This is a genomic window from Arthrobacter sp. Bz4, assembly GCF_003075455.1.
In the GTDB taxonomy this organism is placed as follows: Bacteria; Actinomycetota; Actinomycetes; order Actinomycetales; family Micrococcaceae; genus Arthrobacter_D.
This window is the reverse complement of sequence record NZ_QDAE01000016.1, coordinates 1-57,135: the sequence shown is the minus strand read 5'-3', so window position 1 is coordinate 57,135 and position 57,135 is coordinate 1. Positions and strand designations below refer to the sequence as shown.

The following is a 57,135-nucleotide window of genomic DNA, read 5'->3' as shown; positions in this document are numbered from 1 at the left end:
GATAAGGCCGTGATCGATGCCTACCTTGGCGCGCATCACGACGTCGACCTCGGCGACTCAAAGGGCGTCGAGATGCTTGAAGTTGAGCTCGCCCAGGACGAGGAGTCCGTCGTCGGCACCGCCGACGCCGGCATCCTGGCCCACCCCGGAGGCACCCAATTGGACGGCACGCCAGTCGAAACCACTCGCACAGGCCAGACTGGTCCCGCCACAACGGCGGATACCGCACCGGACAGCAAGGAGACCCGACCATGAGCGAGGACAACAGCACATCGGTGGTCAAGGTCACCGACCTGGTGGCTGGCTACCTGCCGGGCGTCAACATCCTCAACGGCTGCAGTATTGAGGCACGGTCGGGTGAGCTGATCGGCATCATCGGCCCCAACGGCGCTGGTAAGTCCACGCTGCTCAAGGCCATGTTTGGGTTGGTGAAGGTACATTCCGGGTCTGTGGTGGTCAGGGACAAAGACATCACCGGGCTCAAGGCCAACAAACTGGTTAGCCAGGGGGTCGGGTTCGTCCCACAGAACAACAACGTGTTCGCCTCGCTGACCATCGAGGAAAACCTCGAAATGGGTATGTACCAGCGGCCGAAGGACTTCAAGAAGCGGTTCGACTTCGTCGCTGACTTGTTCCCCGAACTGGGGAAGCGTCGGGCACAGCGGGCCGGGTCGCTCTCGGGCGGCGAACGCCAGATGGTGGCGATGGGACGGGCGCTCATGATGGACCCGGCAGTACTCCTGCTCGATGAGCCCTCAGCCGGTCTCTCACCCGTGAAACAGGATGAGACGTTCCTACGGGTACATGAGATCAACCGGGCGGGAGTCTCGGTGATCATGGTCGAGCAGAACGCCCGCCGGTGTCTCCAGATCTGTGACCGGGCGTATGTGCTCGATCAGGGGAAGGACGCGTACACGGGTACGGGCCGCGAGCTGATGAAGGATCCGAAGGTGATCCAGTTGTACCTGGGCACCCTCGCCGACACGGCTTAGCAGGCTCCTCAGGATCATAAACGCCCGGCTGGGAGTCCAGCCGGGCGTTTTGCGTTGGGCGCGTCCTCGCCTGCCCCTAGCCTCTCGGGAAACTGTGCAAATCAGGGCAAAAAGGATCCATGTGGGCTCATAGGCTGGTGCTCGCGGCGAACTCCGGTCCCTCCTCTGGAAAGACAACCCATGGACCGTCGCAATTCCATGACCATGCATTGTCACGGCTGGGCGGACGTGGACAGCTTCCTCGGCAAGGTGAGGGTCCTGCACAAGTGCGCAGACCGAGGACTTCATGCGGGGCACCGTCGCTGGCATGCGGGCCATGCCCTATGTGGAACGATTCGCCTGGAAAACCCGGGTGATCACAGAACCGAAGATGGGCAACTCGGCCCTCTTGACGGTCGAGGCTGGCGAACCTCCACCGGCAAGCTTTACGCCTCCCTGTAGAGCACAGGCGGCTTCCCTATAGTGCACTGGGGTCGTTCGGGTGGCCACACGGTCGGCTGCAGGCTGACGGCTGGCGGCGGTCCGGTGGGCAGCGAGAAAACATGCCCCGCTGTCCGGGTTGCTCACCAAAACGCCGTTGCAACTCCCAGGTTCTGGGAGTTGCAACGGCCGTTGGTGGTGCGAGTGAATCAGTTGGGCTGACTAGACCGCTTAGAGCTGTCCGGTTTCGGAACGGCTCGGCTGCGGGACGTTGTCGCCGTCGAATGCATAGATCCCGATGAAGGCTTCGGTTGGGTCACCGTTTTCGTCAAAGGTGATCGGGCCGGAGATACCGTCATAGTCGATGTCTTCGCCGTCGCGCAGAAGGGTCACGCAAGCCGCGAAGTCGTAGCACTTCTCGCCTTCGCCGGTGACACCCTGAAGTTCGGCTGCAATTGCTGCACCATCGGTTGAACCTGCTGCTTCAGCTGCCAACGCGACAACATTCGCAGCGTCGTAGCTTTCACCTGCATAGCTCCAGCTGGTGAGGGCGGGATCGATTTCCAGCAATGCCTCCTGGAAGGCGTCACCGGTGAAGGGGCCAGGAATGGTTCCCTGAGCACCTTCCATGGTTCCTGGATCCAGATCTGCACTGTAGTCGGCCGTGTTGCCGTCCACCAGGAACAGGGTGCTTGGATCAATGCCCTGGGCCGTCAAGAGCGGCACAATGCTGGTTGCCTGGTCGAAGCTGATGACTACGATGGCGTCCGGCTCGGCAGCGACGACTGCATCAACCTGGCTGCTGAACTGTGAGTCACCCTCGTTGAACATCTCGTTGGCGACCACCTGGCCACCAGCTCCTTCAACTGCCTCGCTGATGAAGCCCTGAAGCCCGGTGCCGTAAGCATCGTTCAGGGTGACCATGCCGACGGTCTGGGCGCCACATTCCATGATGTAGTTGCCGAGCACGCGGCCCTGCAGCACATCTGAAGGTGCGGTGCGCCAGTACAGTCCGTTGTCATCCCAGTCGGTGAAGTCGGGAGCAGTGTTCGCAGGCGAAATCTGGATCACGCCAGCTCCGGTGATCTGGTTGATCACGGTTCGTGAAACACCTGAGGATGCGGCGCCGATGATGGCGCTGACGTCCTGAGACAGCAGATCCGTCACAGACTGGGTGGCAATGTCGGTGGTCGTGTCACCCGAGTCGCGGTGGATGATCTCGACGTCCTGGCCGAGCACGCCGCCAGCCTCGTTGATCTCCTGAACGGCGAGGTTGGTGCCAGCAATTTCGGGCGGACCGAGGAACGCTAGAGCACCTGTGGTTGGAAGCAGCGTTCCCAGGACCAGTGGTGTGTCGGAGGTGGTAGTCGCCTCGGGAACAGCGGACGGGTCCCCCTTCGGGTTGGCCTCGGGCGCTTCGCCACCCTGACTCTCCGGGCAGCTGAGCCCGGTTGCAGCGGCAGGGGCGGCTGAGGTTTCGCCGCCGTCTCCTTCAGGAGTGGATCCGCCGCAGGCAGATGCAAAGAGCGCGATACCCAGCCCCAAGGCAGCGACCTTTGCCGCGCGAGGTGCATTGTCTCCAATGCCGAACCGCACGGAGTTGCGTGTTGCAGTCATGTATGTTTTCTCCTCGACCGAAAGGCATTCTGTGCCTTTGATGCGATCACCAGGTGTTCCTGGTATGTAGAAAAGCTAATGCAAAAATGTGTCAAAAATAAGCAAAAACGGTCACATCCTTGTAACGCTCGCCACAGAGGGGTACAACCAGCCGGAGTTTCGCGTTCGCCCACGCGGCTTGTTGGTGCCCCAGGTCAGACTCGAACTGACACTGAACAGATTTTAAGTCTGGTGCCTCTGCCATTGGGCTACTGGGGCGTGACGGGCTGAATCGTCGTCTCTAGCCTACGTGATCGTTGCACCACACGTGGTCCGAGCGGAGCCAATCCATCCCGGCGACTGGTCACGTCACTGCGGGTCGGTCCGCCACACGCTCCCCGTTAAAAGGTGACGGCGGCACCCGCTCCAGGAGCCGGTGCCGCCGTTAATTCCAGTCAGTCAGCTGAACCTATTTCCTGGCTGGCTCACTATAGGAATCGCTTTTCGCTGCACCGGCGCTGGAGGGAGCTTCATCCTTCTTCGGCGGCGGCGTCGCGGCCTCACGGAACTGACGCTTGGGCGTCTGCAAATCCATCAGCTGGGTGGTGTCCCGTCCGAAGACGAAGCTCAGAATCCAGTTGAAGACCACTCGGAACTTACGCTCGAACATCGGCATCGCCATCCCGTGATAGCCACGGTGAGCCAACCACGCGGGGAGTCCTCGCATGCCGAAGCCCATGATGTTGGCAACACCCTTGTACTGCCCGAAGCCAGCCACAGCACCGAGGTTTTTGTGCTTGTATTCCTTGACCCTGCCGACGCCGTTGTTCTGCGCGTAGATGTTCTTCGCGAGGAGTTTGGCCTGGCGCACAGCGTGTTGGGCGTTGGGAACGCAGAATCCGCCGACGCCGCCGCCGGTGAGGTCCGGAACTGCTGCGACATCGCCTGCAGTCCAGGCACCCTCAAGGGGTCCATCGTCGCCGGTGATCCGCAGTTCGGCGTTGGCGCGAATACGGCCACGCTCGTCGATCGGGAAGTCAGAGGACCTGACCATCGGGTTGGCCTGAACCCCAGCGGTCCAGATCAGGGTGTCAGTCTCGAACTCGTCCGCTGGAGTCTTGTCCGGCATATTGATCAGCTTCAGCCGGCCATCCACCGCGCTAGCCAACGAGGTATTCAACTTGACCTGAATTCCTCGGGACCTTAGGTGGGCGACCACCCACACCGCCTGGGATTCAGTTACCTCGGGCATGATCCGTCCCATGGCTTCCACCAGGACGAACCTCAGGTCCGAGTGCTCAAGCCGGTCGTTTTTCTTGACCGCCGCCCGGGCCATGTCCTCGATTTCGGTGATGGTTTCAATACCGGCGAATCCGCCGCCAACCACAACGAAGGTCAGGGCACGGTCGCGCTCCGGTCCGGCCGCCATCAGCGAGCCGGTCTCGATCCGCTCCAGCATCTGGTTGCGCAGTGCGACAGCTTCCTCGATGGTTTTCAGGCCGATCCCCTGGTCCTTCAACCCTTCAATGGGGAAGGTCCGGGTGATGGAACCGGCGGCGACGACGACATCGCGGTAGGTCAACTCGAACGGTTCGCTACCGTCAGCCGGGGCGACCGTTGCAGTACGGCGGGCGTGGTCGATGCCGGTGACCTTGCCGGTGATCAACTCGGTCTGCTTGAGGTGGGTGCGGTGCGAAACCACGGCGTGGCGGGCTTCAATGTTGCCACCGGCCACCTCGGGGAGGAACGGCTGGTACGTCATGTAGGGCAGCGGGTCCACCAGGGTGACAATGCCACCGTGGGACCTGATCTTCTTCTGTAACTTGTGGGCCACATAGAGACCTACGTAGCCGCCACCGACTACAAGAATGCGCGGACGATCGGAGAACTGTTGATTCAGTGCCATGCCTCGATGGTACCGGACTTTGTGAAAAAGTTCACTAAGTTTACGTTGAGCCTTGAGCCCGGCCAACAGGATCAGTGTCTAGGGCCGAGGTTCGGCGGCCGCTTCCAAAGAATCCGTGTCGGTATTCTCGTCCATCGGGTTGGACAAAGCGGCCCTCCGCGCACGGACGACTGCGAAGGTCCCAGCGGCAAGGACCACCACTATCAGGCCGCCAAAACCCAGCACGATCGACGCGGGAAGCCCGCCGGAGGTGCCAGTGCCATCTTCGGCCACCGGCACCTCCGGCTCGGGGATATCGGCCGCCGTGGGTTTGCTGGCTGGAGCATCGGCCTCGGGTGGGGGTGCTGGAGCTCCCCTGCGGTAGATCTCGATATACTCGGCCATCGAACCCAGGAGGTTTTCCTCGGGGACGGCAATCTCGGCATTAACCGCCGCTGCCACGTCGAGGATCCCGTAGCCGTAGATAGTGTCGCGTTCCTCGCCCTCGGCGCCGGCCTCCTGGGCCGTCAACAAAATCCGGTTGACGACCTGGGCCGCGGAGAGGTCAGGGTACTTCGAACGGATCAGCGCGGCGGTTCCAGCGACCAGAGGCGCAGCTCCCGAGCTGCCCGACCAGTCGGCGTACACCCCACCCGGCAGGGCTCCCACCAGGTTCTCGGCAGGAGCAGCGACCCCGATACTGATTCCCTCGGACGAGGATTCGCGGCTCGCTTCGCCCTCCCGGTCCAGACCAGCGACGGCAAGAACGCCCGGCATGGTCGCCGGAGCACCCACCTGCAGGGAGCCTCCCGCACGGTTACCCGCGGCGGCGACGATGACGACGTCGTTTTGCTCGGCGTAAAGGAAGGCCTCGTCCCAGCTCTCCGGCCAGGTCGGTGAGGTGCTTCCAAGCGACATGTTGATCACCTGGGCTCCGTTGTCCACCGCCCAGCGCACAGCGTTCGGGATCTGGGCGTCGATACTGATGCCCGCTGGATTGGGTCCCTTGGTTTCGCCTTCAATCCAGACGGACACGGCCAACAGCTCTGACTCAGGTGCCACTCCGACAATCCCGTCCGATCCCCGACCGTAGGTATCGGGGCCGGACGTAGCGACCGGTTCGGGCGACGGCGACTCGTCAGCGGCATCTTCGTCATCGGATGGTGAGGGGCTGGGCGGAGGATCGGGCAGGTGCCCGCGCCCGGCCAGCAGGCTGGCGACGAGAGTGCCGTGCTCAGCAACCTCGCCGATGCCGAGCTGACCGTCGGGTTGCCCCGACCCCGAAACGTCGCTGCCGCCTACCACCACTCCCTCAAGATCGGGATGTGAACCGTCGACGCCGCTGTCGATGACAGCGACCCGGACTCCCTCGCCCTTGGTGGTTTCCCAGGCTTCGACGATCCCGTAGTCTTCCAGCCAGTATTCGCGTTCCCGCAGGTCATCTGCCTGAGCCGGGAGGGCAGGAAGGAGTGCTGCTGCGACAGCCACACCGAGCAGGCAAGCCGTGGCTCGCAACCGGGAGCCGAAAGCTCCGCTGGGGTTGGTCACTGGGTGGTTTTCCTGTTCTGGCTGAGGGCAATTCCGTCAAGAATATCGTGCTCGCTGGCGACAGAGGTTTTCACCCTGCCCCCGGTGGCATCGGCAAGGTGGGCGGTGATGGTGCGCCAAATCAATGCTCCGGCACCGATCACATCCACCCGGCCCGGGTGCATGTACGGCAGGGCGGCGCGGGATTCCCTGCTCATTGCCAGCAGCTCGGTGGAGGCCCGCCAGACCCGCTCCTGGTCCAGTTCTGCGCCATGAATGTCCGCCGAGCTGTACCCCGGCAGGTCCAACGCATGAGCGGTGATGGTGGTGATGGTTCCTGCCACCCCTATCAGCCGGCTGACCCGGTCAAATGGCACGTCCTGTGAAGCCTCGGCGATCAGGCGTCGGACCTCGGTTTCCATGGTCGCGATCTCCTGAGCAGTGGGCGGGTCTGCGGCCAGGTAGCGCTCAGTGAATCGCACGCACCCCATATCCATGCTGCGTGAGGCCGTCACCCCTGCAGAAGTGCCGAGGACGAATTCGGTGCTTCCGCCGCCCAGATCGACGACGAGCGCCAGCGACTCATCGGCCGGGGAGGCCGCCGCGGGAAGCACGCTCAGCGCACCATCGAATGACAGTGCGGCTTCTTCAGCCCCGCTGACCACTTCCGGCGCTACCCCCAGCAGTGCGCTAATGCCCGAGGTGAATTCTTCGCGGTTCTCGGCATCCCTGGTCGCCGAGGTGGCGACGAACCGTATCCGGTCGGCTCCGTGCAGACCGATAAGTTCAGCGTATTCGCGGACCGCGGTGAGGGTGCGTTCGAGCGCGGCCGCGGACAACCGCCCGGTGGTATCCACTCCCTCTCCAAGCCTGACCACGCGCATGAGACGCACGACGTCGGTGAGTGACCTGCCGTCGTCGTCCACGTCAGCGATCAGCAGTCGGATGGAATTGGTGCCGCAATCGATGGCGGCTGTGCGGATCATGGTTTCTCCGGCGTGTTTGCGTCGGTGCCGGTGGGTGCTGTGCCGGTGGGTGCTGTGCCGGTGGGGGCCGTCGTCGCTTCAGCCGCGTCGGCAGCCGCACGACGCGAGGCGCGTTTCGCGTCGATTTCCTCTGGGCTGAGGTTCTGGGTGCGGGTGTGCCGGCTGAGTTCGCGGTCCGGCGCCGATCCGGCCGTGTCCCAGGCACCGGAGCAGTAGCAGGTGTCCCGGGTCCACCACTGGGCAATACCTTCAACCGCTTCGTCGCCGAGCGGGTTGACACCTGGGCCGGCCGCCAGCGAGTGTCCCACCAGGACATGGAGGCATTTGACCCGGGTGGGCATTCCGCCGGCTGACACGCCGTCGATCTCCGGAACAGGACCCGTCCCTGACCGGTCGCCGATGGCTTTACGGACACGAAGGTACTGCTCGTGCGCCGACTGGTACTTCTCGGCGAGTCCCGGGTCGTGTTCAAGCCGTGTCGTCATCTCGGCCATCAAGCCCGACGCTTCAAGGCGGGAGACCGCAGCAGTGATCACGGGATGCGTCAGGTAGTAGGTGGTGGGAAAGGGGATGCCGTTGGACAGCCGGGGGGCGGTGGTCGCCACCAGCGGGTTGCCGCAGACACAGCGAGCACCAATTTCGACGACGTCGCGCACGGGACGGCCAAGTTGACGGCTGAGGGTTTCCAGATCGGATGTGGTCAGCTCGGTACCGGGTGCAGCGTCCATATCGGGGCCCAACCTTTCGTGGTTGAAGTTCGTGGAGGGAGATGAGGTGCGGTGTTCCGGGACCTGCACCGGGAATGATGAGCGCGGGTGCGGGCGCTAGGAGTCTGTTGCAGACCGCTCAATGGAGTCCCAGAGCGCATCGACCCAGGGGAGATCCTGCGGGGCGTCGCCGGAGGAGCCGACTGCTTCTTCGCCTGGTTCGGTGTCGCCGACCACCACATAGCGGGTCTCACCGGGCATTACCAGGAAAATTCGTTCGCGGGCCTGGGCCTTGATATAGGCGGGGTCCTCCCAGCGGGCGAGCTGCCGCTGGGATTCCAGTTGGGTTTCCTCCAGGGCGGCAATCTCGTCCCGCAGCGTGTTGAGCTCGCCCTGCTGGAGCAGGTAGGTGCGCACCGATGGCGCCAGGAGGACCGTGATGGTCACCAGCACTACCGCCAGCGCCAAGAGCCGACCGGAGAAGGATTTGGCCGGAATGGGCTTGGCATCCTCGGCCGGCACAATTGCTGGCGCTTCACGCCGGAACGGTTGGCGTGCCCGCCGGATGGTGCCAGCGAGTTGCAGCCGCTGCTTCGCCCGTTCCTCTGACGGGGTCAGAGGTGTTGGCGCCGGACGCGGTGCGGGTCCTGCCGGTTTCCCGGTCGGACCCGCACCGCGTGTAGCCGGTTTGGCTGCGGTGGACTTGCCTGCACCCGCGGCAGGCTTCTTGGGTGTTCGCCGCGCCGTAGGCGTGGCGTGTGTCCCATGCCGGTCGATGGGTGCTGGTGCCGGCGGCGCCTGAGGACCAGCGCTGCGCGGCACCTTGGGGCGGCGGGTAGACATCAAAACTCCTCAAAATCCTCTGTATCGGGACTGGTGGCCTGTGAGCCGTCCCTATTACGAGGGTAGCCGCCGCTGCTGCTAACTAGGCTTTGAAACGCGGGAAGGCGCCTCGCCCTGCGTACCGGGCGGCGTCGTCGAGCTCTTCTTCGATCCGTAGGAGCTGGTTGTACTTCGCCACCCGCTCGGATCGTGCCGGAGCGCCGGTCTTGATCTGGCCGGCGTTGGTTGCGACGCAGATGTCAGCAATCGTCGTGTCCTCGGTTTCACCTGACCGGTGCGAGGTAATGGTGGTGTAGCCAGCACGCTGCGCCATGGAGATCGCATCGAGGGTCTCGGTCAGTGTTCCAATCTGGTTGACCTTGACCAGCAGCGAGTTGGCGGTGTCTGCTTCGATGCCGCGGGCGAGACGCACTGGGTTGGTGACGAAGAGATCGTCGCCAACCAGCTGAACCTTTGAGCCGACCTGTTCGGTGAGGGCTTTCCACCCGTCCCAGTCTTCTTCATCCAGGGGGTCCTCGATGGAAACCAACGGGTAGTCGCGCACCAGTTCACCGTAGTAGGTGTTCATGTCGGCGGAGGACAACGTCTTCCCCTCGAAGTGGTAGGCGCCGTCCGTGTAGAACTCCGAAGCCGCTACATCCAGTGCGAGGGCAATGTCCTGACCCGGCGTGTAGCCGGCACGCTCGATGGCTGTGGTGATCAGGTCGAGCGCGTCGCGGTTGGACGGCAGGTTTGGCGCAAATCCGCCTTCGTCGCCCAACCCGGTGGCAAGGCCCTTTTCCTTGAGCACGGACTTCAGTTCGTGGTAGACCTCAACGCCCCAGCGCAGACCCTCGGAGAAGGATTCGGCGCCCAGGGGAACGATCATGAACTCCTGGATGTCGACGTCGGAGTCGGCGTGGGAGCCGCCGTTCAGGATGTTCATCAGCGGAACGGGCAGTACATGGGCGTTGGGGCCGCCGAGGTAACGGTAGAGCGGCAGCTTGGAGGACTCCGCGGCGGCGCGGGCGATGGCCAGGGAAACGCCGAGCATCGAGTTGGCGCCAAGGCTTGACTTGTTCTCTGTGCCGTCGAGGTCAATCATGGCCTGGTCGATGGCCCGCTGGTCGGTGGCATCGAAGCCGAGGAGCGCCGGCTGGATCTGCTCGATCACTGCTTCGACGGCCTGCAGAACGCCCTTGCCGAGGTAGCGGGCCTTATCGCCATCACGGCGTTCGTTGGCTTCGAAAGCACCGGTGGAAGCACCGGAGGGCACAGCAGCACGGCCGAAGGTGTCGTCGTCGAGCAGTACTTCCACCTCGACGGTGGGGTTGCCGCGGGAATCGAGGATTTCACGCGCGTGGATGGCGTCGATGATGGCCATGTATTGCTCCTTTGGTTCTAGGGTGAATAATCTCAAGGCGTCCGGTCAGGGCTAACCTGACCGGTTGATGGGTTCGATCCCAGCCTAGTGGAAACGTCTGTCGCAGCGCCTTTCATGTCCTCCGGAAGACTGGTGCGTGAGCGCTCCTGAAATCGGAGTGCCGCTGAGCGTAGCGCCCGCTCCGGGTCGAGCCCGCTCGCGATGGCTCGCTGCACCACCTCGAGCAACTGCTCCCCCAGTTCGGCTTCGGTTTGCGGTTCGGCGCCCGCCAACGCTGCGGCTGGCTCAGGCAGCGGATCAGCGGCCCGACGCAGGGTTTTGGCCGCCAGAGCCAGAGCGGGAAGGTGCGTGGGTATTCCGTGGAACGGATCAACCCGACCGGGCTCCTCCGCACGCTTGACCTGATGCCAGGTCTCAACGATCGATTCGATCGAGGAGGGAAAGCTCTGCCGCAGCGTTCCGACGGGCGCGAAGACGTGGGGGTTGCGACGGACCATCTTGCGTGTCAGACCGTCGATCACGTCGGTGAGGTCGAAACGACCGTGCTCCCGCTGCAGTTGGGCGTGGAGTACCACCTGCAGCAACACATCACCCAGTTCCCCGCGGAGGTTGGCCGCTGAGTCAAGACTGGCAGTGCTGCTTGAGGCGTCGTCGAGCGCATCGACCAGCTCGTAGCACTCCTCCACCAGATACTCGACGAGTGAAGCGTGCGTGAGTTCAGCCATCCAGGGGCAGTGTTCCCGGAGCTGGGCTACCACCTCGACCAGCCGGTCCAGCGGATGCTGGCCTTCTGGCGAGGCAGAGCCCGGCGGTGACTCAGGCATCAGCGCGAAGAAAACCTTCGGTGACGTAGTCGGCAAGCGCCTCGCGGTCTTCGAGTGGCAGGAACGCTGCGTTGACCGCGTTGAGGGTCAGCTCCAGCAGATCGTCCAGGTCATAGTCGAAGGTTTCGGAGAGTAGCTCGAACTCGTCGGTCAGGGTGACACCGCTCATCAGGCGGTTGTCGGTGTTGACGGTCACCTTGAATCCCAGCTGGAACAGCAGGTCGATGGGGTGGCTGGCGATGTCCCCGCCGAACGCTGCGATGGCTCCGGTCTGGAGGTTCGAGGAGGGGCACACCTCAAGGACGATGCCGCGGTCGCGTACCCAGGCGGCCACCTGGCCGAGGGTGACGACGCCGAGTTCGGGCTCTTCGCTGTCCTCGTCATATTCAATCTCGATGTCTTCGGCGATCCGGACCCCATGCCCGAGGCGCAGCGCGTGCCCGTGAACCAGGGCGTCAACGATGCTGTCCAGACCAGCGGCCTCGCCAGCGTGGACGGTCACCGGGAACTGGTGTTCTGCCAGGTAGGTGAACGCATCCTTGAACCGGGACGGCAGGAATCCGTCCTCGGCGCCGGCAATATCGAACCCGACGGCGCCCTTGTCGCGGTGGCGAACGGCCAGTTCAGCGATTTCCTGGCCGCGGTCTGCGTGCCGCATGGCGGTGATCAGCTGACCCACCTGGATGGCCCGGCCGCCGGCAACGATTGCGTCGACGCCCTCGTCGAGGCCCTGCTGGACAGCTTCAACGGCTTCGTCAAGGCTGAGGCCCTTGGCGGTGTGCTGTTCCGGGGCCCAGCGCACCTCACCGTAGACGACGCCGTCGTCGGCCAGGTCCTCAACGAACTCGCGGGCTACGCGGATCAGGCCTTCGCGGGTCTGCATGACAGCGATGGTGTGGTCAAAGGTCTCGAGGTAGCGGACCAGGGAACCGGAGTTGGCTGATTCCCTGAACCATTCGCCCAATGCCACCGGATCGGTGGACGGCAGTTGGTGGCCAACCGCTTCGGCTAGTTCGATGATGGTGGACGGGCGCAGGCCGCCGTCGAGGTGGTCATGCAGGGACACCTTGGGCAGGCTCCGCAGGTCGAAGGAGAGGTCGGTCGCTGGGGAGATTATTGGCTCAGTCACTTCACTTACCTTACGCGAGGTGCTTTGTGGGGACTAGCGCTGAGGCGCCCGTTCAGGCACGGCACCGTTACTTGCTGTCCGAGTGAACCCTGGCCGGCTCGGGACGCATCGGCGTTGAGCCGCGGACCGCTGCAATGATGCGGTCCACAACGATCCCGAGAATGACGGCGATCCCGATGGCTACCATGACGCCGAGCAGATGATTGTGCTCGAACCAGGAGCCAGCGAGGACGCCAATGCCGACCGAGTAGGTCGACCACACCACCGCCGAGAGTGCGGTGAGCCCAACAAAGCTTCGGCGTGAATACCCGGTGGCTCCTGCCGTGAGGTTCACCGCCACCCGCCCGATGGGGATGAACCGTGCCACAAGGATCAGTGAGGCAGCGCGCTTTTGCAGCTCATATCCGGCCCAGGCAAAGGAGCGTTGCATACGGGCCGAGCGCATCCAACGAAACCGTCGGGTGCCGATCGCTTTTCCCATCGCGTACGCAATGTTGTCGCCGATGAACGCCCCGAGACCCGCCGAAATTATCAGGAACCAGGGGTTGGGAACACCCTGGGTGAGCACTAGTGAGGCGAGCCCGACAACCACCGATTCGCTGGGGAAGGGCGGGAAGAACCCGTCGACGGTGCAGCAGATGAACACCAGGAGGTAGACCCAGGGTTGCTCGGCGGTGCTGAGGATGAAGGTGCTGACCGCGTTCAGGGCTGTGATGACAGCGTCCATGTTCGATCTACCCCCTTATCCGCCCTCGCTGACTGTCCGACAGTTATCACGATGCCATCCGCCGAGGGTCGCCGCCATGGGTGGATCCCCTGACACAACCCCTGTTTCCCTCAGGGCTGAGGCCGGTTGCGTCAGGGCCCGGTTGTGTCAATGCCCGGTTGGTCGGGCCAGGTTGGTCGGGCCAGGTTGTTCGGTCGCCGTGATACCTCAACGTTAGGGCGAGGAGGTCCCGGACCGCGTCGCCCGTTCGGCTGATCTTTGGGCTGCCCGCATCCACCCACAGGGGGACATCACCGCCAGGACAGTCCGGCGGCGGCGCGCTCGGCGCGGCTGTTACGCCTCGGCGATACGGTCCAGGATCAGCTGATAATTGGGCCTGGATCCTTCGGGCGCAATGACGACGGCGCCGTCGAGCGCCTCGCGTGCCCGATCGAACTTCTCGGGGGTATCGGTCAGCAGGGTCATCAGCGGCTCGCCAGCCCGCACCAGAGCACCGGGCTTGGCGTGCATCCGGATTCCGGCCCCTGCCTGCACCGCATCTTCCTTACGGGCACGTCCCGCGCCGAGGCGCCAGGCGGCAACCCCAACGGACAGCGCATCCAGTTCCACCAGAACCCCGTCAGCGGGAGCAAAGATAGTCTCGGATTCCTTGGCTACCGGCAGGGTTGCGCGGGGATCGCCGCCCTGGGCTTCGATCATTTTGTTCCACACGTCCATGGCGCGCCCGTCCTGCAGCGCGGCGGCCGGATCCGCGTCCTTCACCCCGGCGCAGGCAAGCATTTCCTCCGCAAGTCTGACGGTCAGTTCGACGACGTCCTGCGGGCCGCCGCCGGCCAGCACCTCAACCGATTCCTCAACCTCGATGGCGTTGCCTGCGGTGAGGCCCAGTGGGGTCGCCATGTTCGTGAGCAACGCAACGGTGTTGACGCCCGCGTCCTGGCCCAGGGCGACCATGGTGCGGGCCAGCTCGCGGGCCTGCTCCAGATTCTTCATGAACGCGCCGCTACCGACCTTGACGTCGAGCACCAGCGACCCTGTGCCTTCGGCGATTTTCTTGCTCATGATTGAGGAGGCAATGAGCGGGATCGCTTCGACCGTACCCGTCACGTCACGCAGCGCGTAGAGCTTCTTGTCGGCGGGCGCCAGACCGGCTCCCGCAGCGCAGATCACGGCTCCGACGTCGGCCAGTTGGCGCATCATTTCGTCGTTTGTCAGGTCGGCGCGCCAGCCGGGGATGGACTCCAGCTTGTCCAGGGTGCCCCCGGTGTGGCCCAGTCCACGCCCCGAGAGCTGCGGGACTGCTACCCCGAAGACCGCGACCAGGGGTGCCAGTGGGAGCGTGATCTTGTCGCCGACGCCGCCCGTCGAGTGTTTGTCGCTGGTGGCTTTGCCGAGCGACGAGAAGTCCATCCGCTCACCGGAGGCGATCATCGCCGTCGTCCACTGGCTGATTTCCTCACGGTTCATGCCGTTAAGGAGGATCGCCATGTTGAGGGCGGCCATTTGCTCATCGGCGATGGCACCGCGGGTGTACGCGTCGATGGTCCAGTCGATCTGCGCCGGGCTGAGGGTGCCTTTGTCCCGCTTGATCCGGATGATGTCGACGGCGTCGAACTGCTCAGACATGAGTGGGGGTGTCCTTTACTTCATAAGTTTTGGTGGGCATGGGATCCGCTTGCTGAGTTTCAGGCGAGGTGCTCGGGGCCGAACGCGTCGGGGAGCACCTCATCCATGGTCTTGATGCCGCTGACCGTCAGGAGCAACATTCCGGGCGCCCGGAACTCGTACAGGAGCTGCCGGCAGCGCCCGCAGGGCATCAGGGTGTTGCCGTCGCCGTCAACACAGCTGAATGCGACGAGCTTGCCGCCGCCGGTCATTTGCAGTTGGCTCACCAGTGAGCACTCAGCGCAGAGGGTCAACCCGTAGGAGGCGTTCTCTACATTGCACCCGGAGACGATACGCCCGTCATCGGTCAGGGCTGCTGCACCGACCGGGAACTTGGAGTACGGCACATAGGCGCGGCGCATCGCTTCGGTTGCGGCCTGGGTGAGCTGGTCCCAGGGAATCCGGTCCGGTTCAGGGGCCGTCGAGGTCACGATCACTCCTTCATGTACGGGGTGCCGCTGGCTGCCGGGGGCCGGGAACGTCCGACGAGTCCAGCGACGGCGAGAATGGTGACAATGTACGGGAGCATGGCCATGAACTGGCTCGGCACTGACGTGCCGACGATAGATAGCACGTACTGCAGGTTGGTGAAGAAGCCGAAGAGGAGTGCTGCGAAGAACGCTCCGATTGGGTTCCACCGCCCGAAGATCAGTGCGGCCAGGGCAATATAGCCGGCGCCCGCCGTCATATCCCTGGAGAAAGCGCTCACGGAGACGAGGGTGAAGAAGGCTCCACCGAACCCGGCCACTGCTCCGCCGAGCAACACGTTCCAGAATCGGGTCGAGTTGACCTTGATGCCCATGGTGTCCGCTGCCTGCGGGTGCTCGCCGACGGCCCTCACGCGCAGCCCCCACTTGGTGTGGAAGAGCCCGATGTAGATCACAATCACTGCCACATACATGAGGTAGCCGACGATGCTCTGCTTGAACAGGATCGCACCGATGATCGGAAGTTCGGAGAGTAGCGGGATGCTGATGTCCGGCAAGCTGGGCGGCGAGTTGAACGCGCCGGGGTCGCGGCTCAGGAGAGTCGAGGCGAGGAACCCGGTGAGGCCCGAAACCAGCACGTTCAAAACCACGCCGACAATGATCTGGTTCACGAAATACTTGATGCTGAACACCGCGAGGACCAGGGAAACCATGGTTCCGGCGAAAGCAGCGGCGATCAGCCCCACGTAGGCGTTGCCGGAGATCGAGGCTGCTACTGCCGCCGCAAACGCGCCGGACAGCAGTTGACCCTCGATCGCAATGTTCACTACCCCCACGCGTTCACACAGGACACCCGAGAGGGAGCCGAAGATCAGCGGAATGGCGAGGGTGACCGACCCCGCGATCAGGCCGGACAGCGAGATGCTGGGAGTGTTGGCGCTTCCCACCACCCAGGTGAGGAAACCGATCATGAACAGCACACCGTAGATGATCGGGATCCACTTGTTGAGCTTTCGGCCGTTCCTGACCTGCAGGAACGCGTAGACCGCGAGCAGGGTCAGTGCGACGGCGGTGAACCAACCCACCGCTGTTGCGGGCAACGCGACATCGGCCAGCCGGAACCGGTCCGAATCGTCGGAGATACGGAAGACCGCCGTCTGGGCGGGGCTACCCGCGGCAAACACCAGCAGGGCGACCAGGGCGCCGATACCGAACCCGATGGGCGCTTTCCAGTTCCTCACTGTTGCGCCTGGCGCCTGCTTCTTGGGCCGCGCTTCTGTTGCGGTGCTCACGCCAGGCCTCCAGCTGCAGTTGGGGTGGTGATGTCCTCGGACCGGTCAGGCTTGTTGGACTTCTTTTTCTTCTTTTTCTGGTCGATTCTGAAGATAGCTTTGATCAGGGGCGGCGCCGCAATGAACAGCACGATCAGTGACTGCACCACAAGGACTATGTCGATGGGGGTGCCGGTCTGGGTCTGCATCTGGACCCCGCCGGCGCGGAACGCGCCGAACAGCAACCCGGCGAAGAAGACCCCCCAGGGGTGGGACCGGCCCAGCAGCGCGACGGTGATCGCGTCGAAGCCGAAGCTGGCGGCGATACCGCCTGTGAGGACCTTCTCGGTGCCAGCGACCTGGGCGACGCCAGCAAGTCCCGCAAGCCCGCCGGCGAGCATCATGACCACGACGTACCCTTTGGTCACACTGATACCGGCGGTACGGGCGGCGTGCGGGTTGGCGCCGACCGCACGGAGTTCGAACCCGGTGGTTGAGCGGTTCAGCAGCCACCACACGCCGTAGGTCGCGGCAATTGCGACGAGGAAACCGAGATGCAATCGGTAGCCGGATCCCAGGATCAGCGGGAACATTGCCGAGTCATCGAGTCGGGGGCTGATGGGGTTGGACGACCCGGGGTTCTGGAAGGCCGGTGTGAATAGCAGGTAGGCCACCAGGTACACGGCAACATAGTTGAGCATGATGGTGACAATCACCTCGTGGGCACCGGTGCGGGCCTTGAGAATGCCCGGGATGAAACCCCACAGGGCGCCACCAATGAACCCGGCGAGCACTGCTATCAACAGGTGAATACCTGGCGGCAGTTCGAGGGTGAAACCCACCCAGGCCGCGAAGGTCGCGCCGATGATGATCTGGCCCTGGGCGCCGATGTTGAACAGTCCGGTGCGGAACGCGATGGCCACGCCGAGGCCGGCGAGGATCAGCGGGGTCGCGACGGTGAGTGTTTCGGTGAATGGCCGGATCGATCCGGCCAAGGTATCGGCACGAGGGTTGAACACGGCGCCCTGGAACAGGGCAATGTAGGCACCGCTCGCCGCTTCCCAGGCCGCCGAAAGCATGTCACCGGGGCGGCTGAAGAAGTACGACGACGTCTCGGCGACCCGCTCGTCAGTCACTGCGATGAGTAGCCCACCGAGCACGATCGACAGCACTACCGACAGCAGTGCCACCAGTGTACTTCCGCCCATGAGCCGGTGCAGGACGCTGCGTGAGGAATCGCCGGATTGCGACTGTGAACTCATTTTTTCTCCTCCGCGGACTGGCCAAACGCCTCGTCCGCCGTCATTCCGGCCATCATCAATCCGAGGATGTCACGAGTGGTGTCTCCGGGGACCACACCCATCAGCTTTCCGCGATGCAGCACGGCGATCCGGTCAGCCAGTTCACTGATTTCGTCGAGCTCGGTGGACACGATCATCACCGGGGTGCCGCCGTCGCGCTCCTGGACAATGCGCTTATGCAGGAACTCGATGGAACCGACGTCGACGCCGCGGGTGGGCTGGGAAGCGATGAACAGGTGCAGTGGCCGTGAAAGTTCGCGTGCCAGCACCACCTTTTGCTGGTTTCCGCCGGACAGCGTGCCCACAGCTGACTCGGCTGACTGGGTACGCACGTCATATTCTTCGATCTTCGCTGTGGCGTTGGCCTGCACCACCGCGGGTTTCATGGCCAGGCCCTTGGCAAAGGGGGGTTCGTTGTACCAGTTGAGGATCAGGTTCTCGGCTACGGAGAAACTCCCGACCAGCCCGTCGACCGTGCGGTCCTCGGGAACGAAGCCGACGCCCTGCCGGATCACCTGGCTGGCTTTCATCCCGATCAGCTCGGTGCCCTTGAGCGTGATTGAGCCGCTGGTATGGGGCTGCAGGCCCATAATCGCTTCGGTCAGTTCGGTCTGCCCATTGCCCTGGACGCCCGCGACGGCGAGGATCTCTCCTTCGGCGATGTCGAACGTGACGTCGTCGACCAGGCGTTGCCCGGTGGCAGACAGGACCGTGAGGTTCCGGACCTGGAAGGTGCGTTCTCCCGGGGTCGCTGGTGCCTTGTTAAGGCTCAGGCTGACCTGGCGGCCGACCATCATGTTCGCGAGGTCGGTGGTGCTGGTGCTCGGTGCAACGCTGCTCACCACCGCGCCGCGGCGGATCACGGTGATCACGTCGGAGACGGCGCGGACCTCCCGCAACTTGTGCGAGATGAACACAATGGCTGTGCCGGCTGCTTTGAGCTGCCCGATGATTTCAATGAGTTCGTCGGTTTCCTGGGGGGTCAGGACTGCTGTGGGTTCATCGAGGATCAGGATGCTCGCGTTGCGAACGAGGGCCTTGATGATCTCGACCCGCTGCTGGACGCCGACGGGGAGGTCCTCGATCAGGGCGTCGGGGTCGACGTCGAACCCGTACCGTTCGGAGATGTCCCGGATCTTGGCACGGGTTTTCTCCAGATCGAGGATCCCACCGGCGCGGGTGAACTCGTCCCCCAACGCCACATTCTCGGCGACGGTGAAGACCGGGACCAGCATGAAATGCTGGTGCACCATGCCGATTCCCGCGGCCATCGCATCGCCCGGACCATTAAAGGTCACTTCCTTGCCGTCGAGCAGAATGCTGCCTTCGGTAGGCTCGTAAAGTCCATAGAGGACATTCATCAGAGTGGACTTGCCTGCGCCATTTTCGCCCAGCAGGCAGTGCACTTCGCCCGGTTTGACGATCAGATCGATGGAGTCGTTGGCCACCAGGGTGCCAAACCTCTTTGTTATTCCCTGCAGTTCGAGCAGCAACGGACTCCAACCACCTGTTCTGGGTCAGGACCAGATAACAGCGGAGGGAGCCGCTGAACTGGTCGATAAGATTTCGCTGGTCACCAGCCTAAACGCAAAACGCGCCACCGGTCCGTGTGCGGTATATCCTCACGCGGAGCGGCGGCGCGTTATGCCAGAGCTGTTACTGCTGTGGGCTGGCTTCAGATTCCACAACGATGTCCCCTGAAATGATGCCGGCTTCGATCTCTTCCAACTCGGCCATCAGTTCCTCGGACACGGCGTCCTCCTGATCGTGGAATGGCGCGAGGGCCACGCCACCGTTTTCCAAGGTGCCAACGTACGGGGTGTTGTCGAAGCTGTCATCAACGTCGGTGCTGATAACTTCTTCAACTGCCTCGCCCATGAGCTTCATGACCGAGGTCAGGATGTACTCGTTACCGGCGTTGACGGTCAGGAATCCGTCGGAGTCAACCCAGATCACCTTGGCGTCGGCGCCGTCGGCGTTGGCTTCCTCGACTGCTTCAATGGTGCCTGCACCAACAGGACCGGCGACCGGCATGATGATGTCGGCGCCTTCGTTGATGAAGTTTTCGGTGTTGGTCTTGCCGTTGGCGAGGGACTCGAAGTCGCCGGTGAAGGTGCCGGTCTGAGCTTCCTTGTCCCAGCCGAGCAGCTGGACGTCGGCGTCCTTCTGCTCGTTGTAGTAGGCAACGCCATCGGCGAAACCGTCCATGAAGATGGTGACGGTCGGGATCTGGATGCCGCCGTAGGTGGCTACAGTGCCGGTCTCGGTGGTGCCAGCGGCCGTGTAGCCAGCGAGGAAGGCGGCCTGGGCCGTGTCGTAGATGATGGGCTTGACGTTCGGCAACTCGATCTGGTTGTCATCGACGATGGCGAAGTTGGTGTCAGGGTTTGCCTCGGCTGCCTCGGCGGTGGTTGCTGAGAGGAGGAATCCGACGGTGACGATCATGTCGCAACCCTCGGTGACCATCGAGTTGACGTTGGGGCCGAAGTCAGTCTCGGCCTGCGACTCGGCCTGGCGGACCTCAATGCCGAGGTTTTCCTGGGCAGCGGTGATGCCCTCGTAGCTGGACTGGTTGAACGACTCGTCGTCGAAACCGCCCTGGTCAGAGACGATGCAACCGGTGTAGTCGATCGAGGCTGCAGTTGCTTCGGCACTCTCATCCGAGCCTGCGGTGTCTTCAGGTGCCGCGCCGCAACCGGCGAGCAGCAGTGCCGAAACACCGAGCATCGCGGCTGAGAGGGCCGTCTTGTTGTTGAGGCGCGTAGTGGTGCGCTGTGAGTTCTTCAAAATTCCTCCAGAAAGAAATGGGCCCCACGGCTGAAGACCTCAATGAGTGACCGCCCGTTACCACGCGAACGTGTGCAGAGCTCTGTTTTCACTGATTTTTCGTAGGCACTGGGCCGTGCCGGGGCCGGCACGATATGAGCATACTCTAGCGGCGTGCCGGCCCCGCACCTACCAAATCAGGCGACGGAAATCACATTGTTCAGGATTTGTTACCAACGGGTATTGCGTTGGAAACAGTCTCGGACCACGCGGCGCTCAGCGCCTCCAACGAGGAGATCCGGGAGGCGACGTCGTACGTGGTTCCGGTGACCATCAGCTCGTTCACCCCAGTGCGCTGGACCAGGTCATCGAGGCGTTGGACCACCTGTGCCGGTGTGCCCACTGCCTTGATGGCCGGGAGATGATCGAGCACCATAAGTTCCTGGTCCGTGAGAACGCGGGCTGCGGCGGCTTCAGGGGAGACGATCGGGCCCAGCTGCCCGGAACGGAGAGCCAACGCCATGATCCGGGCGGGGCCGGCCAGGTATTGCGCTTCCTCCTCGGTGTCGGCGGTGAGCGCCGACGTGGCCAGCATGGAGTGCGGCTCATCGAGGACCGGGGAGGGCTGGAAGTTGGACCGGTAGAGGTTCATGATGGCTGCCGGGTCCTCGTTGCCGAAGTGATGGGCGTAGCTGTACCGGACGCCGAGCATGCCGGCGAGCTGCGCGGAATATCCGCTGGAGCCCAGCAGCCAGACCTCGGGGGAACTGGTTGCCGACGGCGTTGCAACCAGATTCAGCGCCTGATCCGGCGATCGGTGGTCGCCGAGCAGGCTCATTACCTGGAGGACGTGCTGGGGGAACTCTTCCACGCCAAGACCACCGGCTTGCCGCCGCAGCGCCATCGCCGTGGCCTGATCCGTGCCGGGGGCCCTGCCGATGCCCAGGTCAATCCGGTTCGGGTAGAGCGCTTCGAGCAGCGCGAACTGCTCGGCGACCACAAATGGCGCATGGTTGGGGAGCATCACTCCCCCGGAGCCGAGCCGGATCCGCTCGGTCCTTGACGCCAGATGCGCCATCAGGACGGGCGGGGAGGTGGACGCAACGGCAGGCATGTTGTGGTGTTCGGCAACCCAGAAGCGCCTGAACCCCAACCGGTCGGCTGCCTGCGCAAGGGTGGTGCTGTCGGCTAGTGCCTGCCCGGAGGACTTTCCGACGCCCACTGTGGCGAGATCGAGGACTGACAGGGGCGGACGGGTATTCACTGATGTACTCACATGGGGGTAACCCGCCCCGTGCCGGCTCTATTCCGTCCGGCCCCACCACCCGGGATCGATCCCGGGGCGGTGGCCCGATCCCAGGGGGCCTAGTACCTCACGCCGCGGATGGCCCGGAGGGCCGCGTTGGCCATCACCCGGACCCCGCAGCTGATGGCGTGTTCATCAGGGTTGTAATCGCCACGGTGCAGGTCGTAGGTCTCGCCACCGTGGGTCCGTGTGCCAAGACGCATCATGGCGCCGGGCACTGCCTGGGTCATCCAGGCGAAGTCTTCGCCGCCCATCGACTGCGGGGTGAGCACGACGGCGTCCGGCCCCAGTTCCGCCCGGGCCGCCGCTTCGAGCAGGCCGGTCTCCGCCTCGGTGTTGATGACCGGCGGCACTCCGCGGGTGTGTTCCAGGTGGACGTCGACGCCGAAGGGCGCGGCGATCTGGCGCACGGTACTGTCCAACAGATCACCGGCAGCCTCCCAGGCCTCCCCGTCCAGGCACCTCATGGTGCCGGACATGAAACCGTGGCCGGGGATCGCGTTTGGTGCGCTGCCGGCGTGGATCTGCCCCCAAACCACCGAGACGGCGCTGCGGACGTCGATTCGGCGGGACAGCACGGCTGGAACGTTCACGGCAATGTTCGCCAGCGCGAACACCAGGTCCTCGGTCAGATGGGGGCGTGAGGTGTGCCCGCCCCTCCCGGTGAGCTCCACCCGGACGGTGTCCGACGCGGAGGTGATCGCGCCGATCCGGGTACCCACGAGGCCGACGTCGATGTGGGGATCACAGTGCAACGCAACAATGCGGGGCACATCGGCGAGCACTCCCTGCTCAATGACTTCCAGCGCACCACCGGGCATCATCTCTTCAGCAGGCTGGAAGATGACTCGGATGCGGCCGCCCAGCGGTCCGTCGTCGTGCATTTTCGCCAGGACCAGCGCAACGCCGAGCATCACCGTCGCATGAATGTCGTGCCCGCAGGCGTGGGCAATGCCGGTCGACGCCGAGGCGTACGGCAGCCCCGTCTCTTCAAGTACCGGCAGCGCGTCAATGTCGGCGCGCAGCCCCAAGCGGATGGGGCCTTCACCAATGTCGACGTAGAGGCCCGTATATTCGAGCCGCTGCGGCGCCAACCCTGCCGCCGCCAGGCGTTCGACCAGCTGGTCTGTGGTGCGGTATTCCTTGTGCGAAAGTTCGGGGTGCATGTGCAGATCGCGCCGGAACCGGGTCAGCTCCTCGAGCATGGGGGCAAGCCACACGCCGATGGGAGGGGCTGCTGACGGAACGGGTGGCGCACTGCGGTTGGTTTGCACCACTCCAGCCTAGCCACAGCCGGTCCACACCATAGAACTGTGTGGCAGCATGAAGCGTCCGGATGCACCCCAGTGGAGCTACAGGACGTCGGTTTCGCCGCTGGCGCGCAGGTGCTCGACGGCCTTTTTCACTTCCTGGGCGTGCTCCTTGGTGGTCACGAGCAGGGCATCGGGGGTGTCGACAATAACGACGTCGTCGATCCCGATCAACGCGATCACCCGTTTGGTATCCGAGACGACGATGCCCGAGGCGTTGTCGGAGAACACCCTGGCCCCTTCGCCCATCACTGTCAGCTTGCTGTTTTCGATGGCCGGGTTCAGGCGACCGATGGCGGCGAAGTCCCCGACGTCGTCCCAGCTGAAGTTCCCGGGAATCATTGCGACGTCGCCGGCAGCGGCGGCCGGTTCAGCGACAGCGTAGTCAATGGCGATCTTCGGGAGGGTAGGCCAGACCCGCCGGGCAACCTCGACCCGTGATGGGGTATCCCAGGCCCGGGCAATCTCGGTCAGGCCGGTGTAGAGCTCGGGCTCGTTCGCTTCCAGGTGGCGGAGCATCAGTGCCACCGGGGCGACGAACATCCCGGCGTTCCAGCTGTAATCTCCGGTCTCAAGGTAGCCGCGCGCCACCTCTTCGGAAGGTTTCTCGACGAACTCAATGACGGCGTGGGCGCTGGGCGCACCCTCGATGTGGAGGTTCCTGCCAGCCCTGATGTACCCAAATCCGGTGGCGGGGAGGGTGGGCTTGATTCCAATGGTGACGATATACCCCTGCGCTGCGGTGTGGATCGCCTCGCGGACTGCCTCCTGGAACACCTCGACCGGGGTGATGACCTGGTCGGCCGCGAAGGATCCCATGATGATCTCGGGGTCACGCTGGTACAGGATCGCTGCAGCAAGGCCGATCGCCGCCGCGGAGTCCTTGGGCTCACTCTCCAGGACCAGATTAGCGTCCTGGATTTCCGGGATTTGCTTCAGAACTGCGCGACGGTGCACCTTCCCGGTGACCACCATGATGCGGTCCCCGGTCAGGGGCCCGAGCCGATCGTAGGTGGCACGGATCAGGGTACTGCCGGATCCGGTCAGGTCGTGCAGGAATTTGGGAGCAGCGGCCCGCGACAGCGGCCAGAGACGCGTCCCGACCCCTCCGGCGGGTATTACGCCGTAGAAACGTCGGAGCGCCTCGTCTGGATTTTGGGCACCAGCCCTTTGCGTAGTCATCGTTTCCACGGTAGTGCACTCCACAAAATTCTCGCGGCTCAACGCGTTCGCGGCGTGCGCTGACCCGGTCGGCGCCTGTCAAGAGGCCCGCCACCATAGCCCCTGTTAAAAATGTCACAGCGTAGGGAAGCCTAAATTGTCTGCGCAGGTGACGGAGCCTACATTAGGATCAAGTGAAGAGTGCTTTCGCATCGGCGTCTTACCTGCGTGGCAGACACGCAAACGCCGGGCGTTGCAGGGGAGGTTATTTCAGTGTCGAAGACACCAGCAGGCACCCTTTATCGCGGCCGTGAAGGCATGTGGTCCTGGGTAGCCCATCGTATTACCGGAGTAGTGATCTTCTTCTTCCTCCTGGTCCATGTGCTTGACACCTCGTTGGTGCGCGTGTCCCCCGAGGCTTATGACGCAGTGATCGAGTCCTATAAGAACCCCATCATGGGCCTGGGCGAACTTGGGTTGGTAGCAGCGATCGTGTTCCACGCGTTCAATGGTCTGCGCGTCATCCTGATCGACTTCTGGAAAAAAGGTCCCAAGTATCAGCGTCAGCTGCTCTGGGGCGTCGTCGGGCTGTGGGCAGTCACCATGGTCGCGTTCTCCATCCGTCATCTCGCGGTTGTCTTCGGAGGTTAAGCCATGACTAACCCAGTAATTGAAAGTCCCCGCTCGGGACGCGTTGCGCCCGAGTACACGCGCACTGGTGCCAGCAAGGGCAACTTTGAAATGGTGGCCTGGCTGTTTATGCGGGTCTCCGGCGTCATCCTGGTGGTGCTGATCTTCGTCCACCTGTGGACCTCGCTGATCGACGGCGACGGCATCAAGGGTGTCGACTTCGGCTTCGTCGCAGGCAAGTGGGCAAGTCCCATCTGGCAGATCTGGGACCTGGTGATGCTGTGGCTGGCCATGCTGCACGGCACCAACGGTGTTCGCACCATCATCAATGACTACGCCGAGAAGGACTCCACCCGGTTCTGGCTCAAGAGCGTTCTTTACGCCTCCACCGTCGTTATCATCGTGCTCGGCACCCTGGTGATCTTCACCTTCGATCCGTGCCCCGTGATCGACGGCGTGGCGCATGTAGCGCCATACTGCCCGGCCCCGTAGGGCTCTCGACGCTTCCGGCCGCCGGCGCGGCCGTTCGGTAACAACAGAAAGAACAACACGTATGCAGGTCCACAAGTACGACGTCGTAATCGTGGGTGCCGGCGGCGCCGGTATGCGCGCCGCCATCGAATCCGGTCAGCGCGCGAAGACGGCAGTACTGACCAAGCTGTACCCGACCCGCTCCCACACTGGCGCGGCGCAGGGTGGCATGTGCGCGGCCCTGGCGAACGTTGAGGAAGACAACTGGGAATGGCACACCTTCGACACCGTCAAGGGTGGCGATTACCTGGTTGACCAGGACGCTGCGGAGGTAATGGCGAAAGAAGCCATTGACGCCGTGCTCGACCTTGAGAAGATGGGCCTGCCGTTCAACCGCACGCCCGAAGGCCGGATTGACCAGCGTCGCTTCGGCGGTCACACCCGTGACCACGGCAAGGCCCCCGTCCGCCGGTCCTGCTACGCGGCTGACCGCACCGGTCACATGATCCTCCAGACGCTTTACCAAAACTGTGTCAAGCACAACGTCGAGTTCTACAACGAGTACTACGTCCTCGACCTCCTGACCGTTCAGGAGGAAGTGACTGTCGACGGCGTGACCAAGCTGCAGACCAGGGTTGCCGGAGTTGTCTCCTACGATCTGGCCACGGGCGAGCTGCACGTGTTCCAGGCCAAGTCGATCATCTTCGCCTCCGGCGGCGTCGGGAAGGTCTACAAGACCACCTCCAACGCGCACACCCTGACCGGTGACGGCATGGGCATCGCCTTCCGCCGCGGCATCCCCCTGGAAGACATGGAGTTCTTCCAGTTCCACCCGACCGGTCTGGCCGGTCTGGGCATCCTGCTCTCGGAGGCTGCCCGCGGTGAGGGCGCGATCCTGCGTAACTCGGAGGGTGAGCGCTTCATGGAGCGCTACGCCCCCACCATCAAGGACCTGGCGCCCCGCGACATTGTGGCCCGTTCCATGGCCAACGAGGTGCGGGAAGGCCGCGGTTGCGGCCCCAACAAGGATTACGTCCTGTTGGACCTCACCCACCTGGAACCCGCTCACATTGATGCCAAGCTTCCGGACATCACCGAGTTCGCGCGGACCTATTTGGGTGTGGAACCGTACACCGAGCCGGTCCCCGTGTTCCCCACGGCCCACTACGCGATGGGTGGCATCCCCACCAACATCAAGGCGGAGGTGCTGCAGGACAACGACACCGTGGTGCCGGGCCTGTACGCCGCCGGTGAAGTGGCGTGTGTGTCGGTGCACGGCTCGAACCGCCTGGGCACCAACTCGCTGCTGGACATCAACGTGTTCGGTAAGCGTGCCGGGATCTACGCGGCCGAATACGCGCTGACCGCCGACTTCATCGAGATCCCCGAGAACCCCCTCACGGAAACGCAGTCGCTGCTGGACACGATGCGCAGCTCCGAGGGTGGCGAACGGGTGGCGCAGATCCGCAAGGAACTGCAGGACATCATGGACGCCAATGTCCAGGTATTCCGCACCGAGGAGACCCTGCTGGAGGCACTCAGCGTCATCGATGGTCTCGAAGAGCGGTACAAGCACGTCACCGTCCAGGACAAGGGCAAGCGTTTCAACCTTGACCTGCTGGAAGCCGTCGAGCTGGGTTTCCTGCTCGACATGGCCAAGGTCATGACCGCCGCTGCCTTGCACCGGAAGGAATCCCGCGGGGGCCACTTCCGCGAAGATTTCCCCGAGCGGGACGACGAGAACTACATGACCCACTCGATGGCATACAAAGATCCAACGGCCACCGAAACATCCGGCGTGCGTCTGAAGACCAAGCCGGTTGTCTTTACCCGTTACCAGCCCATGGAGCGTAAGTACTAATGAGCACCGAAACAGTCGAAAGAGAACCAGCCTCCAAAATCGAGCTCGCGCCGGGAATCGGCGGCGGCGGAGAAATCCCGACGTTCGACATCACGCTCAAGGTCCGCCGGTACAACCCCGAGGTCTCGGACGAGGCCCACTGGGACGAGTGGAACCTCACCATGTACGGCACGGACCGCGTGCTCGATGCCCTTCACAAGGTCAAGTGGGAGCATGACGGCACGGTAACCTTCCGGCGCTCCTGCGCCCACGGGGTCTGCGGCTCCGACGCCATGCGGATCAACGGCCGTAACCGATTGGCCTGCAAGACCCTGCTGAAGGATCTCGACACGTCGAAGCCCATCCTGGTGGAACCCATCAAGGGCCTCCCCGTGGAGAAGGATCTGATTGTCGACATGGAACCGTTCTTCCAGTCATTCCGTGAGGTCATGCCGTTCCTGGTCAACCGCGGACACGAGCCCACCAAGGAGCGTCTGCAGTCCTCCGAGGAGCGCGAACGCTTCGACGACACCACCAAGTGCATCCTGTGCGCCGCGTGCACCTCGTCCTGCCCGGTCTTCTGGACCGATGGCCAGTACTTTGGCCCAGCAGCGATCGTGAACGCCCACCGGTTCATCTTCGACTCGCGCGACGATGCCGGCGACATGCGCCTCGAGATCCTGAATGACAAGGAAGGTGTGTGGCGGTGCCGCACCACGTTCAACTGCACCGAAGCCTGCCCCCGTGGCATCCAGGTCACCAAGGCCATTGCTGAGGTCAAGCAGGCCATTCTGAGCCGCAAGATCTAGTTGGTCACCACCCGCATTATGCGGTGATCGTCGACGTCGGCCCGGTCGCGCTACCCAGCGTGACCGGGCCGACGTTTCTGATTAACGGGGGCCGCTCCCCCGTCGCAGGCTCGCTAGTCTTTCCGCCGTCCTGCAACGCGGCTGCGCTGCTTTAGCGACCGGCCATGCCGTGGAGCGAGCCCCGCTTCGGCGTCGGCGGCACCAATGGCGCCCCACGCCGCAGCAAGCAGGTAGACCTGGCTGAGCAGGAAGAACCAGACAATCAAACCGACGACGACGGTGAAAGGCGCCAACAGTGGGTTGCCTCCACCCACGCTGCCGAGGAGCAGGGTGCTGAACGTCCGCAGCACAGTGCTTCCAACCGCGGTGACCAGCGACGACTGGATGAGCAGGCGCCGTGTCTGATTGATTCCCGAGGCACGGCGGAACAGGATCACGGCCACGGCGAAGTCCAGGACCAGCATGATGGCTACCCCGGCGAGCTGCGTGAAAGGCCGCCCGGTGTCGCCGAACCCCAGCCAGTCGAACACCACGTCCAGAAGGGTGTTGGCAACCAGGCCAACCACGGTGGTGAGGATCATCGCTACCCCCAACACGAGCAGCGTCCCCAGATCCTGGACCCGGATCAGGATGGGGTGTCTAGGGATTGGGGGGAGGGCGAAGATGCCTCTCATCGCCTGCCTGACACCGGCAATCCAGCCCAAGGCGGTGATTGCCGTGATGATCGTGGAGACGATCAGGGTGAGGGTCAAGCCATCCCCTGCATTGAAAAGCTGTTCGGGGGTGGCCAGACCGGGACCGTCCTCCTCCATTTTGAGGATGCCCGGTGCCGCCGAATTCACCGTTTCGACGATCAGGTTCTGCAACGGTGCATTCCCGGAGACCACCAGACCGAGAATCGAGAAACCGGCGAGTAACAGTGATGCCATGGAGAAGAACAGCCTGTACGCAATACCCGCTGCCATGAGCGGACCACGCCGGACCGCGTACAGATGGAACACCCGCACTGGCCGGAGGACGAAGATCCGCGCCAGGAGGTAGTTGATGGTCGCCATTATCAGTGGCAAACCCGTTGTGCCCCGCCGTTTCACCTTGCCCAGATCGCGGCGGGCGTCAATCACCTTCAGTTTGAGGTGGGTTAGCTCGGCCGGACGAGGCTCGTTGTAGAAGTCGGTCTCAGCCGGGGTGATCGCCCTGGTTTTGATCTTGGCCAAAGCTTAGCTCTTCCCTCAGTCGCCAGATACCGCACGAATCGTGCTCATACAACCCCATAGTACGGACCATGAAGGAAGCCTCGAACCCCTTCAACCGGGCCTCCGCGCCGTCCATGCTCGCCACACTGACATCGTGGGCGACCGTCACATGCGGGTGGAAAGGGAACTCCAGCGACCGCTCCAGTGGCCCGCGCTGGAGTTTGGTGTGCAGGTCCACGCAATCCTCGAAGCCATCCTCCAAGTTGAGGAACACCACTGGGGAGACGGGCCTGAACGTTCCCGTACTTTTCAACGTCACGGTGAAGGCGTGCTGTCCGCGGGCAACCTCACGGACGTGCTCGATGGTTGCGTCCCAGTCCGTTGCCGGGGTGGTTGTCACGAGGGTGATGTGGGCCGGAATGAGATCAGCCATCGGATCACCAAAGGATGCGCGCCAGCGTCCGAGCTCCGCCGCCAGCGGCTCAGGTACCGCGATGACCACACCGACGCAGCTCTGCGAGGCGCCGGCTGCCGGTGGCACGGCCATCCCCTCGGCCGGTGCCTGCTGGTGGCTGGTAGTGGTGGAGCTGATCGGCTGGTCCATGCGGTTAGCGCGCACCGCCCAGCGGTGGGAGGAAGCCGACCTTCGAATACACGTCGGCGAGGGTGGCTGACGCGATGGTGCGTGCCTTCTCGGCACCGCGGGCCAGGAGCCTGTCCAGTTCGGCTGGATCGGCAAGCAGTTCCTCGGTGCGGAGGCGGATCGGCTCAAGGTGGGTCACCACGATGTCCGCCAACTCGGTTTTCAGGTGCCCGTACATCCGCCCCTGGAAGTCCCCGACGACGTCGTCAATGGTCTTGCCGGTGAGCATCGAGTAAATGGTGAGAAGGTTCGAGATGCCCGGCTTGGCTTCCTTATCGAAGCGGATCTCGGTATCGGTATCAGTGACCGCCGACTTGATCCGCTTGGCCGTCACCTTCGGGTCATCCATCAGGTTGATCAGTCCCGTCGCCGAGCTCGCCGACTTGGACATTTTCGCCGTGGGGTTCTGCAGGTCGTAGATTTTCGCCGATTCCTTCTGGATGAAGGGCTTCGGCACCACGAACGCTTCGCCGAACCGGGAGTTGAACCGCTGCGCCAGGTCGCGACTGAGTTCGACGTGCTGCCTCTGGTCCTCCCCTACTGGCACGCCCTCCGGCTGATACAGGAGGATGTCGGCGGCCTGAAGGATGGGGTAGGTGAACAGCCCCACGCTCGCCGCATCGGCGCCCTGTTTCTGTGACTTGTCCTTGAACTGGGTCATCCGTGACGCCTCGCCAAACCCGGTGATGCAGTTCAGCACCCACCCGAGCTGAGCGTGTTCCGGCACGTGTGACTGCACAAACAAGGTGCACTTATCAACGTCGACGCCGCCGGCAATGTACTGCGCGGCGGTGCGGCGGGTGCGTTCTGCAAGCTCGCCCGGTTCCTGCGGAACAGTGATCGCGTGCAGGTCGGGAATGAAGTAGATTGCCTCATACTCGTCCTGCATCCGCACCCAGTGCACCAGCGCCCCGAGGTAGTTGCCCAGGTGGAGGGACTCGCCCGAAGGCTGCATGCCGGAGAGCACCCGCTGCCGTGCACCGTTAGTGGTAGTCGTCATGGTTACAGAATCCTGAAAGTTAGAGCCGGTAATCGACTACCAGCGGAGCGTGGTCTGAGAAGCGCGTGTCATACGAGGGTGCACGGTCGACGACGGCGTCTGCTGCAGCGGCAGCGAGGCCCTCGGTGGCGAGGTGGTAGTCAATCCGCCAACCGGTGTCGTTGTCGAACGCCTGACCGCGCCAGGACCACCAGGTGTAGGGGCCGTCGACGTCGCCCGCGAGGCGGCGGTGCACATCAACGAAGCCGAACTCGTCATCAAAGAACCGGTCAAAGTAGGCGCGTTCCTCGGGCAGGAAACCCGCCTTCTTCACGTTGCCTTTCCAGTTGCGGATATCGAGTTGGGTGTGCCCCACGTTGAGGTCACCCACCAGCAGGGTGTGGTCCCGGGTGCGGCGCAGTTCCGGCAGCCGCTCCGAAATCACGTCGAGGAATCGGTACTTGTCGTCCTGCTTGGGGCTGTCGACTTCACCCGAGTGCACATACGCGCTGACGACGGTGAGGGTTACTCCCCCAAGCTCAAAATCTGCTTCGACCCACCGCCCGGCGGTGGCGAAGTAGTCGTCGCCGATATGGGTGCGGGTTGCGGTCGGTGCGATTCGCGAGGCGATCGCGACTCCGGCGCGGCCCTTGGCCTCGGCTTCGGCATGCAGGATGTGCCACGATTCCCCAAGGAGCCCTCTGAGGACGTCGTCGGGTGCACGGACCTCCTGGAGGCAGAGGATGTCGATCTCTCGTTCCGCGAGCCAGTCGGCCATGCCTCGTTTGTAGGCCGCACGGATACCGTTGACGTTGACCGTGGCGACGCGCAGGAGTGACCCGTTGGCTCGGGACAACCCATCGGTGAAAGCTGTCGTTGCTGCAGTGGAACTCACCCGCTCCACCCTACCCGAGCGCTCTGACGAATGAGGGCGAAAAAGAGGCGGCGTTGGTTGCCCTTGTCAGTCGACAACGGTGCCCTCCACCGGTCCGTCATCGTTCTTCTTCATCATCGACCGGGCGTTGTGCGACGTGATCTCGATGGTCTCGAGCGCCCGCCCCACCGTCTCCTCGTCGCTGGACTTCCCCGCGGCCAGATGGTCCCGGATTACCCGCACCTGAACCTGAACAATTTTGAAGCTGTGGTCCAGTTTCATGTCGCGGGCCAAAGTGGCCTCATCGACCACCCCGGTGCTGGTGGAATCCTGGATGCCGTTGGCACGGTTGAACTGCTGCTGGGCCTCGTTGATCCGCGCCGCCGCATTGCGGGCTGCCGTCCTGAGGCTGAAGACCACGAAGCTGAAGACCAGGAGCCAGCCCAGCGAGATGATGGCAACCAGCCATCCGACGACGTCGTTCTGGTTGGCGGCAAAGACCACAGCCACCAGGAAGACGATCAACATAATGCTCATCCCGATGGTGCCCATGCGCAGGCTCAGGCCTCGACCCGCTCCCGCTGGGGTGCCGGACTCGAACGGTTTCTGGTTCCCAAGAGGCTTCATACCCCCATTCTCGCAAATGGGGGCAGGGAAGGAATGACCTTCCACCGTTGGCGAACGCTCAGGCTCAAAACTTTATTTTATTCCCCACCCATCCGTGATCGGCACCACTCCGAAGTATTAGTATGTGTGCTGATCATTGCGCGCTAACACTCGCTCTATGGAGGAAAAATCACATGAATAAGAACTTGCGTCTTCTCGCAGTCCCCACCCTCGCCCTCGGCATGGTTGCCATGGCCGGTGCGCCAGCAATGGCCGACCACGCCAACGGCTCATACACGGTCGACTTCCAGCAGCTCAGCGGCACCACCGGTACCGCTACGTTCGCGATGGACATCGATGACAAGACTGCCACCGTAAACCTTCAGGTCTCCGGTCTCGGCGAAACCTTCATGGATGCGCCGTACCCACACGTACAGCACATCCACGGTGGCGCGCAGGGCACCTGCCCCACCATGGCCGATGACGCCGATGGTGACGGCATCCTCTCCACCACCGAAGGCGCAGCCGCCTACGGTGGCATCCAGACCACTTTGGGCACCAGCGGCGACACCAGCCCAGCTGCCGGCCTGAACCTTGAGCTCGCCGGCCAGGGTGGAAACTACTCCATCGAGCGCACCTTCGAGATGAACGCCGAGACCCTCGACGCCATCGAAGCCGGGACCGCCGTCGTCGTCATCCACGGCCTCGATCCAGCAACGTCAAGCTCCGAAGAGGCCTTCAACGCTCCCTCGGACCTCGAGCCTTCACTTCCACTGGGCGCCACCTCACCAGCACTCTGTGGTGTTGTGACCGCTTCACAGATGGGTGAAATGCCTGAGGGCGGCGCCGACACCGGTGTTGCACAGTCCACGTCAAACAACAACATGGGCATGCTCGCCCTCGGAGGTGGCCTCGTTCTGGCTGCTGCCGTTGGTGGCACCTACGTTGTTCGCCGCAACGCTGCAGACAACGCATAAGGAATAGTCTGATTTCATGATCAGCGCTAAAAACGGTCGTCGTCGAGGCTTTGTGGCCTCGGCGGCGACCGCCCTTTTGATTCTTACCGCCTGCGGTGCCGACACACCCCCTGAAGGCACGGGGCCTGCCGCGCCGAGCCCTTCGGCGTCGTCCTCGGCTGCGCCTTCGACCGCCACGCCTTCCAGCCCGGCACCTACCTCTGCTGCGTCAGAGGCCCCCAGTGCGGTCCCCACCCCGGAGCTGCCCGCGGTCCTTGAAGCGTCCAAGCCGGTGTCGTTCAACATTCCCACGATCGCCGCTGAATCCGAGCTGCTGCATCTCGGGCTCCGGGACAATGGCTCCCTTGAGGTGCCGCCCGATGGACCTGGGGCGCCAGCGAGTTGGTATGACCAGTCCCCCACCTCGGGCGAACGGGGGCCATCCGTCCTGCTCGGCCATGTCAATGCGACCGGTGGCGGCCCAGGCGTGTTCGCCGACCTGCGCGCCCTGCAGGCCGGCGACGAGATCAACGTGGTCCGCGAGGATGGGAGCACTGCCGTGTTCGCCGTCGACCGCGGCGAGCAGTACCAGAAAGACGACTTCCCCACCCTTGAGGTCTACGGAAATACTGACGCCGCCGAGCTGCGCCTGATCACCTGCGACGGCTACAACCCGGAGACCGGCGAGTTTGACGACAACTACGTGGTCTACGCGACTCTCGTACCGTAAGCCAGTTCGGTGGCCTGGTTACCAGCTGACGAGGCAGAACGGGTGCCCGGCCGGGTCGAGGAAGACCCGGTGGGCTTTGGAGCCTGAGTTCATGCTCACGGCGCCCAAGGCCAGGACTTTCGCCTCGGCAATGTCCAGGTCATCGACCCGAACATCGAGGTGCACCTGCTGCGGCAGGTCCTGGCTGGGCCAGCGGGGCGGCGTGTAGTCGCTCACCCGTTGGAAGCCGAGCGCGGGCCGGTCCGGCGCATCGCCGATGGAGATCCACCCGTCGTCGTCGTGCTGGACCCTGATCATGCCGAGCAGGTCCTCGTAGAACGACGCGAGCCGATCGGTGTCTGGACAGTCGAAAACGGTGGCTTGCCACTTTCCAATCATGCTCCAGTATGTTCCAGCCTCCCTCCGGGATGGAACCCCTTCGAGCAGCAAACTGCTACTTCAGGAACAGCTTCCGCAGCCGGCTGGTGGTCAGCACCATGCCGACCAGGATCATCACCAGGTAGTAGAGGATGTGGATGCTCGTCGCGGCGGTGAAGGTGCCCACGCTGATTTGGCGCAGCAGCTCGACGCCATGCCACAGCGGCAACGCCTGGATGAACCACTGGATGCCCTGCGGGTACACGCTCAATGGGTAGAACGTCGCCGAGAACAGGAACATCGGGAGCATCACAAAGTTAATCCAGTCCATCTGCTGAAACGTCTTCATATAGCTGGTGATCCCCATCCCGAAGGAGGCGAACCCGAACGCGATCAGCACCGACGCCGGGACCATCAGCAGCGCCCACGGCGTGGTGATCAGGCCCATTATGCCCATCACCGCGGTGAACCCGGTGGCGTACATCGCGCCGCGCAGGAGCGCCAGGAAGATCTCGCCGATCGCCACATCCAGCGGCCCGAGCGACGTGTACAGCATGCCCTGGTAGAGCTTCGCGAAATTCATCTTGAAGAACACGTTCCAGGTGGAGTCGTACACGGCGCCGTTCATCGCGGAGACGGCCAGCAGCGCCGGTGCGATGTAGGCCGCGTAGCTGATCTCCTCGCCGCCGGGCCCGACGACGGTCCCCACCAGTGCGCCGAGGCCCACCCCCATCGAAATCAGGTACAGCACCGGCTCGAAGAAGCCCGAGACCATGATCAGCCAGTTACTGCTTTTCGTGGCGCGCAGCCCACGCGCGATTACCGCTTTCGCGTTGCGGGAGTAGAGGGCGCTGAAGCGTCGGGTCTGCGGGGTGATGCGGTAGTCGGCGTCGGTCAACGGGTCAGCCGACGACGGCGCTGCGGAATGGGTCAGCTTCTCGGTCACTTGCCCAACCTCCGTGCGTAGGTTCTGCGGGCCAGACGCCAGCCGAGGACGGCGAGCACCACCAGGTACACCACGTGAATCACGGCCAGCCAGATCGGCACCGGGAAGCCGTAGGTGAGCATCCGGCCCAGTTGCGTCCCATGCCAGAGCGGGGAAATCCAGCCGATCCACTGCAGGTAGATCGGCAGCGTGTCGAGTGGGAAGAAGGTGCCCGAGAACAGGAACATGGGCGTCACCAGGAACCGCATCACTAACGCGAACTGCCCCTTGTCTTCCTGCACACTGGCCGAATACGCCATCAGCGGCAACCCGAAGGACAGACCGCAGAGCACAGCCACCGGCACGGCCACCCAGCCCCACCCCGACGGCGAGGCACCGAAGGCGGCGACAATCCCAAAGTAGATCGCGCTCATGAGGATCAACCGCAGGCTGATGGCGATGATGTAGCCGTTGACAATCTGGTGGACGCCGAGTGGTGAGGCATGCGGCCCGTAGTAGACCCGCCGCCACTTGAAACCGTCCATCACCGGGTAGGTGAACTCGGTGGCGGCGGTCATGATGGTGGCGGATGCGAGCAGGGCCGGTGCGATGAATGCGAGATAGCTGACCCCACCGAACGCATCGGAACTGTTCTGGTCCACCAGGGTGGCCAGGCCAACCCCCATGGCGAACAGGTACATCACCGGGTTGCCCACGCTGTAGGCGAGGAGGGTCCAGCGGTACCCGTTCATGACCCGCAGGGCGTGCTCGGCGTAGTACCAGGAACCGAACCGTTTGGCGCGGTCGGCCGCGACCTGCGGTGCGTGGGCGCGTAGCGTCGTCGTCGGCGGCTGGATCGCCGTCTTGTTGGTGGGGCCCTTCTGCGTTGCGGCGGGCTCGACGCCGGCGCCAGGGCTGGGCGAGTTAGTCAACGAGACTCCTCCCGGTCAGGCGCAGGAACACGTCCTCCAGCGAGGACCGCCGGACCAGGGAAGTGATGGGGTGCAGGCCGCGGGCGGTGACCTGCTCGAGGGCGGCTTCGCCGTCGTGCGTGTAGATGAGGACGCGGTCGGGCAAGGGTTCCAGCCGGTCGCCGATGCCCTGGAGTTCAGCGGCGACGGTGGTGTTGCGCTCGGAACCGAACCGTAGCTCGAGCACCTCGCGGGTGGAATGCTCGCGGATCAGCTTCGCTGGCGAGCCCTCCGCCATGATCTTGCCCTTGTCCACGACCACGAGCCGGTCGCAGAGCTGCTCCGCCTCGTCCATGTAATGGGTGGTCAGGATCAGGGTGACCCCTGATTCCTTCAGGCGGAACAGCCGGTCCCAGAGGATGTGGCGCGCCTGCGGGTCAAGGCCGGTGGTCGGCTCATCGAGCAGCAGGATCTTTGGTTCGTTGATCAGCGAACGGGCGATGGTGAGCCGGCGCTTCATACCGCCGGAGAGCGAGTCAACCTTGGCTTTCGCCTTGTCGGTGAGTTGGGCGAATTCGAGCAGCTCGTCCGCCTTGGGCTTGAGGTAGCTCAGGGGCAGGCCGAAGTACCTCCCGTAGACGATCAGGTTGTCGCGGACCCGGAGTTCCTCGTCGAGGTTGTCCTGCTGCGGCACCACCCCCAGGTGGGCGCGCACCTGGGGACCATGCTGTTCTGGGTCGAGGCCCATGATGGTCAGTGACCCCGAGGTACGCTGCGACACTCCGCCGATCATCCGCATGGTGGTGGATTTACCGGCACCGTTGGGTCCCAGCAGGCCGAAGGATTCACCGGCCGGCACATCGAAGGAAATGTCATCGACCGCGGCGAAGTCACCGTAATGCTTGGTGAGCTGTCGGGCGGAAATGACGTAATCGCGGGTCACTGAGTTGGGCACCTGCTCAGCCTAGGGGATTTGTCCCATTGGGAAAAGCCAACCAGAATCTTTATGATCGGGTCGCAATCGCACCACACCCACAGCGGAGGAAAAAATCGAAACTCCTACTACTCAGCTCGATCAGCCTCGCCTAGGATGGCGAAATGTGCGTATTGGCGCCGACGTACCTGTGTCCCTACCCGATGACAGTCAGGAATCAGACCATGAACTCCTCCCGCACCCGCCCATTCGACGTATGTCGGGGATGCCCATGACGGCGCCCCAGATCTACGTCAGTTTCCCTGGTACCGCTCGTGAAGCCCTGAGCTTCTACGGGCACGTTTTCGGTGGAGAACTCGCCTTGCATACCTACGAAGACTTCGGTCGTAGCGATGGGCCTGGAAACGCTATCGCGCACGGAGTTCTGAGCGGTGTCGTTGCTCTGGCCGGATCGGATGCCGGGGCTGGCGGGAAGACTGTCCGGTTCGAGGGGATGATGCTTTCGTTGTTGGGTACCGCCGAGCCGGCAGTGCTGCATGAGTGGTTCGATAAGCTCGCTGATGGCGGCTCGGTCATCGACCCGCTAACCCCGAAGCCGTGGGGTGCCTCCGACGGCCAGGTCGTTGATCGCTACGGACTCCACTGGCTCGTCGGTTATGAACCCGGGTTGTGAGCGACGCGCAACTGCTCGCGCAGCTAACGGCGGGCCGCGAGCATGTGCTCCGTGCTGTCGAGGGGCTACCAGAGGATGCACTTCACCGGGTGATGGTGCCTTCCGGTTGGTCCGTGAGACAGTTACTGAATCATCTGGCATTCGATGATGAGATGTTCTGGATTTCGGCCGTCCTTGGCGGCGACCGGAGAGCCATCCAAAACCTCCATGACGGATGGGCGGCGGAACCGATGACGGGGACGGAGGCGATTACCACCTATCGGCGGGAGATCGTTCAAAGCGACACAATCCTCGCTGGCGTCGACCTCGATGACCCGCCGCGATGGGTGCCCCCAGCAGATGTCTACGGAGGCCCGCCCATGCGTGATGGGCGCGAGATCATCTATCGGGTACTCACGGAGACCTCCGTCCATGCCGGGCACCTGGACATCGTGCGTGAACTCCTCGACGGGCATCAAGATCTTGTCGTCGCCTCCTAGGAGTGCTCCCGCCCTGGAATCCGAGTTGAGGGAAGGCCGATGGCGCACCACACACAAACAGAACGAAGCTTTACCCTGACCCGCAATCTGCAAGCCCCCCGCCACCTGGTGTTCAAAGCCTGGACCGATTCGGAACATCTCGCCTGGTTCTATAACCCGGCCATGCCCACCCCATCGTCCCCGATAGAGGTCGATCTGCGGGTGGGCGGTGCATGGAGGCAACAGATGGTCGTAAATGAGGAACTTCACTACCCAACCGGCGGGGAGTATCTCGAAATCGTTCCCGACGTACGACTGGTTTTTCGGTGGGGAGCCGTCGGCGGGTGGCCGGACCTCGCGGGAGACCAGCAGCGGGAGGCGCCCGTCGTGAGCGTCAACCTCACGGATGCCCAGGACGGCACCCGACTCGAGTTCACGGTGAACTTTCCCGACCACCTGCCAACTGAAGAGGTTCGGAACCTCATCGATGGCGGCACACGAGATGGTTGGGGCGCCACCCTTGATCGAATCATCCACAGCACCGCCCTCACAGCCTGACATCAGGGACGGGCTACGAAAAGGGCGTCGGGGGTTATCACCACGCTTCGGGAAAGCTGCTGCTGCCCGCGACCGTGAAGGGCTCCTACCAGACCGAACTCGTCCGAGGTTCCACCCGACCTGGTCCGCGCCGTGCGTACCTGGTTTCAGTGTGCGACGGCGATCCCGGCCTGCCGCTCGGCGGCTTCCACCACGTTGGCCAGCAGCATGGCGCGGGTCATCGGGCCCACGCCGCCGGGGTTGGGTGAGAGCCAGGCAACCGTCGAGGCGGCCGCTGGTTCGACGTCGCCCGTGAGCTTCGCCTTGCCGGTCTCGGGGTCTTCCACGCGGGTGACGCCAACGTCGAGCACGATCGCCTCGGGCCTCAGGTCCACCGCCTTGATCATGCCGGGGAAGCCCGCCGCAGCGACGACGACGTCGGCCTGCCGCAGCAGGTGGGGCAGGTCAACGGTCCCGGTGTGGGCCAGGGTGACCGTGGCGTTGATGTCGCGGCGGGTGAGCAGCAGGCCGAGGGGCCTGCCGACGGTGACCCCGCGACCCACCACCAGAACGTTCTTCCCGTTCAGGCTGATGCCGTGCCGGCTGAGTAGTTCGACGATGCCGTGCGGGGTGCAGGGCAGCGGCGAATCCAGCGGAGCGCCCACGTTCAGCACCAGCTTGCCAAGGTTGACCGGGTGCAGCCCGTCGGCGTCCTTCCCCGGCGCCATTCGTTCGAGGATGGCGTTGGTATCGAGATGTTTGGGCAGGGGCAACTGGACGATGTAACCGGTGGTGGCGTCGTCGTCGTTCAGTTCATCGATGACCTGTTCCAGGTCCGCCTGCGAGATGTCGGCGGGCAGATCCCGGCGGACCGAGGTGATGCCGACCTGTTCGCAGTCGCGGTGCTTTCCGGCGACGTAGGAGTGACTGCCGGGATCGTCCCCCACCAACACGGTGCCGAGACCGGGGGTGATGCCGCGCTCCTTAAGCGTGGCGATGCGGTCGGTCAGCTCGGACCGGATGGCCGCGGCGGTTTTCTTGCCGTCGAGGATCTGTGCGGTAGGGCTCATCTGATGTGGCCTGCTTCCAGTTGCTCAAGGACGAATGCTTTGCCGCGGTCGCAGCAGCCGGTGAAGCAGCACTCGCTGGTGGGGATGTCGTAGTCAGTCGAGGCGGCCGCAGCAGAGTCCAGCGCGCCCTCCGGGAGGTCTTCTACCACTGCTCGTGTTCGGGGTAGAGGGGGAAGTCGGCGGTAAGGGCCAGTACGCGGGCGCGCAGTGCATCCGCAGCCGCGCCAGGCTTCAGCGCCGTCGCGATGATGTCCGCGACCTCGGTGAACTCTTCCGCACCGAAGCCTCGGGTGGCCAGCGCCGGGGTGCCGATGCGCAGACCGGAGGTGACCATCGGTGGGCGTGGGTCAAACGGAACCGCGTTGCGGTTGACGGTGATGCCGATTGAATGCAGAAGGTCCTCGGCCTGCTGGCCGTCAAGCTGCGAAGCGCGCAGATCCACCAGGACAAGGTGGACGTCGGTGCCGCCGGTCAGCACCGAAACGCCGTGCTCGCTCACATCGGTGGCGGTCAACCGGTCGGCAATGATGCGGGCACCTTCAAGGACCCGCGCCTGGCGTTCCTTGAATTCAGGGGAACCGGCGATCTTGAACGCCGTCGCCTTCGCCGCGATGACGTGCATCAACGGCCCGCCCTGCTGGCCCGGGAACACCGCAGAGTTGAGCTTCTTCGCCCACTCCTGCTTCCCCAGGATGACGCCCGAGCGGGGTCCGGCGAGGGTCTTGTGCACAGTGGAGGTGACGACGTCGGAGTACGGCACCGGGTTGGGGTGCAGGCCGGCAGCGACGAGGCCAGCGAAGTGGGCCATATCGGTCCAGAGGAGTGCACCCACCTCGTCGGCAATGGACCGGAACGCGGCGAAGTCGAGCTGCCGCGGGTACGCGGACCAGCCCGCAATGATGACCTGCGGCTTCTCGGCGATCGCCTGCGCGCGGACCTTGTCCATGTCCAGGCGGTGGGTATCTTCCTCCACACCGTAGGCAGCAACTTCGTAGAGTTTGCCGGAGAAATTGAGCTTCATGCCGTGGGTCAGGTGTCCACCATGGGCGAGGGACAGGCCCATGATCTTGTCGCCGGGCTTGATCATCGCAGCGAGCGCAGCGGCGTTGGCCTGCGCGCCGGAGTGCGGCTGGACGTTGGCGAACTCGGCGCCGAACAGGGCCTTGACCCGCTCGATCGCGAGGGTCTCCGCAACATCGACGTACTCACAACCGCCGTAGTACCGGCGGCCAGGATAACCTTCGGCGTATTTATTGGTCAGGACCGACCCCTGCGCCTGAAGGACCGCGCGCGGGGCGAAGTTCTCGGAGGCGATCATCTCGAGGGTGTCGCGCTGGCGGGCAAGTTCGTCGGTCAGGACTGCTGCGATCTCCGGGTCGATCTCGGAGAGGGGCGCGTTGGTGACCGCCGAGGTGGCGGATCCGGTGGCGGGCAGGTGCGAAGTTGTCACAGTGAACTCCTGGGTGGGATGCGTTTCTACAGGTCAGGTTACTCGCTGAGTCTTCCGGGCAGCTCCGATATCCGGTCACACTGAAGCATCATCAAGCAAATTCTTGACCAGACGTCCCAGGCGTGCGATCCGTGGTCGGCACGGCGCGCCGTCGTCGTCGGAGCCTTCCTGAAAGAGTCTTCCAGAAATTGCCCGAAGATAACGATGCATGCCGCTTCCTGATGGTGACCCACCTGACGCCAGTCGCGGCACTTCCGAGTGTATCCCGGCAGGTCGATCATTCGAAGTACGCTTGATTTGTGACTGACTCCGCTACCACCCAGACCTCCTTTATCCTGACGCTCTCCTGCGCTGACCAACCCGGCATTGTGCATGCGGTTGCCGGAGCGCTGGTGAGTTCGGGCTGCAACATCACCGAATCGCAGCAGTACGGAAGCCCCGACACCGGGACCTTCTTCATGCGGGTAGCCATGAGCACAGCAGCTCCGCGGACGGCTTTGGAGGCTCACTTGGCTCCGGTTGCCACAGCGTTTGGCATGACCTGGGCGCTGCATGACGACGGCGCGCCCGCCCGGACGCTGATTCTTGCGTCGAAGGCCGCGCACTGCCTCAACGACCTGCTCTTCCAACAGCGTTCAGGGACCTTGCCGATCGAGATTCCGGCGATCGTCTCGAACCACACCGAGCTTGCCGACCTCGCCGCCTTCTACGGCATTCCTTTCCATCACATCCCGGTCACCCCTGACACCCGGGACGCGGCCGAGGACGCCCTGCGCACTGTCATCGCCGAGCACAACATCGAGCTGGTGGTCCTGGCGCGCTACATGCAGATTCTCAGCGATGGGCTGTGCTCGGAACTGGTGGGACGGGCGATCAACATCCACCACTCGTTCCTGCCCTCCTTCAAGGGGGCCAAGCCCTACCACCAGGCACACGCCCGTGGAGTGAAGCTGATCGGAGCGACGGCCCACTATGTCACCCCCGCCCTGGACGAAGGGCCGATCATCGAGCAGGAGGTCATCCGCGTGGATCATGCCCGTTCGGCCCAGCAGTTTGTGGCGATCGGGCGCGACGTCGAAGGCCGCACCCTCACCCAGGCCGTGCAGTGGCACGCCGAGCACCGGGTGCTGCTCGACGGCGGCCGGACCATCGTCTTCAACTAGGGCACGGGGCTCCTCACCGGGACCCGGCCTGTCCAGGTTGCTCACCGCGGCGGCACCGTTGACCCTGCCAGCTAGGCTGGCGGCACCGTTGACCCGGCCAGCTAGGCTGAGGTCCATGGCCCACATCATCGAAATTTTCGGCAAAACCCCCACCATCAGTGAGTCCTGCTTCGTTGCACCGACGGCGTCGATCATCGGCGACGTGGTGCTCGGTCAGGACTCCAGCGCCTTCTATGGCGTTTCAGTACGGGGTGACACCGCGCCGATCCGTGTCGGCGACGGCACCAATCTGCAGGACAATGTCGTGCTGCACGCTGACCCGGATTTCCCCACCACCGTTGGGAACCGGGTCAGTATCGGCCACTCCGCGGTGGTCCACGGTTGCACCATCGGCGACGACTGCCTCATTGGGATGAGCGCCACCGTGATGAACGGGGCGGTCATCGGCGCTGGCTCACTGGTCGCTGCGGGCGCAGTGGTCCTCGAGGGGACGCAGGTGCCACCCCGCTCCCTCGTCGCGGGAGTGCCCGCGAAGGTGCGTCGTGAACTCACCGACAGCGAATTCGAGGCTGTCAAGGAGAATGCCTCGTCCTATCAGGTGTTGGCTCAATCACACCGTGCAGCGTTAACTTCTTGACTACAAGAGGTGCATGTAGCACCCTGTAGTACATGCCCGCAGGACGCCCGAACACCAAGCGTGACTTCGACGGGAATCCTCCAAGCCCGGGTTCCCAGTCGGCTCTTCGGCAACGCAACCAACAGCGTGTCATCGGTGTCCTGGTGGGTGGCCCACAGACCCAGGCGGAACTCGCCCGGCAGACCGGGCTCTCCACCGCAACGGTCTCGAACATCGTCAAGGCAATGGTCGACGCCGGCCTCGCCACCACAGCTCCAACCACCAGCTCAGGCCGTCGCGCCCTCTCGGTCATCCTCAACGACAATGGGTCCCTGGCCGTCGGCATCGACATCGGCCGACGCCACGTGCGAGTTGTCCTGGCCGGACTGAACTATCAGGTAATTCAGGATGAGGCAATCGCCCTACCCCTTGGCCACTGCGCCGAGGAAGGGCTCGACGCCGCCGAGCAACTCCTCGACCGCCTGCTCCTCAAGGCAGGCGTCGCACGCTCATCGGTGCTCGGCGCCGGGGTTGGCATCCCAGGCCCAATCGACCGCCGCACCGGCACGGTGGTACAGGGTGCGATCCTCCCGGAATGGGTTGGCATCAACATCCTCGCCGCCTTCGGGGAGCGGCTCGGGTTCCCCGTCTTCATTGACAATGACGCCAACCTCGGCGCCCTGGCCCAGGTCACCTGGGGGCCCCACAGTGCGGTCGACAACCTGATGTTCCTGAAGGTCGGCTCGGGCATCGGCGCCGGATTGATCCTCGGCGGATCGGTCTACTACGGCCACGTCGGCATCACCGGCGAACTCGGCCACAGCACCATCGTTGAACATGGTCTCGTCTGCCGGTGCGGCAACCGCGGCTGCCTCGAAACGGTCGCATCGACCAGCACCATGGTCGACCTGCTTAGCCGCCGCGCTGACGGCCCCATCTCGGTGGACGAACTGCTGAGCCTGGTGCTGGCCGGCGACACGGCGGCGCTGCGAGTGATTGACGACGCCGGCCTCGCCCTCGGCAAAGCAGTCGCCAACGTAGCAAACCTGATCAACCCTGAACTGGTGGTGATTGGTGGGCCGCTCACCAGTCTTGGGGACATCCTGCTGGAGCCGATCCGGCGGGGCCTCCTCCGTAACGCGGTCCCAGTGGTCGGCGAGTCCACCACCGTACTGATGTCTGCCCTCGGGGACCGGACTGAGGCCCTCGGAGGAGCCGCCGTCGTCCTCTCGCAACCGCACCTTCATAACGTTTAGCTACCAATATATTTGCTTATGTGTTCAAGACTTGACTCCAAGCGGCTTGGCAGGGTTAACTTCCTATTCTGACCACTAGGGGTCAGGTACAGCCAATGCCGTCACCAGGGAGGATGCGTATGGAACATCACAAGATTCTGGAAATGCGTTCCATCACCAAAGAATTCCCGGGAGTCAAGGCCCTCGACCAGGTCTCCATCACCGTCGAGGCTGGCGAGATCCACGCGATCTGCGGGGAAAACGGTGCTGGCAAGTCCACCCTGATGAAGGTCCTCTCGGGCCTGTACCCGCACGGCACCTATGACGGCAGTATCATCTTCCAGGGCGAAGAAGTGGAGTTCAAGGACATCCGGTCCAGCGAATCAGCTGGCATCGTGATCATTCACCAGGAACTCGCGCTCATCCCTGAACTCTCCATCGCCGAGAACATTTTCCTCGGCAACGAGCCGAGCCGAAACGGGGTCATCAACTGGGACTCGGTGAACTCCCAGACCCTTGAACTCATGGCGCGGGTAGGGCTTCGCGAAGAAGCGAACACCCCGGTCAAGGACATTGGCGTTGGCAAGCAGCAGCTGGTCGAGATCGCCAAGGCCCTCAGCAAATCCGTGAAGCTCCTGATCCTCGACGAGCCCACCGCCGCCCTGAACGAATCCGATTCGCAGCACCTCCTCGATTTGATGGCCGGGCTGCGATCCAAGGGCATCACCTGCATCATGATTTCCCACAAGCTCAACGAGATCGAACAGATCGCTGACTCAATCACGATCATCCGTGACGGCAAGACCATCGAGACGCTGCATGTGAAGAACGACGGCGTCGACGAGGACCGGATCATCCGCGGCATGGTTGGCCGGTCCCTTGAGTCGCGCTTCCCCGACCACACCCCGAAGATCGGCGAAACCTTCTTCGAGGTCCGCAACTGGACCGTCGGCCACCCGGCCGTCGCGGACCGGCTGGTCTGCAAGGACTCAAGCTTCAAAGTCCGTCGGGGTGAGGTCGTGGGGTTCGCCGGCCTGATGGGTGCTGGACGCACTGAGCTGGCGCGCTCCATCTTCGGACGCTCCTACGGGAACTTCATCTCGGGTGAGATTTACAAGGACGGCGAGCTTGTCACCCTCAGATCGGTACCGTCGGCCATCAAGCATGGGCTGGCCTACGTCACTGAGGACCGGAAGTCACTCGGACTGAACCTGCTCGACGACATCAAGACCACCACGGTTTCGGCGGCACTGAAGAAGATCACCCGCGGACTGGTGGTAGATAACGACCAGGAATTTGTCGTCGCCGAGAAGTACCGCAAGTCGTTGAGGACGAAGACGCCATCAGTCAACGAGGGAGTGGCCAAGCTTTCGGGCGGGAACCAGCAGAAGGTGGTCCTCGCCAAGTGGATGTTCACCGACCCCGACCTGCTGATCCTCGACGAACCCACCCGCGGCATCGACGTCGGAGCCAAGTACGAGATTTACGGGATCATCCAGGAGCTTGCCAACCAGGGCAAGGGCGTCATCGTCATCTCCTCGGAACTGCCTGAACTGTTGGGCATCTCCGACCGTATCTACACAATCTTCGAGGGAGCCATCACGGGGGAACTAGCCCGCGGAGAAGCTGACCAGGAATCGTTGATGAAACTTATGACCGCCCGCAGGAAGACTGCCTAGCTCTTAGGACCCACCCCATGACCTCCCTCAAACAACTCTTTGGCGGCGATACACGGCAGTTCGGGATGATCTTCGCCCTGCTCGCCCTGGTCGTTTTCTTCCAGATCATGACCGGCGGCAAGACGCTCACCTCCGGCAATATGATGAACCTTTTCAACGGCAACTCGTACATCCTGATCCTCGCGATCGGGATGGTGCTGGTGATCATTGCCGGCCACATCGACCTGTCGGTCGGTTCGATCGCAGCGTTCGCCGGCATTGTCGTCGCCCTGGTGATGCGGGACTGGGACTTCCCCTGGTACCTGGGTATCGTCGTCGGCCTGCTCCTGGGTGCCCTGATTGGGGCATGGCAGGGCTTCTGGGTGGCGTATGTCGGCATCCCGGCGTTCATCGTCACGCTGGCCGGCATGCTGCTCTTCCGCGGCGCCAACCAGTTCGTGGGGCAGTCCAACACGGTCCCCGTCCCCCAGGAGTTCCGCTTCATTGGTGCCGGATACCTGCCCGAAATAGGGCCGGATCTGGGCTACAACAACCTCACCCTGCTGCTCGGCTTCGCGCTCGTCGCAGCGGTGATCTACAACGAGGTACGCACCCGCAAGCGTTTCGCCAAGATCGGTGCCGAGGCTCCCCCGGTGTGGGTCTCGGTAGTCAAAATGACGCTGCTCTCGGCGGTCATCCTGTACGCCACCTACCTGTTCGCCACCGGCAACCCCGGCACCTCATTCCCAGTTCCCGGGCTGATCCTCGGCGCACTGGTCATCATCTACGGCTTCATCTCCACCAAGACCATCATTGGCCGCCACGTATACGCGGTCGGTGGTAACCGCCACGCAGCGAAGCTATCGGGCGTCCGTAGCCGCCGGGTCGACTTCCTCGTCATGATGAACATGTCCATCCTGGCGGCGCTGGCCGGCATGATCTTCGTGGGACGCTCCACGGCATCGGGCCCGTTCGACGGCGTCGGCTGGGAACTCGATGCCATTGCCGCAGTATTCATCGGTGGCGCCGCAGTGACCGGTGGTGTGGGCACAGTGGTGGGATCCGTGATCGGCGGGCTCGTCATGGCGGTCCTGAACAACGGCCTGCAGCTGCTCGGCGTTGGCGCCGACCTGACGCAGATTATCAAGGGCCTCGTATTGTTGGTCGCCGTCGCCTTCGACGTCTACAACAAGAGCCAGGGCAAGCCCTCCATCACCGGCATGATCATGAAGAATTTCGGCAACAAGGGGAAACCCGAACTGCCGACAGCCACCGAGACCGTCATCTCCAACGACGTTTCCGCCCGCTGACCCTAACCAACACTTCAGCAGTAAGTTATTGAGTCCACTAAAGGAGCAACAATGCGTAAGTACGCAAAATCACTAGCGGCAATCGCCGCAATTTCAGCGTTAGCCATCTCTGGTTGCGGTCGCGACGCCGGGACCGAAACCGAGGGCGAGGGAGGATTCGAGGACGGTGCAGCGATCGGCGTCGCCCTGCCCCAGAAGACTTCAGAGAACTGGGTTCTGGCTGAGGGCTTGTTCAACGACGGCCTCACCGAAGCCGGGTACGAACCCGACGTTCAGTTCGCCAACGGTGGCGTCTCTGAGCAGCAGAACCAGATCAGCTCGATGATCACCAACGGCGTCGAGGTGCTGATTGTTGGCGCCATCGACGGTGCTCAGCTGGGAACCCAGCTGGCCCAGGCCAAGGAAGCCGGCATCACCGTCATCGCGTATGACCGTCTGCTGACGAACACGGAAGACGTTGACTACTACGTGGCCTACGACAACTTCCAGGTGGGCGAGCTGCAGGGCCAGGCATTGCTCGACGGAATGGCTGAGCGCGGCGAAGGTCCCTACAACATTGAACTGTTCGCTGGTTCACCCGATGATGCCAACGCCCAGGTCTTCTTCGACGGTGCGATGAGCATCCTCGAGCCAGAGATCGAGTCCGGCAACGTCGTCGTCGCCTCCGGTCAGACCGAGTTCAACCAGGCTGTCACCCAGGGCTGGGAAGCCGGCAACGCGCAGACCCGCATGGATACCCTCCTGACCGGCACCTACGGTTCCGAGGAACTGCACGGCGTCCTGTCCCCCAACGACACCCTGGCCCGCGCCATCCTGACCTCGGTCCAGGCCAGCGGCAAGGAACTGCCCATCGTGACCGGGCAGGACTCCGAGGTTGAGTCGGTTCGCTCCATCATGGCCGGCGAACAGTACTCCACCATCAACAAGGACACCCGCGCGCTCGTCTCCCACGCCATTGAAATGGTTCAGGGGCTGGGCGCAGGCGAGGAACTCGAGATCAACGATCCCGACTCCTACGACAACGGCGTGAAGGTTGTTCCCGCGTACCTGCTCGAACCACAGATCGTCACCATGGAAAACGCTGCCGAAGCCTACGAGAACGATCCAACGCTCTCCGAGATCGTCAACGAGTAACCGATGTGATTGAAGTAGCCCGGCCCGGATGGGCCGGGCTACTTTTTTGTCCTCAGCCACGCAAAGATGGAACGATGAACCTCCACACACCTGCCCAGCAAATCCCCCGGCCACCCTGCGCCGCACCCGACGCCGCCGATCCGTTCGCAGCCACCGGCGAGCCACTACGCTGGGGCGTCGTCGCCACCGGCCGCATCGCCGGCAACGTCACCCAGGATCTTGCCGGGCTGGAGGACAGTGTTTTGCAGGCGGTCAGCTCCCGATCCCAGGAATCGGCCCAGGCCTTCGCTGAGGAGTTCGGTTTCGCGGCGAGCTATTACGACGCCGACGGCGAGACCGGGTACCAGCGGCTCTTCAACGACCCCGACGTCGACGTCGTCTACATCGCGACCCCCCACGCCCAGCACTACCAGGTGGCCAAGGCGGCCCTGGAATCAGGCAAGCACGTCCTTTGCGAGAAGGCCTTTACCGTCAACGCGCGGGAAGCCGCGGAGCTGATCGACCTGGCCCGGACCCGCAATCTTTTCCTGATGGAAGCCCTTTGGAGCCGTTTCCTCCCGAGCGTCAACCGGGCCTGGGAGATCATTCATTCCGGCGAGCTCGGTGAAATCCAGTGGGTCCAAGCCGATCTGAGCTTCCCCTCCGACCACTCGCGCACCCACCGCCTGTGGGACCCGGCTGCTGGCGGCGGGGCGCTGCTTGACCTCACCGTCTATCCGTTGACCTGGGCCCTCGGCGCGCTGGGGTTCCCCGCCGCAGTGACCGCAACAGGGGCCCTGAACGACGACAACATCGACACCCAAAACGCGCTCACCCTCAGCTACGAAGGCGGCGGCCAGGCTCAGCTGACGTCGTCGCTCGTCTCCTCCGGCCCGGGCCAGGCTACCGTGTCGGGCTCGGCAGGCTGGTTGCGGACCGGGTCGGTGCTGCACAACCCGCGGGAGCTGACCATCCACCCCCATCAGGGCGAGCAACGGGTAGAGACCTTTGAGCAGGCCGGTCGTGGCTATGTCTACGAGCTGCGCGAAACCACCCGGTGCATCCAGCAGGGTCTGACCGAGTCACCCACCATGCCCTGGGCCGATACCCTCAACACGATGCGGCTCCTGGACGGGGTCAGGAACCAGCTGGGGCTGCGCTACGCCAACGACGACGGCGAGTAGCGGCCCGTAGCCGACACCCCGGGCACAGTCACGGGCACAGACACGGGCACAGACACGGGCACAGACACGGGCACAGACACGGGCACAGACACGGAGAGACCCGGCGGAATTCCGCCGGGTCTCTCCGTGTCTGCTGAGCGGGTGCTAGCCCAGGCGTGCTTTCAGGTTGTCATCGAGGGTCGCAAGGAATTCCTCGGTGGTCTGGTATGCCTGGTCCGGTCCGACGAGGGCCGCGAGGTCCTTGGTCATGTGGCCGGCCTCGACGGTCTTGATGACCACGTCCTCGAGGGTTTCAGCGAAGGTGATGACCTCCGGGGTGTTATCCAACTTGCCGCGGTGCATCAGCCCGCGGGTCCACGCGAAGATCGACGCGATCGGGTTGGTGGAGGTGGGCTTGCCCTGCTGGTGCTGGCGGAAGTGACGGGTCACCGTGCCGTGGGCGGCTTCAGCCTCGACGGTCTTGCCGTCTGGGGTCATGAGCACCGAGGTCATCAGACCCAGCGAGCCGAAGCCCTGGGCGACGGTGTCGGACTGGACGTCGCCGTCGTAGTTCTTGCAGGCCCAGACATAGCCGCCTTCCCACTTCATGGCGGAAGCCACCATGTCGTCAATCAGGCGGTGCTCGTAGGTCAGGCCAGCCGCTTCGAACTGGTCCTTGAACTCGGCGTCGAAGACTTCCTGGAAGAGATCCTTGAACTGGCCGTCATAGGCCTTGAGGATGGTGTTCTTCGTCGACAGGTACACGGGGTACTGGCGCTGCAGGCCGTAGGCGAAGGACGCCCGGGCGAAGTCGCGGATGGACTCGTTGAAGTTGTACATGCCCATCGCCACGCCGCCCTCTTCAGGCATGGTGACGACGTCGAACTTCATTGGCTCGGAGCCGTCAGCGGGCTCGAACATCATGGTGACCTTGCCGGGGCCCGGCACCTTGAAGTTGGTGGACTTGTACTGGTCACCGTGCGCGTGGCGGCCGATGATGATGGGCTTGTTCCAGCCCGGCACCAGGCGCGGGATGTTGGAGATGATGATGGGTTCGCGGAAGACGACGCCGCCGAGAATGTTGCGGATGGTGCCGTTGGGCGAAACCCACATCTTCTTCAGGCCGAATTCTTCGACGCGGGCCTCATCAGGGGTGATGGTGGCACATTTGACGCCGACGCCGTGCTCTTTGATGGCGTTTGCGGCGTCAATGGTGACCTGGTCATCGGTCGCGTCGCGGTTCTGGATGGAGAGGTCGTAGTACTTGAGGTCGATATCCAGGTAGGGGTTGATCAGGCGGTCCTTGATGAACTGCCAGATAATCCGGGTCATCTCGTCGCCGTCGAGTTCGACAACCGAACCCTGTACCTTGATTTTTGTTGCAGGCGCGTCAGCCACACGGTCTCCTTGTGGTGGTGGGCCGGCAGCCGTTGTGATGGACGCAGCACGGCCCGTGATTTGTACTGGTTTTATCCTGCTCAACTATGCCACAGGCCACTATTGGTGCCCTAAATGGGCTCACCGGGAAGGTGCCCTTCGGTGGGCGCAATGTTTCCCCAACGGTCCATCATGGACCCGGGCGGAATGGGTTTACCCCACCGGTCGGTGGCCGGGGCGGGCCGCAGTCCGCGGGTGTCGGGCGCCGAATTGTGGCCGGGTGCCTGCCCGGCAGTGGGGTACGAAGCCGCCTGGCCCCGCCTGATGGTCGGCTGACGTGCCCCCATCGTCCCCTGCCGGGTCACCCCGGCGGTGCCGGGGCCGCTCAGCCCGGGCACCTTCGGCGCCCAGGCCGGTAACTGGGCCTGGCGCAGGTCCTTCAGGTTGGGGTGGCGTGCCGGGTCCACGCCAGCGTCCACCTTCTTCCGGTGCCGGTCGGCTGCCCGGAAGTTCCTGACCGCAAACAGGCCGGCAATGACCCACAGGAACAGCCCCGGGGAGGCTCCGAAGAACAGCGTGACGACGGCGAGCAGCGATAACGCAAGACCGAGGAAGGCCGAGATCATCCGGGTTCCCGGGGCGATTGCAGGGGCGAAGGCCGACCCAGCCAGTGCCATCCCCGCCGCGAGGGTAAGAATCGATCCGACCTCCATGCGCCTTGCCCTGTCTCTGTGGGGCCGGCTAGTGGAAGAAGTGCCTGGTGCCCGTGAAGTACATGGTAATCCCCGCGGCGGTTGCTGCGTCCACTACTTCCTGGTCCCGTACTGATCCGCCCGGCTGCACTACCGCGCGGACCCCGGCGTCGAGCAGGATTTGGAGGCCATCGGCGAAGGGGAAGAACGCGTCCGACGCCGCTACGGCGCCACGGGCCCGGTCGACGCCGTCACCGGCCAGGGTGTTGGCCCGCTCGACCGCGAGCTTGCAGGAATCAACCCGATTCACCTGCCCCATGCCCACTCCCACGGCTGCCCCGCCGTCGGCGAGGAGGATGGCATTGGACTTGGCGGCACGGCACGCGGTCCAGGCGAAGGCGAGGTCGGCGAGGGTGCGTTCGTCGGCTGCCGGCCCGGCGGCGAGGGTCCACGTGTTGGGGGCATCGCCGTCGGCCTTGACCGTGTCGGTCAACTGCACCAGCACTCCTCCTGAGACCTGCCTGAGCTCGGCCGGATCACGCCGGTAGCCTTCCGGCAGGGTCAGCAGGCGGATGTTTTTCTTGGCAGAGAGAATGGTCACCGCTTCGGGCTCGAAGTCGGGGGCGATCACCACTTCGGTGAAGACGTCCTTCACCGCGGCGGCCATGGCTGCCGTGACCGTCCGGTTCGCGGCAATGACCCCGCCGAACGCCGATACCGGGTCGCACGCGTGTGCCTTGGAGTACGCGTCCGCGATGGGGTCGGCCGCGTCCACCGCACCGACCGCCACACCACAAGGGTTGGCGTGCTTGATGATGGCGACAGCTGGCTGGTCAAAGTCGAATGCGGCACGCAGGGCGGCGTCGGCGTCGACGTAGTTGTTGTAGCTCATGGCCTTGCCGTGCAGCTGGTCGGCCTGGGCGATGCCCGGAGTGGCGCCCTTCTCCACATACAGGGCGGCGTCCTGGTGCGGATTTTCGCCGTACCGGAGGACCTCCGACCTTTCCAGGGCCAGGCCCGCGTACGCGGGCCAGGTGTCGCCGTCGTCGGTTCCGTCACCGAACTGGGCCGCCGTCCACGCCGCTACCGCGTTGTCATAGGCGGCGGTGTGCGAGAACGCGAGCGCAGCCAACCGGCGTCGTGCGCTGAGGTCGAACCCGCCGGCGTCGGCGGCAGCCACCACGTCGCCGTACCGTGCCGGATCCACGACGATCGCCACCGATGGGTGATTTTTTGCGGCGGAGCGGACCATTGCTGGGCCGCCAATGTCGATCTGCTCGACGACGTCGTCCTCGGCCGCGCCGGACCTCACCGTGTCGACGAAGGGGTACAAGTTCACGACCACCAGGTCGAAAGGTTCCACCTCAAGCTCGCGGAGCTGCTCGACGTGGTCATCGCGGCGCCGGTCGGCGAGGATTCCCGCATGTACACGGGGGTGGAGTGTCTTGACCCTGCCGTCGAGGCATTCCTGGAAACCGGTGAGCTCAGAAACTTCCGTGACGGGGACGCCAGCCGCGGCAATGCGCTTCGCAGTGGACCCGGTGGAGACGATACTGACGCCGGCGCGGTGCAGGCCCGTGGCCAGTTCCTCCAGCCCCGTCTTGTCGTACACCGAGATCAGGGCCCGGCGGATGGGAACTTGGTCAAGATGGTTCAAAGTCACGCGGTGGCTCCAGGATTTTTGCTGCGGGTGGGATCGACTTCATTCTAAGTCACGGGGCGCTGCGGGCCGCCTCTCCCTGCGAGTCGGCACAAATAGCCGGAATTTCTCGGAAAACCTGTCCTATGTGTTGACTCGACGCAGGGGGGTTTCTGGTGAAGGGAGGCTCCGACGGTACAGTTTCCCCGTGAGCACCGAAACTGAACTACCCACCGGAGACCAGGTGGTGCAGGAACTGCCGTGGCGCTGGAGAGTACAGGGGAAGATTTTCCTCATCGGCGGCCTCGGCTTCATGTTCGACGCGTGGGATGTCACCCTGAACGGGTACCTCATCCCGTTGCTGTCGGACCACTGGGACCTGGCGCCCGGCGAAGCCGCCTGGGTGGCCACCTCCAACCTCATCGGCATGGCCATCGGCGCGTTCGCCTGGGGGTCCATTGCGGACATCATCGGCCGGAAACGCGCGTTCACTCTCACCCTGCTGATCTTCTCCATCTTCACCGTCCTGGGCGCGTTCTCCCCCGACTTCATCTGGTTTTGTGTGTTCAGGTTCATGGCCGGGGTCGGGTTAGGCGGCTGCATCCCGGTGGACTACGCTCTCGTCGGCGAGTTCACCCCCCGTAAACACCGCGGTCGGGTACTGACCGCCATGGATGCCTGGTGGCCCATCGGGGCCGCACTGTGCGGGTGGTCTCAGCGCTCCTGATGACTGCCTTCGGTGATTGGCGGTACCTGATGCTCGTGATGGTGCTGCCTGCCCTGCTGGTGTTCTGGGTGCGCCGGTCGGTACCCGAGTCCCCGCTCTTCCTGGTCCAGAAGGGCCGCCAGGCTGAGGCTGAAGCGGTGATCAACGACCTGGTGGAACGCACCGGCGCCACTCCAACCCCCTGGCGGCTACCCTCCCCCGCAGAAACACCGAAGCTGTCCATCGGTTCGGTCTCCGGCCAGCTCACCGCCCTGTGGCGATTCGACTGGCGAATCACCCTCGCCGCCTGGGGACTGTTCCTGAGCATCCTTCTGGTCTATTACGGGGCACTGACCTGGATGCCACAGATTCTGGTGCAGGCGGGCTACGAACAGTCGGTTGCTTTCCTCACCACCGCCGGAATGACAGCGGTGGGGTTCTTCGGCGTCGTCGCCGCTGCGTTGCTGGTGGAACGGGTCGGACGGAAGTGGATCCTCGCCGTGTCAGGTCCGCTGTCCGCCGTCGCGCTGGTGATTTTCGCGCTCACCGTCGAACTCCCCGCCGTCGCCACCGCCTGGCTGCTGCTGTTCGGGTTCCTGATCCAGGTCGCCATCCCGGTGCTCTACACCTATGTGTCGGAGCTGTACCCCACCGAGCTGCGCGCCTCAGGGTTCGGCTGGGCGTCCACCGTGTCCCGGGTAGGAGCCGGCCTGGTGCCACTAATCTTCGGCTCGCTGCTCTGGCCGGTCCTCGGGCTGCCGCTTACCTTCGCGGCGACCGGCCTGCTCGTGCTGCTGGCGGTGCTGTGGATGGCACGCAACGCCCCGGAAACCCGCGGCGTTGCACTCAACAAGGTGAAGCCGGCAGGCGCTACAACCAGCGATTCCGCTTAAACGCCAGATACAGCGCCACGCCGGTGGCGACCATGAGCACCAGGGCAAACGGGTAGCCGAACGCCCACTGCAGTTCGGGAATGAAATCGAAGTTCATTCCGTAAATCGCGGCGACCAGGGTGGGCGCGAAGAGGATCGCAGCCCAGGAGGAGATCCGCTTGACTTCCTCGTTCTGCCTCAGGGACGTCTCCGTCAACCGGGTCATTTCCTCATTCTGACGTTGCGCCACCAGTGTCGAGTGAACGGTGAGGGCATTCTGCAGCAGGGTACGGAACGTGTTGACCTGTTCGACCAGCCGGATCACATGGTCAAGGACGTCGCCCAGCCGGCGGCTGATCTCCGGGTCCAGATGATATTTCTCTGATCCGCGCTCCAGGTTCTCCACCATGAACTGCAGTGGTTGGGTGGCACGCTGAAACTCGATCACCTCGCGGTGCAGGTCGTAGATGCGACGGGAGACACCAGGCTCACCGCCGAAGAGTTCGTTCTCAATTTCGTCGATGTCGTTCTCAAGTCCGTTCACCACGGGCTCATACTCGTCGACGACCTCGTCCAGGATCGCGTACAGCACGGCTGACGGCCCCATTTTCAGCAGCTCGGGTGTCTCCTCCAGCCGCCGCCGGACCCGGCCCAGATCCGGCGACTCGGCGTGCCGCACGGTCACCACAAAGTCGGCACCGACAAATACATGAAGCTCGCCGAATTCGACCTTCTCCTCGGCGTCGAGGTAGCGGGCCGGGCGCAGCACCACAAACAAGGTGGATCCGTAGCGTTCCAGCTTGGACCGCTGATGACCCTCCATCGCGTCTTCGACCGCAAGGTGGTGGAGGGAAAATTCGTCGGCGACGGCGGCGAGCTCGTCGTCGTCGGGCCGGTACAGACCGATCCACGCCATTCCGCCGAGGGATCGCATGAACTCGAAGGTTTCAGCCAGCGACACCGGGTCTGTTTGCCGTTTACCCTCCAGGTAGACAGCGTTGTCGACGATGGCCATCTCAGCGATCGTCCAGCGCGAGCTGACGGAGGGTCTCAATGAGAAGCGCCCGCTCCTTCACCTTGATGCGTTCGTGGAGGGTGTCCTCGGTGTCGTCGTCGAGCACCTCGACGGCGGCCTGCGCGAGGATCGGGCCGGTGTCGACGCCGGCGTCGGCGATCATCACCGTACAGCCGGTCACCTTCACCCCGTAGCCCAACGCGTCCCGGACACCGTGGGCGCCGGGGAAGCTCGGCAGCAGGGCCGGGTGGGTGTTGAGGTAGCGGTTGGGGAACGCATCGAGGAAACCCTGGTCGACGATCCGCATGAATCCCGAGGACACCACGTAGTCCGGGGAGTAGGAGGCGACCTTCTCGGTCAGGGCCGCGTTCCAGTCGGCACGCTGGTCGAAGGACTTGAAGTCCACCACGAACCCGTCGATGCCCGCTGCTGTTGACCGCTCCACCCCGTAGGTGCCGTGCCGGTCGGCGCCGACGGCCGCGATGGTGAGGTCGAGGGAGCCGGTGCTGACGGCATCGATGACCGCCTGAAGGTTGGATCCGGTACCGGAAACCAGGACTACGATGCGCATGGGTCAACCATAGGCTGCGCTCTACCCTAGGGTTAAACCATGACCGACAGCCCCCGCCCCGCCAAGCCAGCTCCGCCCGCTGCTGGGTCACCCGAGGAAAAAGAGCTGGCCCGGACGAGAAGCTACTTCAGATGGTTTCTGCTGGCGATGCTGGGCGCGGTCCTCACCGCGACCCTCCCCCTGCCGTGGAAGGTCTTCGGGCTGGTCTTCGGGCTGGCGGCCCTGGTGCTCGGGATCTTCGCCCTGGTGCGGGCGGTGCGGGACAAACTTCCCGGGACGCTCCGCGTCACCACGGTGATCGGATTGGCGGCGACGACGTTCCTGGTCCTCGGGACCGGCGCCCAGGTTGCCTTCTGGCCGGTCACCGCCGAGTACGAGGAATGCATGAGCACCGCCCTGACCCACTCGGCACAAAGCGCGTGCCAGGACGAGCTCAGCAACCTGGGTGGCCTCCTCCCCGACTCCTGACCGGTCCTTGCGGGTCCCACTAGGCGGCACCGCCCTCGCCGGGGAACGGCGGGCCGGGGCCTTGCCTCGCCGGGGCCTTGCCTCGCCGGGGCCTTGCCTCGCCGGGCCACGCCGGGGCACCGCCCTCGCCTGGGCACCGCCGGGGCACCGCCGGCCGCAGAAAAGTGGCAGCACCGCATCCGCGTGGTTGCGCCACCACTTAGTTGCGGGGCAGCCACTCTTTTGGTGACGTAGTTGCGGGGCAGCCACTCTTTTGGTGACGTAGTTGCGGGGCAGCCACTCTT

General features: G+C 63.7%; 55 protein-coding genes, 1 tRNA gene and 1 pseudogene (1 of these 57 only partly in view). 20 read left to right on the top strand and 37 right to left on the bottom strand.

Annotation, left to right across the window (positions count from 1 at the left end; translation table 11 throughout):
* Positions 1–255, top strand: partial view of an ABC transporter ATP-binding protein gene (locus DDA93_RS12220; protein ID WP_051317647.1) — the 3' portion only. 774 nt of this gene lie to the left of the window's left edge; the window shows 255 of its 1,029 coding nt (coding positions 775–1,029); its start codon lies off the left edge, out of view; its stop codon occupies positions 253–255.
* A complete protein-coding gene (locus tag DDA93_RS12215) occupies positions 252–992 on the top strand; it encodes an ABC transporter ATP-binding protein (protein ID WP_024476352.1) in 741 nt (246 codons plus the stop codon). The genes DDA93_RS12220 and DDA93_RS12215 overlap by 4 nt, the downstream gene beginning before the upstream one ends.
* A 651-nt stretch (positions 993–1,643) precedes the next feature.
* On the opposite strand, the gene DDA93_RS12210 is transcribed toward DDA93_RS12215, so the two are convergent.
* The 20 genes from DDA93_RS12210 to DDA93_RS12115 all read right to left on the bottom strand — a co-directional run bounded on the left by DDA93_RS12210 (position 1,644) and on the right by DDA93_RS12115 (position 24,228).
* Positions 1,644–3,029 (bottom strand): ABC transporter substrate-binding protein, encoded by a 1,386-nt coding sequence (locus DDA93_RS12210; RefSeq protein ID WP_116778924.1) that lies wholly within the window; start codon positions 3,027–3,029, stop codon positions 1,644–1,646.
* 182 nt (positions 3,030–3,211) lie between these two features.
* Positions 3,212–3,287, bottom strand: a tRNA-Leu gene (locus DDA93_RS12205).
* A 190-nt stretch (positions 3,288–3,477) separates the two neighbouring features.
* Positions 3,478–4,914, bottom strand: coding sequence for an FAD-dependent oxidoreductase (locus tag DDA93_RS12200; RefSeq protein WP_116778923.1), 1,437 nt, complete (start codon positions 4,912–4,914; stop codon positions 3,478–3,480).
* 78 nt (positions 4,915–4,992) lie between these two features.
* Positions 4,993–6,441, bottom strand: coding sequence for a S8 family serine peptidase (locus DDA93_RS12195; protein WP_116778922.1), 1,449 nt, complete (start codon positions 6,439–6,441; stop codon positions 4,993–4,995).
* The gene (locus DDA93_RS12190; protein ID WP_116778921.1) at positions 6,438–7,406 is read right to left on the bottom strand and encodes a Ppx/GppA phosphatase family protein; all 969 of its coding nucleotides are present in this window, start codon (positions 7,404–7,406) and stop codon (positions 6,438–6,440) included. The genes DDA93_RS12195 and DDA93_RS12190 overlap by 4 nt, the downstream gene beginning before the upstream one ends.
* The gene (locus DDA93_RS12185; protein WP_116778920.1) at positions 7,403–8,134 is read right to left on the bottom strand and encodes a DUF501 domain-containing protein; all 732 of its coding nucleotides are present in this window, start codon (positions 8,132–8,134) and stop codon (positions 7,403–7,405) included. Before DDA93_RS12185 ends, DDA93_RS12190 begins: the two co-directional genes overlap by 4 nt.
* A 96-nt stretch (positions 8,135–8,230) precedes the next feature.
* The gene (locus tag DDA93_RS12180; protein ID WP_116778919.1) at positions 8,231–8,956 is read right to left on the bottom strand and encodes a septum formation initiator family protein; all 726 of its coding nucleotides are present in this window, start codon (positions 8,954–8,956) and stop codon (positions 8,231–8,233) included.
* 82 nt (positions 8,957–9,038) lie between these two features.
* Positions 9,039–10,319: a phosphopyruvate hydratase gene (gene eno / locus DDA93_RS12175; RefSeq protein WP_019483678.1), complete on the bottom strand. Its 1,281-nt coding sequence runs from the start codon at positions 10,317–10,319 to the stop codon at positions 9,039–9,041.
* Between the two features lie 32 nt (positions 10,320–10,351).
* The gene (locus DDA93_RS12170; protein WP_116778918.1) at positions 10,352–11,143 is read right to left on the bottom strand and encodes a MazG nucleotide pyrophosphohydrolase domain-containing protein; all 792 of its coding nucleotides are present in this window, start codon (positions 11,141–11,143) and stop codon (positions 10,352–10,354) included.
* A complete protein-coding gene (locus DDA93_RS12165) occupies positions 11,136–12,272 on the bottom strand; it encodes an adenosine deaminase (protein ID WP_019483680.1) in 1,137 nt (378 codons plus the stop codon). Before DDA93_RS12165 ends, DDA93_RS12170 begins: the two co-directional genes overlap by 8 nt.
* Before the next feature lie 67 nt (positions 12,273–12,339).
* Positions 12,340–12,978, bottom strand: a complete 639-nt coding sequence (locus DDA93_RS12160; protein WP_024476548.1) for a DedA family protein — start codon at positions 12,976–12,978, stop codon at positions 12,340–12,342.
* Between the two features lie 354 nt (positions 12,979–13,332).
* Positions 13,333–14,625, bottom strand: a complete 1,293-nt coding sequence (locus tag DDA93_RS12155) for a thymidine phosphorylase (protein ID WP_116778917.1) — start codon at positions 14,623–14,625, stop codon at positions 13,333–13,335.
* A gap of 59 nt (positions 14,626–14,684) precedes the next feature.
* Positions 14,685–15,095, bottom strand: coding sequence for a cytidine deaminase (locus DDA93_RS12150; RefSeq protein WP_026041196.1), 411 nt, complete (start codon positions 15,093–15,095; stop codon positions 14,685–14,687).
* Between the two features lie 2 nt (positions 15,096–15,097).
* On the bottom strand, positions 15,098–16,384 hold the full coding sequence (locus tag DDA93_RS12145) for an ABC transporter permease (protein ID WP_116778916.1): 1,287 nt from the start codon (positions 16,382–16,384) through the stop codon (positions 15,098–15,100).
* Positions 16,381–17,625, bottom strand: coding sequence for an ABC transporter permease (locus tag DDA93_RS12140; RefSeq protein WP_116778915.1), 1,245 nt, complete (start codon positions 17,623–17,625; stop codon positions 16,381–16,383). Before DDA93_RS12140 ends, DDA93_RS12145 begins: the two co-directional genes overlap by 4 nt.
* On the bottom strand, positions 17,622–19,157 hold the full coding sequence (locus DDA93_RS12135) for an ABC transporter ATP-binding protein (RefSeq protein WP_116778914.1): 1,536 nt from the start codon (positions 19,155–19,157) through the stop codon (positions 17,622–17,624). Before DDA93_RS12135 ends, DDA93_RS12140 begins: the two co-directional genes overlap by 4 nt.
* Before the next feature lie 163 nt (positions 19,158–19,320).
* Positions 19,321–20,391 (bottom strand): BMP family ABC transporter substrate-binding protein, encoded by a 1,071-nt coding sequence (locus tag DDA93_RS12130; protein ID WP_165802630.1) that lies wholly within the window; start codon positions 20,389–20,391, stop codon positions 19,321–19,323.
* 259 nt (positions 20,392–20,650) lie between these two features.
* Positions 20,651–21,694: an LLM class flavin-dependent oxidoreductase gene (locus tag DDA93_RS12125; RefSeq protein WP_116778912.1), complete on the bottom strand. Its 1,044-nt coding sequence runs from the start codon at positions 21,692–21,694 to the stop codon at positions 20,651–20,653.
* A 101-nt stretch (positions 21,695–21,795) separates the two neighbouring features.
* Positions 21,796–22,941 (bottom strand): amidohydrolase, encoded by a 1,146-nt coding sequence (locus DDA93_RS12120; RefSeq protein WP_243400613.1) that lies wholly within the window; start codon positions 22,939–22,941, stop codon positions 21,796–21,798.
* A gap of 147 nt (positions 22,942–23,088) precedes the next feature.
* Positions 23,089–24,228, bottom strand: a complete 1,140-nt coding sequence (locus tag DDA93_RS12115; protein WP_019483690.1) for a mannose-1-phosphate guanylyltransferase — start codon at positions 24,226–24,228, stop codon at positions 23,089–23,091.
* A gap of 252 nt (positions 24,229–24,480) precedes the next feature.
* Between DDA93_RS12115 and sdhC the strand changes: the two genes are divergently transcribed.
* The 4 genes from sdhC to DDA93_RS12095 all read left to right on the top strand — a co-directional run bounded on the left by sdhC (position 24,481) and on the right by DDA93_RS12095 (position 27,957).
* Positions 24,481–24,858, top strand: a complete 378-nt coding sequence (gene sdhC, locus DDA93_RS12110; protein ID WP_083850950.1) for a succinate dehydrogenase, cytochrome b556 subunit — start codon at positions 24,481–24,483, stop codon at positions 24,856–24,858.
* Between the two features lie 3 nt (positions 24,859–24,861).
* Complete coding sequence (locus DDA93_RS12105) at positions 24,862–25,329, top strand: succinate dehydrogenase hydrophobic membrane anchor subunit (protein WP_019483692.1); 468 nt, start codon at positions 24,862–24,864, stop codon at positions 25,327–25,329.
* Positions 25,330–25,390: 61 nt separating this feature from the next.
* Entirely contained in the window at positions 25,391–27,169 is a 1,779-nt protein-coding gene (sdhA, locus tag DDA93_RS12100) for a succinate dehydrogenase flavoprotein subunit (RefSeq protein WP_019483693.1), read from the top strand.
* Complete coding sequence (locus DDA93_RS12095; protein WP_019483694.1) at positions 27,169–27,957, top strand: succinate dehydrogenase iron-sulfur subunit; 789 nt, start codon at positions 27,169–27,171, stop codon at positions 27,955–27,957. The genes sdhA and DDA93_RS12095 overlap by 1 nt, the downstream gene beginning before the upstream one ends.
* A gap of 113 nt (positions 27,958–28,070) precedes the next feature.
* Here DDA93_RS12095 and DDA93_RS12090 read toward each other — a convergent pair whose 3' ends face one another.
* The 5 genes from DDA93_RS12090 to DDA93_RS12070 form a co-directional block, all read right to left on the bottom strand.
* Positions 28,071–29,171 carry a YihY/virulence factor BrkB family protein gene (locus tag DDA93_RS12090; protein WP_116778910.1) on the bottom strand — a complete coding sequence of 367 codons (1,101 nt, stop codon included), beginning with the start codon at positions 29,169–29,171 and terminating at the stop codon, positions 28,071–28,073.
* Positions 29,134–29,697 carry a 2'-5' RNA ligase family protein gene (locus DDA93_RS12085; protein ID WP_050994846.1) on the bottom strand — a complete coding sequence of 188 codons (564 nt, stop codon included), beginning with the start codon at positions 29,695–29,697 and terminating at the stop codon, positions 29,134–29,136. Before DDA93_RS12085 ends, DDA93_RS12090 begins: the two co-directional genes overlap by 38 nt.
* Positions 29,698–29,758: 61 nt before the next feature.
* Positions 29,759–30,793: a tryptophan--tRNA ligase gene (gene trpS, locus DDA93_RS12080; RefSeq protein WP_019481994.1), complete on the bottom strand. Its 1,035-nt coding sequence runs from the start codon at positions 30,791–30,793 to the stop codon at positions 29,759–29,761.
* A gap of 19 nt (positions 30,794–30,812) precedes the next feature.
* A complete protein-coding gene (locus DDA93_RS12075) occupies positions 30,813–31,628 on the bottom strand; it encodes an exodeoxyribonuclease III (protein ID WP_116778930.1) in 816 nt (271 codons plus the stop codon).
* A 105-nt stretch (positions 31,629–31,733) separates the two neighbouring features.
* The gene (locus DDA93_RS12070; protein WP_019481992.1) at positions 31,734–32,273 is read right to left on the bottom strand and encodes a hypothetical protein; all 540 of its coding nucleotides are present in this window, start codon (positions 32,271–32,273) and stop codon (positions 31,734–31,736) included.
* 173 nt (positions 32,274–32,446) lie between these two features.
* On the opposite strand from DDA93_RS12070, the gene DDA93_RS12065 reads away from it, so the two are divergent.
* Both DDA93_RS12065 and DDA93_RS12060 read left to right on the top strand, forming a co-directional pair.
* Positions 32,447–33,229, top strand: a complete 783-nt coding sequence (locus tag DDA93_RS12065; RefSeq protein ID WP_116778909.1) for a CHRD domain-containing protein — start codon at positions 32,447–32,449, stop codon at positions 33,227–33,229.
* A gap of 16 nt (positions 33,230–33,245) precedes the next feature.
* Positions 33,246–33,938, top strand: a complete 693-nt coding sequence (locus tag DDA93_RS12060) for a class F sortase (RefSeq protein ID WP_165802627.1) — start codon at positions 33,246–33,248, stop codon at positions 33,936–33,938.
* An 18-nt stretch (positions 33,939–33,956) separates the two neighbouring features.
* Here DDA93_RS12060 and DDA93_RS12055 read toward each other — a convergent pair whose 3' ends face one another.
* Genes DDA93_RS12055 through DDA93_RS12040 form a run of 4 tightly spaced genes read right to left on the bottom strand, consistent with a single transcriptional unit; the run spans position 33,957 to position 37,074 of the window.
* Positions 33,957–34,316 (bottom strand): VOC family protein, encoded by a 360-nt coding sequence (locus tag DDA93_RS12055; protein WP_019481989.1) that lies wholly within the window; start codon positions 34,314–34,316, stop codon positions 33,957–33,959.
* Positions 34,317–34,371: 55 nt separating this feature from the next.
* Positions 34,372–35,193 (bottom strand): ABC transporter permease, encoded by an 822-nt coding sequence (locus DDA93_RS12050; protein WP_116778929.1) that lies wholly within the window; start codon positions 35,191–35,193, stop codon positions 34,372–34,374.
* 44 nt (positions 35,194–35,237) lie between these two features.
* Complete coding sequence (locus DDA93_RS12045; protein WP_116778907.1) at positions 35,238–36,152, bottom strand: ABC transporter permease; 915 nt, start codon at positions 36,150–36,152, stop codon at positions 35,238–35,240.
* Positions 36,145–37,074, bottom strand: coding sequence for an ABC transporter ATP-binding protein (locus tag DDA93_RS12040; protein WP_116778928.1), 930 nt, complete (start codon positions 37,072–37,074; stop codon positions 36,145–36,147). The genes DDA93_RS12045 and DDA93_RS12040 overlap by 8 nt, the downstream gene beginning before the upstream one ends.
* A 262-nt stretch (positions 37,075–37,336) precedes the next feature.
* On the opposite strand from DDA93_RS12040, the gene DDA93_RS12035 reads away from it, so the two are divergent.
* From DDA93_RS12035 to DDA93_RS12025, 3 genes are read left to right on the top strand one after another with little or no spacing between them, the layout of a single operon-like run.
* The gene (locus DDA93_RS12035; RefSeq protein ID WP_019481985.1) at positions 37,337–37,738 is read left to right on the top strand and encodes a VOC family protein; all 402 of its coding nucleotides are present in this window, start codon (positions 37,337–37,339) and stop codon (positions 37,736–37,738) included.
* A complete protein-coding gene (locus tag DDA93_RS12030; protein ID WP_116778906.1) occupies positions 37,735–38,217 on the top strand; it encodes a DUF664 domain-containing protein in 483 nt (160 codons plus the stop codon). Before DDA93_RS12035 ends, DDA93_RS12030 begins: the two co-directional genes overlap by 4 nt.
* A 39-nt stretch (positions 38,218–38,256) precedes the next feature.
* A complete protein-coding gene (locus tag DDA93_RS12025) occupies positions 38,257–38,754 on the top strand; it encodes an SRPBCC domain-containing protein (RefSeq protein ID WP_116778905.1) in 498 nt (165 codons plus the stop codon).
* 146 nt (positions 38,755–38,900) lie between these two features.
* On the opposite strand, the gene DDA93_RS12020 is transcribed toward DDA93_RS12025, so the two are convergent.
* Genes DDA93_RS12020 through glyA form a run of 3 tightly spaced genes read right to left on the bottom strand, consistent with a single transcriptional unit; the run spans position 38,901 to position 41,238 of the window.
* Positions 38,901–39,803 carry a bifunctional methylenetetrahydrofolate dehydrogenase/methenyltetrahydrofolate cyclohydrolase gene (locus tag DDA93_RS12020; protein WP_019481982.1) on the bottom strand — a complete coding sequence of 301 codons (903 nt, stop codon included), beginning with the start codon at positions 39,801–39,803 and terminating at the stop codon, positions 38,901–38,903.
* Positions 39,800–39,952: a hypothetical protein gene (locus DDA93_RS16355; RefSeq protein ID WP_019481981.1), complete on the bottom strand. Its 153-nt coding sequence runs from the start codon at positions 39,950–39,952 to the stop codon at positions 39,800–39,802. The genes DDA93_RS12020 and DDA93_RS16355 overlap by 4 nt, the downstream gene beginning before the upstream one ends.
* Positions 39,946–41,238: a serine hydroxymethyltransferase gene (glyA, locus tag DDA93_RS12015; RefSeq protein ID WP_116778927.1), complete on the bottom strand. Its 1,293-nt coding sequence runs from the start codon at positions 41,236–41,238 to the stop codon at positions 39,946–39,948. Before glyA ends, DDA93_RS16355 begins: the two co-directional genes overlap by 7 nt.
* Positions 41,239–41,552: 314 nt before the next feature.
* On the opposite strand from glyA, the gene purU reads away from it, so the two are divergent.
* The 7 genes from purU to DDA93_RS11975 all read left to right on the top strand — a co-directional run bounded on the left by purU (position 41,553) and on the right by DDA93_RS11975 (position 49,532).
* A complete protein-coding gene (gene purU, locus DDA93_RS12005; RefSeq protein ID WP_116778903.1) occupies positions 41,553–42,416 on the top strand; it encodes a formyltetrahydrofolate deformylase in 864 nt (287 codons plus the stop codon).
* 115 nt (positions 42,417–42,531) lie between these two features.
* A complete protein-coding gene (locus tag DDA93_RS12000) occupies positions 42,532–43,053 on the top strand; it encodes a gamma carbonic anhydrase family protein (RefSeq protein ID WP_116778902.1) in 522 nt (173 codons plus the stop codon).
* Between the two features lie 32 nt (positions 43,054–43,085).
* Positions 43,086–44,288 (top strand): ROK family transcriptional regulator, encoded by a 1,203-nt coding sequence (locus tag DDA93_RS11995; RefSeq protein WP_019481976.1) that lies wholly within the window; start codon positions 43,086–43,088, stop codon positions 44,286–44,288.
* A 119-nt stretch (positions 44,289–44,407) separates the two neighbouring features.
* The gene (gene mmsA, locus DDA93_RS11990; protein ID WP_207771341.1) at positions 44,408–45,946 is read left to right on the top strand and encodes a multiple monosaccharide ABC transporter ATP-binding protein; all 1,539 of its coding nucleotides are present in this window, start codon (positions 44,408–44,410) and stop codon (positions 45,944–45,946) included.
* Between the two features lie 17 nt (positions 45,947–45,963).
* Positions 45,964–47,235, top strand: coding sequence for a multiple monosaccharide ABC transporter permease (mmsB, locus tag DDA93_RS11985; protein WP_116778900.1), 1,272 nt, complete (start codon positions 45,964–45,966; stop codon positions 47,233–47,235).
* A 51-nt stretch (positions 47,236–47,286) separates the two neighbouring features.
* Positions 47,287–48,369 (top strand): sugar-binding protein, encoded by a 1,083-nt coding sequence (locus DDA93_RS11980; RefSeq protein WP_024476892.1) that lies wholly within the window; start codon positions 47,287–47,289, stop codon positions 48,367–48,369.
* Between the two features lie 74 nt (positions 48,370–48,443).
* Positions 48,444–49,532, top strand: a complete 1,089-nt coding sequence (locus tag DDA93_RS11975; RefSeq protein WP_116778899.1) for a Gfo/Idh/MocA family oxidoreductase — start codon at positions 48,444–48,446, stop codon at positions 49,530–49,532.
* A gap of 144 nt (positions 49,533–49,676) precedes the next feature.
* Here the strand turns inward: DDA93_RS11975 and DDA93_RS11970 are convergent, their stop codons facing one another.
* From DDA93_RS11970 to purH, 3 genes are all read right to left on the bottom strand, one after another.
* Positions 49,677–50,909, bottom strand: a complete 1,233-nt coding sequence (locus DDA93_RS11970) for an NADP-dependent isocitrate dehydrogenase (RefSeq protein WP_019481971.1) — start codon at positions 50,907–50,909, stop codon at positions 49,677–49,679.
* 110 nt (positions 50,910–51,019) lie between these two features.
* Positions 51,020–51,601 (bottom strand): hypothetical protein, encoded by a 582-nt coding sequence (locus tag DDA93_RS11965; protein ID WP_116778898.1) that lies wholly within the window; start codon positions 51,599–51,601, stop codon positions 51,020–51,022.
* 28 nt (positions 51,602–51,629) lie between these two features.
* Complete coding sequence (purH, locus tag DDA93_RS11960) at positions 51,630–53,243, bottom strand: bifunctional phosphoribosylaminoimidazolecarboxamide formyltransferase/IMP cyclohydrolase (RefSeq protein ID WP_116778897.1); 1,614 nt, start codon at positions 53,241–53,243, stop codon at positions 51,630–51,632.
* Positions 53,244–53,427: 184 nt separating this feature from the next.
* Between purH and DDA93_RS11955 the strand changes: the two are divergent.
* Positions 53,428–54,818, top strand: a pseudogene (locus tag DDA93_RS11955) (MFS transporter).
* Here DDA93_RS11955 and DDA93_RS11950 read toward each other — a convergent pair.
* Both DDA93_RS11950 and purN read right to left on the bottom strand, forming a co-directional pair.
* Entirely contained in the window at positions 54,796–55,812 is a 1,017-nt protein-coding gene (locus tag DDA93_RS11950) for a magnesium and cobalt transport protein CorA (RefSeq protein ID WP_024476339.1), read from the bottom strand. The pseudogene DDA93_RS11955 and the gene DDA93_RS11950 sit on opposite strands and share 23 nt — an antisense overlap.
* A 1-nt stretch (position 55,813) precedes the next feature.
* Positions 55,814–56,383 carry a phosphoribosylglycinamide formyltransferase gene (gene purN / locus DDA93_RS11945; RefSeq protein ID WP_024476340.1) on the bottom strand — a complete coding sequence of 190 codons (570 nt, stop codon included), beginning with the start codon at positions 56,381–56,383 and terminating at the stop codon, positions 55,814–55,816.
* 39 nt (positions 56,384–56,422) lie between these two features.
* On the opposite strand from purN, the gene DDA93_RS11940 reads away from it, so the two are divergent.
* Positions 56,423–56,851: a hypothetical protein gene (locus DDA93_RS11940; RefSeq protein WP_024476341.1), complete on the top strand. Its 429-nt coding sequence runs from the start codon at positions 56,423–56,425 to the stop codon at positions 56,849–56,851.
* Positions 56,852–57,135 lie beyond the last annotated feature (284 nt).

Bases quoted from the DNA above. Each gene is read 5' to 3' on its own strand.
- DDA93_RS12215 (WP_024476352.1), top strand. From the start codon at position 252: ATGAGCGAGGACAACAGCACATCGGTGGTCAAGGTCACCGACCTGGTG.
- DDA93_RS12210 (WP_116778924.1), bottom strand. From the start codon at position 3,029: ATGACTGCAACACGCAACTCCGTGCGGTTCGGCATTGGAGACAATGCA.
- DDA93_RS12200 (WP_116778923.1), bottom strand. From the start codon at position 4,914: ATGGCACTGAATCAACAGTTCTCCGATCGTCCGCGCATTCTTGTAGTC.
- DDA93_RS12190 (WP_116778921.1), bottom strand. From the start codon at position 7,406: ATGATCCGCACAGCCGCCATCGATTGCGGCACCAATTCCATCCGACTG.
- DDA93_RS12185 (WP_116778920.1), bottom strand. From the start codon at position 8,134: ATGGACGCTGCACCCGGTACCGAGCTGACCACATCCGATCTGGAAACC.
- DDA93_RS12180 (WP_116778919.1), bottom strand. From the start codon at position 8,956: ATGTCTACCCGCCGCCCCAAGGTGCCGCGCAGCGCTGGTCCTCAGGCG.
- eno (WP_019483678.1), bottom strand. From the start codon at position 10,319: ATGGCCATCATCGACGCCATCCACGCGCGTGAAATCCTCGATTCCCGC.
- DDA93_RS12170 (WP_116778918.1), bottom strand. From the start codon at position 11,143: ATGCCTGAGTCACCGCCGGGCTCTGCCTCGCCAGAAGGCCAGCATCCG.
- DDA93_RS12155 (WP_116778917.1), bottom strand. From the start codon at position 14,625: ATGTCTGAGCAGTTCGACGCCGTCGACATCATCCGGATCAAGCGGGAC.
- DDA93_RS12140 (WP_116778915.1), bottom strand. From the start codon at position 17,625: ATGAGTTCACAGTCGCAATCCGGCGATTCCTCACGCAGCGTCCTGCAC.
- DDA93_RS12130 (WP_165802630.1), bottom strand. From the start codon at position 20,391: ATGCTCGGTGTTTCGGCACTGCTGCTCGCCGGTTGCGGCGCGGCACCT.
- DDA93_RS12120 (WP_243400613.1), bottom strand. From the start codon at position 22,941: ATGCTCGAGGAGCTGACCCGGTTCCGGCGCGATCTGCACATGCACCCC.
- DDA93_RS12115 (WP_019483690.1), bottom strand. From the start codon at position 24,228: ATGACTACGCAAAGGGCTGGTGCCCAAAATCCAGACGAGGCGCTCCGA.
- DDA93_RS12105 (WP_019483692.1), top strand. From the start codon at position 24,862: ATGACTAACCCAGTAATTGAAAGTCCCCGCTCGGGACGCGTTGCGCCC.
- sdhA (WP_019483693.1), top strand. From the start codon at position 25,391: ATGCAGGTCCACAAGTACGACGTCGTAATCGTGGGTGCCGGCGGCGCC.
- DDA93_RS12095 (WP_019483694.1), top strand. From the start codon at position 27,169: ATGAGCACCGAAACAGTCGAAAGAGAACCAGCCTCCAAAATCGAGCTC.
- DDA93_RS12085 (WP_050994846.1), bottom strand. From the start codon at position 29,697: ATGGCCGTGCCACCGGCAGCCGGCGCCTCGCAGAGCTGCGTCGGTGTG.
- trpS (WP_019481994.1), bottom strand. From the start codon at position 30,793: ATGACGACTACCACTAACGGTGCACGGCAGCGGGTGCTCTCCGGCATG.
- DDA93_RS12070 (WP_019481992.1), bottom strand. From the start codon at position 32,273: ATGAAGCCTCTTGGGAACCAGAAACCGTTCGAGTCCGGCACCCCAGCG.
- DDA93_RS12065 (WP_116778909.1), top strand. From the start codon at position 32,447: ATGAATAAGAACTTGCGTCTTCTCGCAGTCCCCACCCTCGCCCTCGGC.
- DDA93_RS12060 (WP_165802627.1), top strand. From the start codon at position 33,246: ATGATCAGCGCTAAAAACGGTCGTCGTCGAGGCTTTGTGGCCTCGGCG.
- DDA93_RS12055 (WP_019481989.1), bottom strand. From the start codon at position 34,316: ATGATTGGAAAGTGGCAAGCCACCGTTTTCGACTGTCCAGACACCGAT.
- DDA93_RS12035 (WP_019481985.1), top strand. From the start codon at position 37,337: ATGACGGCGCCCCAGATCTACGTCAGTTTCCCTGGTACCGCTCGTGAA.
- DDA93_RS12025 (WP_116778905.1), top strand. From the start codon at position 38,257: ATGGCGCACCACACACAAACAGAACGAAGCTTTACCCTGACCCGCAAT.
- DDA93_RS12020 (WP_019481982.1), bottom strand. From the start codon at position 39,803: ATGAGCCCTACCGCACAGATCCTCGACGGCAAGAAAACCGCCGCGGCC.
- DDA93_RS12000 (WP_116778902.1), top strand. From the start codon at position 42,532: ATGGCCCACATCATCGAAATTTTCGGCAAAACCCCCACCATCAGTGAG.
- DDA93_RS11995 (WP_019481976.1), top strand. From the start codon at position 43,086: ATGCCCGCAGGACGCCCGAACACCAAGCGTGACTTCGACGGGAATCCT.
- mmsA (WP_207771341.1), top strand. From the start codon at position 44,408: ATGGAACATCACAAGATTCTGGAAATGCGTTCCATCACCAAAGAATTC.
- mmsB (WP_116778900.1), top strand. From the start codon at position 45,964: ATGACCTCCCTCAAACAACTCTTTGGCGGCGATACACGGCAGTTCGGG.
- DDA93_RS11980 (WP_024476892.1), top strand. From the start codon at position 47,287: ATGCGTAAGTACGCAAAATCACTAGCGGCAATCGCCGCAATTTCAGCG.
- DDA93_RS11975 (WP_116778899.1), top strand. From the start codon at position 48,444: ATGAACCTCCACACACCTGCCCAGCAAATCCCCCGGCCACCCTGCGCC.
- DDA93_RS11965 (WP_116778898.1), bottom strand. From the start codon at position 51,601: ATGGAGGTCGGATCGATTCTTACCCTCGCGGCGGGGATGGCACTGGCT.
- DDA93_RS11950 (WP_024476339.1), bottom strand. From the start codon at position 55,812: ATGGCCATCGTCGACAACGCTGTCTACCTGGAGGGTAAACGGCAAACA.
- purN (WP_024476340.1), bottom strand. From the start codon at position 56,383: ATGCGCATCGTAGTCCTGGTTTCCGGTACCGGATCCAACCTTCAGGCG.
- DDA93_RS11940 (WP_024476341.1), top strand. From the start codon at position 56,423: ATGACCGACAGCCCCCGCCCCGCCAAGCCAGCTCCGCCCGCTGCTGGG.